This is a genomic window from Corynebacterium tuberculostearicum (assembly GCF_022347385.1).
GTDB classification, from domain to species: Bacteria; Actinomycetota; Actinomycetes; order Mycobacteriales; family Mycobacteriaceae; genus Corynebacterium; species Corynebacterium tuberculostearicum_M.
This window is the reverse complement of sequence record NZ_JAKRDT010000019.1, coordinates 1-43,818: the sequence shown is the minus strand read 5'-3', so window position 1 is coordinate 43,818 and position 43,818 is coordinate 1. Positions and strand designations below refer to the sequence as shown.

Sequence of the window (43,818 nt, the reverse complement as noted above, 5' to 3'; positions counted from 1 at the left end):
CATGCAACTCAACCGCCGCCCCCGCAAAACCCTGGGCTTTCAAACACCAGCCGAGAAAATGGCCGCACTGATAAACTCAACCGAAACATAAGACGTGTTTCCACGACCACTAGAATCCGCCCCCGCGAGCATAAAACGAGGAAACCCCCAGCTCCCACCGCGCGCGGCGGTAAGAGTGGGGGGTTTGAAAGCGTAAAGCTCAGTGAAATTACTTGAGCTCGACGGAAGCGCCAGCCTCTTCCAGCTTAGCCTTAGCAGCCTCAGCGTCGTCCTTGGAAGCGCCCTCGAGGATAGCCTTAGGAGCACCCTCGACCATTTCCTTAGCTTCCTTCAGGCCCAGGCCGGAGACGATCTCGCGGACAGCCTTAATAACGCCAATCTTCTTAGCGCCAGCGTCGGTCAGAACGACGTCGAACTCGGTCTTCTCCTCAGCGGCAGCAGCGCCGCCCTCAGCCGGAGCGCCAGCTGCAACAGCAGCAACCGGAGCAGCAGCCTCAACGTCGAATACCTCTTCAAATTCCTTAACGAACTCGGACAGTTCGATGAGGGTCATTTCCTTGAAAGCTTCAATGAGCTCGTCCTTGGTGAGCTTAGCCATGATGGCAAGTCCTTTCTGTGTTGTGTGTGCGCTGCGCGTGATTTATGCCGCGCACACGGTGTTGTAATTGTGCGTCTTTTGTGACGACTTAAGCTTCTGCTTCCTTCTTGTCCTGCAGGGCTGCGACGGTGCGTACAGCCTTGGTTGCAGGAGCGTTGAAGAGAGCGGCTGCCTTCGCCATAGAACCCTTCATAGCGCCAGCCAGCTTTGCGAGGGTGGTCTCGCGGTTGTCCAGCTTGGCGATGGCCTCAACCTGGTCGGCAGACAGTGCGTTGCCGTCCATGTAGCCACCCTTGATGATGAGTGCCTTGTTGTCATCAGCGAACTTGGTGATGACCTTCGCAGCATCCACTGCCTCGCCCTTGATGAACGCAATTGCGGTCGGGCCAGTCAGCAAATCATCAAGACCTTCGATGCCAGCTTCCTTGGCAGCGATCTTGAAAAGGGTGTTCTTGGCGACGGAGTATTCAACGTCAAAGCCCAGATCGTTACGCAGCTCCTGCAGCTGGGATACGGTCAGGCCGCGGTACTCGGTCAATACAACAGAGTTAGCGCCAGCCAGCTTCTCCTTTAGCTCTGCCAGGTCTGCAGTGTTCTTTGGGTTTGCCATTGTCTCTCGCCTCCTTCCAAAACATCTCTTTTATTATTCCGCCGGGGCCTTCCTCGCTTCGGTTACCCGAAACAACAAAAGCCCCGTGCAAGAGCACAGGGCGCGCGACATAAGAGAATGCCGCGAATAATCGCAAAGTGTCTCCTGCGTGGGCCGCCTCCTAGGATGGAGAACCTTCGATCCAAATGGATGACCAACGGTCTTCGGTGAACTTTGACTCGGCCGTGAAGTGGCCGTTCAAACTTCGTGGAAAACACTACCTCCCCACCCGCGGTTTCTCCAAATCGCCGTTTCCGCCGCGTAGGATAGCCGCCATGACCTCCCTCATGTGGTTCCGCGATGACCTGCGCCTGCACGATAACCAGGCCCTTTCCCGCGCAGCCGAAGCTGCCTCGCTTGGCGACGCCCCCTTGGTCGCCGTCGTCCTCGACGAACCCGCCTATCCCGGCACCCGCCCGCTCGGCGGCGCCACCACGTGGTGGCGCGAGCGTTCCCTCTATGCCCTCGCCCGCGACCTTGCCGACTACGGCGTAGAACTCATTCGCGCCGCCGGCGATGCCCGCGCGGAAATCCCCCGCCTCGCCACCGAGCTGGGCGCCACCACCGTCACGTGGACCCGCCGCTACCATGGACCACTGCGCGAGGTCGATGCCACCGTCAAAGAAACCCTAACCTCCCAGGGCATCACCGCGACGTCCTCGCCCGGCTTCACCTTGGTGGAGCCCTGGGAGGTCACCAATGGCCAGGGCCAGCCCTATAAGGTTTTTACTCCTTTCTCCAAGGCCGCCGCCTCCCAGGTGGCGGGAGATGAACCGGAGGGGGTGCCGGAGATGGGGGCGTCGGCAAGCAGTGCATCTGCCTGGCCCCAGCCCACCGAACCGGCATGGGCGGCATCGCTGGCCGAGCACTGGACGCCCGGCGAGGCCGGCGCGCGCGAGCGACTAGCCCAGCTGGACCTAGCCAACTATGCCGAGGAGCGCGATATCCCCGCGCTCAATGCCACCTCCCTACTCTCGCCCCACCTGCGCTTTGGCGAAGTCTCCCCGCGCGAGGTGTGGTTCGCCGCGGCCGAGGAGCCAGAGGCCGCCAAGTTCCACTCCGAGCTGCTGTGGCGCGACTTTGCCTGGCACCGCCTCTACTACCTGCCCAATCTCGCGACCGAAAACGTGCGGGAGAAATTCGACCGCTTCGACTGGTCCTGGGATGACCCGCGGCTCAAGGACTGGCAGGCAGGTACTACTGGCATTCCGCTTGTCGACGCCGGAATGCGCGAACTATGGGCCACCGGCTATATGCACAATCGCGTGCGCATGGTGGTGGGCTCCTTCCTCACCAAGAACCTAGGCATCCACTGGCGCCTGGGCGAAGAATGGTTCTGGGACACCTTGGTGGACGCCGATGCCGCCTCCAACCCGTTTAATTGGCAGTGGGTGGCCGGCTGCGGCGATGACGCCGCGCCCTTCTTCCGCATCTTCAACCCCGAAACGCAAGCCAAGCGCTTCGACCCCGACGGCGAGTACGTGCGCCGCTGGGCACCCGCACTGTCCGCCCCGCCTATCGTGGACCTGCAGGAATCGCGCCAGGCCGCGCTCGATGCCTATGCGGAGATCAAAGACTAAGCCTGCAGAAAAAGTGGACGTAAAGGTCTACCATGGGGCCAATGATGAGCCCCAGGATTCATTCTCAAGCGCACCCGCCCATTGGCAATACCCCACTCATGCGAGTAGAGGCGATTAGTCCCCGGCCGGATGTCCACCTCTATCTCAAACTCGAACAATTCAACCTTGGCGGTTCTGCGAAAGACCGGACGGCGCGAGCGCTTATCCAGGCGGCCCTTGCAGCCGGCGATATCCGCCCAGGCTCGACGCTGGTGGAATCTTCCTCCGGCAACCTGGGCATGGCGCTAGCTCGCCAAGCCCCGCTCCAGGGGATGAAGTTCCATTGTGTGGTGGATCCGCGCGTCAACGCCTCCACGGTGGCTACCATGCGGGCCTATGGCGCACACGTGGAATTGCTTGACCATCCCGATCCAGAGACCGGCGATTGGCTCACCGCCCGCCGCACCCGCGTGGCCGAGCTTTTGGAAGAGATCCCCGATTCTTTCAACCTCAACCAGTATTCCAATGAAGCCGCCTTCCACGCCCACGCGGAGGGCACCATGGCGGAGATTCTGGACCAGCTCGGCCAAGCGCCCAGCCACCTGCTCGTGGCTATGAGCACCACCGGAACCCTTGGCGGCTGCGTACGCAAGCTCTCCGAGCTGGGCGCCGACACCCACACAATTGGCGTTGATGCGGAAGGCTCCGTGCTTTTTGGTGGTGAGCGCGGCACCCGCATGCTGCCTGGCTATGGTGCCGGAATCGTCACCGAGCTATCCACCAAATTCTCGCCTTCTTCCGTGCAGAGGGTTCCGGATCTCGATGCCATCGTTGCCGCCCGACAGCTCGCCCAAGCAGAGGGCCTGTTGCCCGGCGCTTCCGGCGGTGCCGTCATCGCCGCCTTCCAGCGCCTCGCGCCCTCCCTGCCGGCAGGGGCCGAAGTGGTTGCCGTGCTGCACGACGCCGGCCAGCCTTACCTGGACACCATTTATAACGATTCCTGGGTGTGCGAAAACTTCGACATTTCGCCTGCTGAACTCGCCGCGCGCATCGAAGGGTCGGCGCAGTGACCTCTTCTCGTCCTGCCCGCCGCATTGCCATCATTGGAGGTGGCCCGCGTGGCCTCTGGGCCGTAGAGGAGCTCCTCGAGCGCGCCCGCGTTCCACTCGATGTCACCGTCTTTGACCCCTACCCCGCCGGTGCGGGCGCCGTCTACCGTCCGCAGCAGCCGCTGCAGTGGCGTCTCAACGTCAACTGCGCCATCGTCACCACGGCCCACGATAGTTTCAACGCCTGGCGCACCCGCCGCGGCGAAGACACCACCGATGCCTTTCCACCGCGGGCTCAGGTGGGCCAATTCCTCACCGATACCTGGTCCGCAGCAGTGCGCCGCGCACCATCCCACGTTCGCATCCGGCACCTGCCGCACCGCGTGACCGAGGTGAGCGCCGACGGAGAAGGGTTCATGGTCGATGACGCCCCCTTTGACGAGGTTCTAGTCTGCACCGGCCACGACCATCTCCACGCCGGTTCCTTGGCCTATGAGGCCTCGTGCGTACCAGTCACCGGTCTCTACTTCGGTGCCGATCTCCCAAGCTCCGCACGGCGAATCGGCGTTCGCGGTGCCGCCCTAAGCTTCATCGATGTGTGCCTGCTGTATGGCGATACCGCCGAAACCATTTACCCGGTTAGCCGCAGCGGGCGCTTCATGGAGGTAAAGCCCTCCCCAGAGACACCGCTGCCGGAGGTATCACCGCGGTGGCGGCAGGCCTGCGCGCATATCGACAACGCTTCGGATCTGCGTGAGATCCTCATTGGGGCTGCAGGCGAATTCGGTGACTTCTCAACTGCGGAACTCGCCGCCGTTATCGACGGTCAGGATTTCACTGGCGATGCCGTCGCTGAGCTCGAGGCGTCCCTTCGTGCGGCCGAAGGTACCGGTCCGCTCACCCCGGCCGCGGCCGTGGGTTCGGCGTTTCGTGGGGTATTCCAAGACTGCGTCGATTGGCACAAGGCACATGGCCCCATGCCCGGCTTCCGTGAGCTTTCACGCACCCTTGAGCGCGTGGCTTTTGGTCCGCCACCGGTCACAGCCAGGCGTCTGGTCGAGCTAATCCACTCCGGTGTGGTCAATACCCACTACCTAGGCACGCCTGAGCAGATAGATTCCTGGCGGGAGAAGGGCGGCGTGGACCTGCTTATTGACGCCACCGTTGCTCCCCAAGCCACCCCCTCCCCCTTCCACGACGTTCCTGGCGTGGTGGAAATTGGCCGAATGAATGAGCTCTCTCTGCCCGGCCATGACTCCCTTAACCGTTCCGTGCACGATGACATCCCCCGCTGGGCGGAGAAAGTAGGAAACCCATGACCACCACCCCTGTAGAACCACTACCCGTCCACGGCACCGTCCCCTTGCGCGCCCGGTGGGAACGGTGGATGCGTGAGCTCGTCGAAAACCCGCAGCACGTCAGCGCATTAACCTCGCGCTACGGCTCTCCGGTGAACGTGTTGAATCCCGCGCCGCTGCGCCACAATGCCCAGGAGTTGCTCGATGCGGGCGCTGCCCACGGCGTGGACACTCAGGTGTTTTTCGCACGCAAGGCTAATAAGGCGCTGTGTTTTGTCGATGCTGCACGCGATGCCGGACTCGGGGTGGATGTAGCCAGCGAGAACGAGCTCCGCCAAGTGCTCGACCGCGGTGTCGCCCCAGAGCGCATCATCCTTAGCGCCGCTATCAAAACAGATGGCTTGCTCCGCCTCGCGGTGTCGCGGGGAGTCACTATCTCTTGTGATTCTCGCGCCGAATCCCACCGCATCACCGCCATCGCGCGAGATTTAGAAACCACCGCCCACGTGGCGCCACGCCTCGCTCCAGATCCGAGCTCCCTACCTCCCACCCGCTTTGGCGAGAGGCTGCCGGCATGGCGGCAAGCCGAGTGGCCACAGGAACTTCGTGTTGTGGGCGTCCACGTGCACCTGCATGGCTATAGCGAGGCCGACCGCCGAACCGCCCTTGCAGAGGCAATTGCCTTGGTAGAGCACCTACGCGCATTGGGCCAGCCCGCAGAATTCATCGATATCGGCGGCGGCGTGCCCATGAGCTACCTAGAATCCCGCGAGCAGTGGGAGAATTACCTCGAGCGTATCGCCTCCCAACGCGCTGGTACCGGTGAACCGTTCACGTGGAAATCGGATCCGCTCTCCAATACTTACCCTTTCTGGCAGGAACCGACGCGCGGTCAGTGGCTGGACCAGCTCCTCTCCGGTGATGTCCCCGGCTACGGCACCGCTGGCACGGAGCTGCGCGAGCGGGACATCGCCCTGCATCTAGAGCCCGGCCGCAGCCTCCTCGACGGCTGTGGAGTCATCCTTACCGAGGTGAGCTTCCTCAAAGAACGCTCTGATGGCCTGCCCCTTATCGGCGTGGCGATGAATCGCACCCAATGCCGGACCGCCGCAGATGACATCCTGCTCGACCCCCTCCTGGTACCCACGGCCGGCCCGGCAAAGGAAATCTCCCGCGAGCCACGCACCGGCTTTGTAGTCGGAGCCTACTGCATTGAAGACGAGGTTATCCTGCGCCGCGAACTGGACTTCCCGGATGGCATTGCTGTAGGAGATACCCTCGCCATTCCGAATACAGCCGGGTATTTTATGCACATCCTGGAGTCTGCTTCGCACCAAATTCCTTTGGCGCGCAACGTCTACTCCGACGGCGGGGAATGGGCGCTAGACGATATTGACGCCGTGTAGCTGCAGGCGGGCTAAGACATAGCAAAAGGGCTTCGAGGAGTTCCTCGAAGCCCTTTAACTTTGAACGCAGTGCGTTAGAACTGCTTACGCGGTGTAATCCTTGACCACGGAACCGTCAACCGGGATGCCCGGGCCGGAGGTGGTGGAGATGGTAGCGCGCTTGATGTAGATGCCCTTAGCGGAAGAAGGCTTCAGGCGCTGGATCTCGTCCATGAGTGCGCCGTAGTTCTCAGCCAGCTTCTCAGCATCGAAGGATGCCTTGCCGATGATGGCGTGCAGGTTAGCAGCCTTATCAACACGGAAGGAGATCTTGCCGCCCTTAACCTCAGAGATTGCCTTAGCAACGTCTGCGGTAACGGTGCCGGTCTTCGGGTTCGGCATCAGACCACGTGGGCCAAGGACGCGAGCAACGCGGCCAACCTTGGCCATCTGATCCGGGGTAGCGATAGCAACGTCGAAATCGATGTTGCCCTCGTTGATCTGCTCGATCAGTTCAGCGGTGCCAACGATGTCAGCGCCAGCTTCCTGAGCGGCGGTAGCCTTCTCGCCCTCAGCGAAGACAGCAACGCGAACGTCCTTACCGGTGCCGTTAGGCAGGGAAACGGTGCCGCGAACCAGCTGGTCAGCCTTGCGTGGGTCAACGCCCAGACGGAAGACGACGTCAACGGTGGCGTCGAAGTTCTTGGAGGAGGTCTCCTTGGCCAGCTTGGTAGCCTCGATCGGACGGTACAGGCGGGACTTATCTACCAGTTCCGCAGCGGCCTTATAAGCCTTAGACTTGGTGCTCATTTAACAATTCCTTTTCTGGATTGGTGTGGTGTTCGGCGGGCCGTAGCTGGCCCTACCACATAAAGTTTTTACTTCTCCGGTGCGCCATCAACGGTGATGCCCATGGAGCGGGCGGTACCGGCGATGATGCGAGCGCCGTTCTCGATGTCACGTGCGTTCAGGTCCGCAAACTTGGTCTCTGCGATTTCCTTGCACTGATCCCAAGACACAGAGCCGACCTTGTCGGTGTGTGGGACGCCGGAGCCCTTCTTGATGCCAGCGGCCTTCAGCAGCAGCTTAGCTGCCGGCGGGGTCTTCAGCTTGAAGTCGAAGGAACGGTCCTCGTAGACGGTGATCTCAACCGGAACCACGTTGCCACGCTGGTTCTCGGTAGCGGCGTTATAAGCCTTGCAGAACTCCATGATGTTGACGCCGTGGGCACCCAGTGCCGGGCCAACTGGCGGTGCCGGGTTAGCGGCGCCTGCCTCGATCTGCAGCTTGATGAAGCCGGATACCTTCTTCTTAGGAGCCATCGAATTACCTCTTTCCTGTGTTACCGGGATGTCCGCCACGATGAATAACGGGATCCCGTCCGGATGCTCACCTTCAGTGGGCCACCGGAGGATGAAACGTTTTCTTATACGCACGCCAAAGGCGCACGGCGTTCCAGTTTAGAACACCGTGCGCCCTGCACAAAATCACTTTTTAGGAGATGCGCTCGATCTCGGTCGGCGACAGCTCCACCGGGGTCTCGCGGCCAAAGATGGACACCAAGCCCTGCATCTTGCCGGTCTCTGGGTCAATCTCGGAAATGGTCGCAGATACGGCGGCCAGCGGGCCGGACAGGATAGTCACTGCCTCGCCCACCTCGAAATCGTGCGCGTACTTCTTGGCCTCTTCCTTCTCCGGCATAGCCACAACCTGCTCGCCCTCTGCCTCGTTCGGTGCAGCATCGCCCTTGGTGGACGGCGCCTCGTTGGGCATCAGGAACTTAGCCACGTCGCGAGTCTTGACCGGGGTGGCGTTACCCTCGTTGCCCACGAAGGAGGTCACGCCTGGGGTTTCGCGGATGACGGACCATGCGGCGTCGTTAAGCTCAGCGCGAACCAGGACGTAGCCCGGCAGCAGCTTGCGCTTCACAATCTTCTTCTTGCCGTCCTTGTTCTCCAGGACCTGCTCAATAGGTACAACGACCTCGAAGATGGAATCTTCTACCTCGAGGGTCTGGGCGCGCATGTCCAGGTTGGTCTTTACCTTGTTTTCGTAGCCGGAGTAGCACTGGATGATGTACCACTGGCCCGGCTGCTTCTTCAGTTCGCGGGTAAAGGCGCGCAGGCGCTTGCGGTAGGCGGCATCCTCGGACTCGTCTTCGCTGGCCTCAGGGGCTGCACCCTCGGCCTCTGCTTCGGTCGCTGCCGGTTCCGCTGCGTCGGCGGACTCGCCTGCAGCCTCGGTGGACTCAGCCGTTCCTTCAGCTTCCTCCGCTGCCGGAGCGGCTGGGGTAGCGTCTTCCTGTTGTGCTTCTTCCACGGAGCTAGCGTGCTCTGCCGCCTGCTCCTGCACGTTGGACTGCATTGCCTCTTCCAGGGAGGTGCCTACGGTTTCGACGTTGTTCTCGTCGCTCATAATTCTTACTCCAAAAAATTCCTCGGCGCGTTGCGTAGGACCAGCCTACCCGCCCGCGTATGGGCAAAAAGTATCCCGCCGTTCCTTTAAGCGGAAACAGCGGGATAAAAGATTATGCGCTTATCTTACTAATCTGAGAGAACCTGCTCAACTCCGAGACCTGCCAGGGTGTCAACGCCCCAGACCAAAATGGTCAGCACGATAAGGAACGCAAAGGTAATGAGGGTGTACTGCAGCATCTCCTTAGCGGTAGGCCACACCACCTTCTTCATCTCGGATACGACCTCGCCTGGGAAGGCGGCTACGCCACCACCTGGGGTGTCATCGTGGTTCTTATCCTCGACGCGGACGACGTGCTTATCGGCGTAGTCCGCGGAGGACGTGGTAGCCGCACCAGAGAGCTGACGCTTACCGGTCGGGCGCGATGCACCCGAATTCTTCGGCTGCTGCTCATCGCTCACAGCTAACCCTCCTTGGGAACTAAATCTAATAGGGCGCTTAACGCGCACCTCCATAACTTTGTCAACCCTAGCAAAGCTTGCACAGCATGAAAAGCTGACCACGGCATTTGCAAGGCGTGGCTTTGATAACAAGTGGGCAGGCCAAGCGCCGAGAGGAGGGAAAATAGGGCATGAAGAAACCCCGCCATCTAATGCCAGATGACGGGGTTCACTGTGCAGGGGCGACAGGACTCGAACCTGCAACCTACGGTTTTGGAGACCGTTGCGCTACCAATTGCGCCACGCCCCTATTCTTTTATCCCTTGATGCCTCAGCACCAAGCGTTGAAGACCTTACCAGAGCCATAGTTCCAATCCGAAACTAGGCACAGCCTGGACTGCCTTCAGCGCGGTAATAAAAAAGCGCCCTGCGGGCGCCTTTCTTTCCCGGTAGCGATGGCGAGAATTGAACTCGCGACACAGCGATTATGAGTCGCTTGCTCTACCACTGAGCTACACCGCCATATTCACCTTGGAGGAATTCCTTGCTCCAAACATGAATGGAGCCCCCTGACAGAATCGAACTGTCGACCTTTTCCTTACCATGGAAACGCTCTGCCGACTGAGCTAAGGGGGCACATCCTAGCGTTGAACACATCGCTATTTCGTTGTGCTCTCCGTTGCGGACTCCAATAATCTAACCTGCTTTCAACGTTTTACACAAATCGCCACGTCAGAGCGCAAAAATGCATAGCTCCTGTGACACCTTTTCGCGCCTTTTGAAAGCAGTTAGACAAACGGCATGGCAGCCCAGCCCTGCGGGCCGCTCGGCCACGCCTCCTACCGTGCCCCGGCAGCCGTGCGACGGCATGTGGATTGGGGGTGTGGGAAAAAGGGGGCGTCGGCAAGCGTGGCACTGCTCACCGCGGGCAGTGACCGCGGCACGGACGCTGGTGACTGAGTCCAGTGAGGCTTTCCGCAGTTGTTGAAAAGCTGCAAGCAAGGCCATTGATTCAGGGCCCTGAGGGTTTAAGCTTGGTCTGTAAAATCCCCCACCCGATACCGAGGAGCGCAGATATGTCCGCTACCGATATTGCCACCCCACACATCAATCCGCAGGGCGCGCCCATTGCGGAAACCATCCTCCTGCCCGGTGACCCGCTGCGCGCAAAGTTCATCGCCGAGAACTTCCTGGAAGATACCATCCAGTTCAATGGCGTGCGCAATATGCTGGGGTTTACCGGTACTTTTAACGGCAAGCCCATCTCCGTGATGGGCTCCGGCATGGGCATTCCCTCCATCGGCATCTACTCCTGGGAGCTCATCCACAACTACGACGTAAAGAAGCTCATCCGCGTCGGTTCCATTGGCGCCATGCAGGAAGACATTGAGCTACACGATGTCATCGTCGCATCGTCGGCCTCCACCGATTCCAACTTCTTGAGCCAGTACAACCTGCCGGGCAGCTACGCCCCCACCGCCTCGTGGAAGCTCCTCAAGGCTTTGGTGGATCAGGCCGAAAAGCAGCAGGCCCATATCCACGTGGGCAATATTTTGAGCTCGGATATCTTCTATAACTTTGACCAGAGCGTCAACGAGCGCTGGGCGCATATGGGCGTGCTCGGCGTAGAGATGGAATCCGCTGCGCTCTATGCCACCGCGGCCGAGGCCGGCGTCGATGCCCTGGGGCTTTTCACCGTCTCCGACAACTTGGTGCACGATACCCACCTCTCCGCGGAAGAGCGCCAGACCGCCTTCCGCACCATGATTGAACTCGCGCTTCCGCTCAACGCGCTCGACTAAAAGGATCCTCTCCCCGTGACTTCCACCCACCCCACCGCTTCCCCGCAGGACAAGCGGACAGGCTCCGCGATAAACCCCAAGGTTGCCGTACCTATCCTGCTCTTTGTCTTCGTCTTCTCGCTGGTCATTGATAACGGCTTCAAGACGATGACCATGCCGATCGCCGAGGCGCTCGATATCTCCGATACCACCGCCTCCCTGCAAGCTTCCCTCGCCGGCGTGATTATCGGCATCGGCGCCGTGGTCTACGCCGCGCTGGCGGATTCCATCTCCATCCGCAAGCTCATGCTCACCGGCGTTATTCTCATCGCCGTGGGCTCGCTTTTGGCTTTCGCCTTTTCCAGCTTCTGGCCCATGGTGCTTACCGGCCGCCTCATCCAGACCACGGGCCTTGCCGCTGCGGAGACGCTCTATGTCATTTACGTGACCAAGCACTTGAGCGAGGCCGATCAAAAGACCTACCTTGGCTTTTCCACCGCCGCCTTCCAAGCCGGGCTGCTCATCGGCGCGCTGACCTCCGGCTTTATTTCCACCTATGTCTCATGGACGGCGATGTTCCTCATCCCGCTCATCCTCATTCTGGCCATCCCGCCGATTATCAAGCTGGTGCCAGAAGATGAGGCTGTGGAGGGCCACCTCGACGCCTTAGGCCTGTTTTTCATCGCGGTCTTCGCCACCGGCCTGACCATGTTCATGCAGGAATTCAACTGGGCATGGCTCATCTTTGCCGCCCTTGGCGTCGTGGGTTTCGTCTTCCACATCGGTCACGCCAAGCACCCCGTGGTCACCCCGGAGTTCTTTACTAACGGCCGCTACGTGTGGACCATCCTCATGGTCTTCTTTGTCTACTCCACCCAGATGGGCTTTATCTTCCTGCTGCCATTTGCCGCACATGACCTGCACGGCATGAACATCGATAAGGCCTCCCTGCTGATGATCCCGGGCTATATTTGCGCCATCCTCATCGGTATTTTCTCCGGCAAGATCGGTGCCGTTTTGTCCTCTCGCGCCACCATCTACACCGCCTTCGCCCTGGTTGCTGGCGCGCTAGTGGCGGCCGCGCTCTTTATGCAGCTTCACGTCGCTGTACTCATCCTGGCCATCGTGGCCTTTGCCTCCGGCTTTGCGCTGATGTACGCCCCGCTGGTCAATACCGCACTGCGCAATATCACCGCCGCCAAGTCCGGCATCGCGATTGGCTTTTATAACCTGACCATCAATATCGCCATCCCACTGGGCATTGCCTATACGGCGAAGCTGCAGGACCTCACCAGCTATAACACCGTGCTGTGGATCCTCGCGGCCGTCGCCGCCATCGGTATTGCCCTGTACGTCGTCTCTGACCTCAAGATGGCCCGAACCGAATCCCACCAGACCCGCTAAGGAGAACAATTATGACTTCCCGCACCGACGTTGCTTCCATCATCGACCACACCCTGCTCAAGCCGGAGGCCACCCCGGAGCAGTTCCGCGCCTTGGTCAATGAGGCGGCCGAGCTGGGCACCTACTCCGTCTGCGTTTCCCCGTCCGCCCTGCCCATCGAGGTTCCAGAATCCATGCACATCGCCACCGTCGTGGGTTTTCCCTCCGGTGCCGTAAAGCCGGAGATTAAGGCCGCTGAGGCCGCCCGCGCGGTTGCTGATGGCGCCGAAGAGGTGGACATGGTCATCAATATCCCGCTGGCAATCGAGGGCCGCGCCGAGGATCTGCAGGCCGAAATCCAGGCCGTACGCGATGCCATCCCTGGCAAGGTGCTCAAGGTCATCATCGAGTCTGCCGCGCTTTCCGACGACGCCATTGTCCTCGCCTGCAAGGCCGCCGCAGCCGCCCAGGCGGACTTTGTCAAGACCTCCACTGGTTTCCATCCGGCCGGCGGCGCCTCCGTGCACGCCGTTAAGCTCATGCGCGAGACCGTAGGCGACAAGCTAGGAGTCAAGGCCTCTGGCGGCATCCGCACCGCCAAGGATGCCTTGGCCATGATTGAGGCCGGCGCAACCCGCCTGGGCCTATCTTCCTCCGCCCAGATCCTCGAGGAGCTCTAAGCCATGTCAAAGGCCGCCACCGTGGATTATGACTACGCCCGCACCTGGGCCGAGCACGACCCCGATCCGGACACCGCCCGCCAGGTGATGACCTGGATTGAAGAGAGCAATAACGACGAGCTCGCCGCCGCCTTCGCCGGTCCCCTCGCCTTCGGCACCGCAGGCCTGCGCGCCGCCGTGGGCGCGGGCGAGTCTCGCATGAATCGCGCCGTAGTCATCCGCACCACCTATGGGCTTATCTCCTGGCTCAAACAGCACGTCGACACCCCAGTGGTAGCCATTGGTTGCGATGCCCGCCACGGCTCCGCGCAGTTCCAGCGCGATGCTGCACAGGTTATCTCCGCGGCCGGTGGCAAGGCCTTGGTTCTGCCAGCGCAGAACCCTACTCCGCTCACCGCCTTCACGGTCCGCTCGCTCAAGGCGGATGCCGGCATTATGGTCACTGCCTCGCATAACCCGCCGGCCGATAATGGCTATAAGGTCTACCTAGGCGGCCGCATCGCCACCGGGCCGGCAGAGGGCGTACAGCTGGTTTCGCCCGCCGATGCAGAAATCGCCACCGCCATCGCCGCGGCACCCCATGCCGATGAAGTCCCGCTATCCACCGACAACATCGTGGACGTCGATACCCGCGCCGAGTACCTCGACCGCGCCGCGCAGCTCGTGGGCGCACATACCGATGTCACCATCGCGCTGACCGCCATGCACGGCGTCGGCGCCGCCTTGGGCGAAAAGCTGCTGACCCGCTGCGGGTTCCGCGTCTCGCTGGTTCCTGAACAGGCCCAACCGGATCCCGATTTCCCCACCGTTTCCTTCCCCAACCCGGAAGAGCCGGGTGCCCTCGACCTCGGCATCCGCCACGCTGAGGAGATCGGTGCCGATATTCTTATCGCTTATGACCCGGATGCGGATCGCTGCGCCGCCGCCGTGCCCACGTCCTCAGGCACGTGGCGCCAGCTCACCGGCGATGAAACCGGCGCCCTTTTGGGCGACTATCTTGCCCGCCAGGGTGCGACAGGCAACTTCGCCAACTCGCTCGTCTCCTCCCGCCTGCTCAGGCGCATCGCCGCCCACTATAGCCTCGGCCACAAAGAGACGCTCACCGGTTTCAAGTGGATCGCCCGCACCCCAGACCTCGCCTTTGGTTATGAGGAAGCCATTGGTTTCTGCCCGGACCCCACCGCTGTCCGCGATAAGGACGGCGTCGCTACCTCCGTAGTGCTCGCCAGCCTCGCAGCCGAATGCAAGGCCGCAGGAACCACCTTGCTAGAGCGCCTAGAAGGCATCTACGCCACCGTGGGCGCCCTCTACACCCAGCCGCTGACCTTCCGCGTCGATGACCTCAGCATCATCGCCCAAGCGATGGATAAGGTCGCATCTACCCCGCCCGCTGAACTGGCTGGCTCGCCCGTGGCGAAGGTAGAGAAATTCGCCCAAGGCTCCAAATTTTTCACCGACAACAATGACCGAGTCATCGTGCGCCCCTCCGGTACCGAGCCGAAGCTGAAGTGCTACCTCGAATCCCCCGACGCCGACCGCCTCGATGCCATTGCGGCCGACCTGCGCGCCTACTTCGGGATTTAAACCCCTCCCCGCTCCGCGCTCTCTAACTGGTCCTTCCGGGATTGCTTAGGGCCAATGAGGGTGCGGACTAGTGGGCTTGCTGCCGCCAGTCCCACGACAACGGGGCATCAAGGTTAGAAAGGCTATTTACGCTAGGGAGCGCTCCTCCAACTGGTGGGAAATCGCTGCGTTTATTTTCCGGTGCGCCCGATAACTGCGAGTCCGATTGCGCAGATGCGCTTGCTGCGCTGCCTGCGCTACTCGCTGGCTTTGAAAAAGGTGAATCTCGTTTACCCCGTCCAGCATCGTTCGGATCTTCTTCATATCCCATATCCTATCGCTAAACCCCATACCTTCATCTCTACAGTGATGTCCTGTGACTGATGGTATGGCTACCGAGCACGCCTGTTGGTACACAGCGCCTCAGAAAGGTGTAGTTTGCTGGTCCTGAAGACCAAGATGAGAGGAATTAGATGAGTACAGAACCCCACCATTCATCCTTAACAGTTTTGCTAAAGATTGCAGTTGGTATTTCATTATTGCTCTGCCTCGGCTATTTCATTGGCGGTTTGAATGCGGTATACGTGGCCAAGGCCCTGGCGGGATCGGATTCCACCTCATTGCCAGATATTTCTCGTAGGTTAGGAAATGGATTTTTCTACTTCAAGATCGCTGGGGTATTTCTAGCTGTATTCCTCGTCGGTGCCTATGCGGTGTTCTACAAGGCACAAAGATCCCGCAGACAGGAGCCCTGCCGGTAGCATACGCCTCACAGCTGCAGGTACGACGAAACCCCGCAAGCTTTTGCTTGCGGGGTTCATTCTGTGCCAGGTAGAAGATTCGAACTTCTGAAGGCAATGCCGGCGGATTTACAGTCCGCTCCCTTTGGCCGCTCGGGCAACCTGGCATGCACTGTGTGGTGCGAGTAAGTACTTTACTACGAACCACCCTCCCACCTACAAATCGCCAGCGTAGTAGGGGCGAATGGGGCGGGAATAAGGGGGCATCGCCAAGCAGCTAGCCCACGCGGCGCACCGTGTAATCCGCCAATTGACGCAAGGCCTGGCTCGCGGAGTTCTCCGGTAACACGGCAAGCTGCTCCTCCACCGTGCGCAGGTAGGCCTTGATGTCCTCCAGCGCCTTCTGACGGCCACCAGACTGGTGCAGGAGCTCGATGGCGCGGTCCACCTCGGCGTCGGAATGCAGCGGGCCAGTAAGCAGCTCACGCAGCTTGTCGCCCACTTCGCCCTCTTCTTCCAAGGCGTAAAGAACCGGCAAGGTAAATACGCCCTCGCGCAGGTCCGTTCCCGGGGTCTTGCCGGACTCCTTAGGGTCAGAGAAGATGTCGATGACATCGTCCACAATCTGGAAGATCATGCCGATGGCACCACCAATGCGGTGCAGGGCCGCGGCATGCTCGGCCGAGGCGCCGGAGTGGTAGGCGCCCAGGTAGCCAGCAGAGGCGATGAGCACCGCGGTCTTTTCGCGGATAACGGCCGTGTAGTGCTCCACGGCATTGGCCTCACCCGCCCCGATGGTCTCGCGCATCTGGCCGGTCACCAGCTCTTCAAAGGTATCGGCAAAGTGGCCCACCGTGTGGGTATCCAGCTCACTCATCAGGCGGGAAGCATGCGCCAGGAGCGCATCGCCGGCGAGGATGGCCACGGAATTATTCCACCGCGAATTGGCAGATTCCACGCCGCGGCGGCGGTCCGCCTCATCCATGACATCGTCATGATAAAGCGTGGCTACGTGCACCATCTCCACGACGGTGGCGGCCTTAACCACCTCTTCGCAGCCCGGACGCGGACCATACTCGGAGGCCAGCAGCGCCATCATGGGGCGAAAGCGCTTGCCACCGGCCTTAGACAGGTGGCTGACCTTGTCCTTTAAGAAGTCCTGGCCGCGGTCGATTTCACTGCGCAGCTTGTCTTCTACTGCTTCCATGCCCGCACCAATGCGCTCGTTGAGCTGCGGATCACCAAGATCCACGTGCGTGGCATGCGATTGACCGTGAGTCATTAAATAGTGTTCCTTGCAACTAAAAGCCAGAGATAATCGATTACCTACCGTAGTCCAATCCGCGCCCCTAAACACACTCGAGGGGTCGAACTCATGCAATGATAGTCCTCATGTCGGAGCAGATCGATTCCCCAACCTATGTCGAGGTCGCCATCATTGGCGCTGGACCTGCCGGAGCCGCCGCCGCGATTCATGCCGCACGTGCGGGCTTTGACACCCTCCTTATTGATTCCGCGACATTTCCCCGCGATAAAACCTGCGGCGACGGGCTCACACCGCGCGCGATGCATCAGCTCGATGAGCTAGGCCTTGCGGTCAACGCCTCCTACCGCAATCGCGGTCTGAAGTTACACGGCTATGGCGGCGATATTACCGCGCCGTGGCCGGAGACCTACCCCTCCCAGGTTGGTACGGCCCTGCCGCGTTATCGCTTTGATGCCCTGCTTGCCGACGCCGCCCGGGAAGCCGGCGCCACCCTCCTCACCGGCACCCCCGCCACCGATCCCGTGCTCGAGGGCAACCGCGTGACCTCCTTCCGCGTGGGAGAGGCCACCGTACATGCCAAGTGGGTCATCGTGGCCGATGGCGTGCGCTCTACCTTTGGTAAGAAGCTCGGCCGCACCTGGCACCGCGAGGAGGTCTATGGCATTGCCGCGCGCTCCTATGCGTCCTCCACCCATGCCACCGAGCCCTGGATGCACTCCCACGTCGAGCTCAAGGACGAAGAAGGCGAGGTGCAGCCCGGCTACGGTTGGATCTTCCCGCTCGGCCCCGAGCTTGGCCAGGTCAACATCGGCCTCGGCGCGCTGTCGACCGCGCAGCGCCCCGCCAAGATCAACACCAAGAAGCTGCTCGAGTTCTACGCCGCCCAACAGCGCCCCGAGTGGGGACTCGGGGAAATTGAGCACGTTACCTCTGCCTTACTGCCCATGGGCGGCGCGGTGTCTAACGTGGCCGGCGCCAATTGGATGATCATTGGTGATGCCGCGGCCTGCATCAATCCCCTCAACGGCGAGGGCATCGATTATGGCTTGGAGACCGCCGCGCTGGCGGTAGCCCTGCTCGGCCCGAAGGATTTCACCCTGGCCTGGCCGGCCGTCTTGCGCGAACACTACGGCGAGTCCTTCCTCTTGGCCCGCACGGCCGCGCGCTTGCTTACTTATCCGCAGTTCCTACCGCTGGCCGGTCCGCTGGCCCTGCGCGGGCCCATCGGCCGCATGCTCATGCCGGCCGCTGCGCGCCTGATGGGCAACCTCATTACTGACGATGACCGCGACCTCATCGCACGCACCTGGCGCGCCGCCGGCCGCACGGTCTCGTCCCTTCGCCGCGATACGCCACTCTGGGATTCGACCGCGGCTTAACCCCTGCTCCCCCAGGCACGGGCGGAGCAGCGCCTAGGCTGGCTTTACCGCCGAGTGCAGCGCCACGATGCCGAAGGTAAGGTTCTGCCAGCCGGCCTCGGCCCAGCCATTGCGATTGATAACCGCGGCAAGCTCCTCCTGCCCCGGCCACGCACGAATGGATTCCGCGAGGTAGATATATGCCTCCGGATTAGAAGAGACCAGGCGCGCTACCGGCGGGAGCAGGCGCATCAAGTATTCCTTGTACACGGTGCCAAAAATCGGTACCACCGGGGTGGAAAACTCCGCCACCGCAAGGCGCCCGCCCGGCTTGGTCACGCGCGCCATTTCGCGCAGGCCGAGCTCAAAGTCGTGGATATTGCGCAGGCCATAAGAAATGGTCACGGCATCAAAGGTGTTATCCGCAAACGGCAGCTTCATGCCATCGCCAGCCACCTTGGGCACGTCGCGCTCACGCCCGGCGGCCAGCATGCCACGGGAGAAATCACACGCCACGCACCACGCACCGGACTTGGAAAGTTCCACGGTGGACACGGCGGTACCCGCTGCAAGGTCCAGGACCTTCTCGCCCGGCTTCAGGTTCAAACGCTCGCGGGTGCGCTTGCGCCAGTGCGCGTCCTGCCCAAAGGACAGCACGGTATTGGTGAGGTCGTATTTCTCGCCCACGGCGTCAAACATGCGCGCCACATCGAAGGGCTTTTTATCCAGATCTGCCTTAGACACAAATGATCAGTCTAGGCTACGCGGGCGCCAAGGGCACGAGCCGCCCACCGCGGCAGCTCCGGACGCTGGCCCAAAATGGTCAGCGGCACCCGGCGAGTATCCTCCAGTACCTCTTCGTAATAGCCCACGAGCTGCTCGCACAGCGCCTTCCACGTCTTGGAGGAAATGGACTCGCGAGCATTGTCCCGCATCTCCTGGTGAATCTCCGGATTGAGCAGAGCGTCCACCGCATTGGGGAGGTCTTCCACAAAGGTCTTTACCTCCAGCAGCAAGCCGTTATAGCCCTCGTCGATGAGGTCTACCGGGCCACCGGCCCGCGGCCCGATGGTCGGTACGCCGGAAGCCTGCGCCTCCTGGATGGACTGGCAGAAGGTCTCGAACTCGCCGGCGTGGACAAAGACGTCCAAGGAAGCATAGGCGGCGGCGAGGTCTTCGCCAGAAAGGGCACCGGTAAAGACGGCGCCGGGAAGCTGCGCCTCCAACAGCGGCCGCTCCGGGCCATCGCCCACGATGACCAGTTGGATATCCTCGCGCCCGTTGAGCGCCGAGAGGCGGTGCACGCCCTTTTCCGCGGCGAGGCGCCCCACGAACCCCACCACATTCTTGGTGCCGCTCGGATCCCAGCTGCGGCGCAACTCCTCAGAGCGCTTGGACGGGTGGAAAAGTTCCGCGTTCACGCCACGACCCCAGTGGCGCACGTTCTTAATGTGGTGCTTTTCCAAGTCCCGGATGGTCAGTGAGGACGGCGCCAGCGTCATCTGGCAGGAGTTATGAATCGTGCGCAGCCACTCCCACACGCCATAGGCCAGCGCGGAGGCATGGTACTTGGTGGCAAAACCGGCAACATCGGTCTGATACAACGCCACGGCCGGCACGCGCTGCTGGCGGGCGGAGAAAGCGCCCGCCGCGCCGAGCACGAAGGGGCTGGCCAGGTGGATGATATCCGGCTTGAAGTCGCGCAAGGCCTCATCGACCGCCGTGGTAGGCACGCCCACCGGCAGCGAATCCACCAGCGGCACGCGCACGGTGGGCACGCGGTAGATGGGAAATCCTAGGTAGTCCGGAATCTCTTCTTGTCCCTCACGGGCGCCCGGCGCGATGACGATGGCCTCTTGGCCGGTCTCGTGCAGGTGCTCTAAAACGCGCAGCACGGAGTTGGTCACACCATTGACATTGGGGAGGAAGGATTCAGCCACGATCGCAACACGCATGCCACCATCATGGCCCATCTTCTTAAGTTTATGGTGAAGCCAGCGGAAAATCTTGGTTAATTATTTCTCCGCGCGGCGGGTAAAGAAGCTAATCAGCTTCCACAGCACGGCCGCGATGAGCGTGGCAACCACTCCTACCGAGAGCGCCGGGATGATGGCCAGCGTCCATTCGCGGCCTTCAACCTTGACCAGGTCTGGGTCGTCCTGGGCGTAGTGCACCCACACCTGCTGACCCTCACCTAGCCCACTGGGATAGAGCAGCCCGTGCTGTGGGGTGTGGTAAATCCCCTCACTGTCTTGGAAATCTACCGTGGTGCGCAGCATGCCCACATCCTTAACCGTGGCCAAAGCGCGCGCGGGGTGGCTGGCGATGGCGTGGTCATTCAGCGCCGGCCCGATGACCATGCCCACCACGCCCACCAGCGCAGCCAGATACAGCGCCAGTGTCAGCTGGTGCAGGCGGCGACGATAGACCGCGGGCGTATAGCGCGGCACCACGGCCGCGTGCGGCTTGTGCTGCGGCGGGGCCATTTACTGGCCTACCTTTGCGGTGAGCTTCTCATTGAGCGCCCGGCGCGTGGCACGGGTGGTCTTGGCCTCCACGACGGTAATCCCAGTCGAGTATTCCTTCAGCTCCGCCAACGTATCCAATAGCTCCTGCGGGGTGGTCACTTCACGGTAGTCTGCCTCATAGGCTTCTGCCAGCTTGCCGACGTCCACCCCATGCGGCGTTCCAAACGCCGGCTCGAAGGACTCGCGCAACGCATCGGCGCCTTGTTCCAGGGTCTCGAAGATGCCGCCACCATTGTCATTGGCCACCACGATGGTGAGGTTTTCCGGTCGCGCCTGGTCTTCCGGGATGAGCAGGCTATTAGCGTCATGCAAGAAGGTGACATCCCCCATGAGCGCCATAACTCGCGGGGCGCGCCAGTTGGTGGGATCCAGCGATTGCGTGGCCAAGGAAATGCCGATGGCTTGGGCGATGGTGCCGTCGATGCCGGCCGCCCCGCGCGGCGAGTAGGTATCCACGCCGTCGAAAGGCAGGCCCACCATGGAGGCATCGCGCACCGGGTTCGAAGCGCCGAGCACCAGGGTGTCATTGACGGAGAGCGTATCGCCCACCGCGGCCGCGACGTGGAGCCCAGTGAATCCCAGTTCCTCATCCTCGAGGGTCTCGCGCACCGCTTGTCCAGCCATATCGGTTGCGCCTTCGCAGATCTTCATCCACTCGCGGCTCGGCTCACCGGTGACCTTGACGGTGGTGCCAAGCCGGGCCTCGTCGCCGCGCTGGTTGGTGAAGTCCTTGGTGCGCGAGAGCACCACTAGCTCAATATCCGGATCATTCATCAGCGCTAACACCCCACGGTGCAGCGTCGGGTGCCCCACGACGATGACCTGCTCCACCTTGGTGTTGACCACATAATCATTCGCGGAGACCTGCGCCTTGCGGAAGATATGCGCCGCCGCTGGATGCACCGGATGATACGGACCCGGCGCGCTCGGCTCCGCAATGGTCGGTACATCTTGGAGGCCTTCTACCTCCCAGGCCTCGTCACCCGTAATGACTAGGGTGTTCTTGCTCAAATCCACGGCCACTTCCCCGTGGTCCACGAAGGCTGGTGCTGGCTCGCGCACGCCGTCGCCGGAGGTGTGGTCTGGCAGGGTGGCGTCGACAAGCGGGGCATCAAAGGCCACATTGATGTGTACCTGCAGGTCCTCGCGGAAGCGCTGGGCCATCGCCGCGATATCATCCGCGCCAGTGACCTGGGTGGTATCCGCATAGACGCCGAAGATGCCCTGCTGCTCGATGGTCTGCGACGCCCCCGTGCCCACCAGGCGCTCCGGCCGATCCGCGCTAATGATGGCCAGCGGCGTGTGGGAATAGTGTGCCTCCACCACGGCCGGCAAAGTATTGGCTACCGCAGTTCCCGAGGTCATCACCACGCCTACGTGGCGACGCTGCACCCGCGCCATGCCCAGGGCGGTAAACGCTCCCCCGCGTTCGTCCAGGCGGGTGTGTACGCGGATATCATCACGCACCAATAGCGCCAGCGACAGGGGCGCGTTGCGCGAACCAGGGCACAAGACGACATCCGTGAGGTGGCGCGCCAGTTGGGCGGCTACCTTCTCAGCCAACTGCATCGATTCATTCATGCCGCCCGATTTTACCTGCCCGCGCGCCATTTCCCTTACCGGGCAGGTGCTGGGCGCTTAGTTCTGGCTGGCCGGCTGCTCGCCGCCGCCCAGGAGGTCATTGAGGAGGCCCTCAATGTCCACGTCGCTGCCCTTATCCAGCTGGTCTTGTACCTCTGGTGGCAGCTCGGTCGGGATATCGGACGGCAGGTCATTCTGGAAGTCCGGCAGCTTCGGCAGGTTATTGGAATTCTCATCCTGCGAATCCGGCTCTTCGGTCTGGGTCACGGTAGTGGGAACCTCCGTGGTCAGCGTTTCCGTCACCGGCTGTGGGTCCGGCTTATCCGCCTCGTCCGCGGCATTGCGCCACAGGAAAAACAGGACCGCCGCAGCCAGTACTGCAAGTACCGCGATGGCCGCGAAGACGCCGGCCATGGCGCCACCGCCGCCGCCCTTCTTCTTGCGCTTTTCCGGCTGGTCTGGATCATAGTTCGACGGCACCGGCTCGTACTCGGGCTGCTGCGCGTATTGCTGGCCATATGCCTGCCCGGCCGGCTGTTGATAGTTCTGGCCGTAGCTTTGCTGCTGACCGTAGCCCTGCTGATAGCCAGCGGCCGCATCGAATTGACGAGTCTCATTCTGCGGCTGCTGCTCGCCAGGGAAGTGCTGCTTGGGGTGCTCGCGGCGCGCTTGGTCGCGGCTGGGGCCGGCGGCATTATCGGGCACGCGGCCAATCTGGCGCGTGGCATCATCCGCCGGGCTGGACCAGCTGCGGGTTTCATTATTATCGCCATGAGGGCCTTTAGAAGTCATACCCTCTACCTCTACCCCATTTTGCTGTGAGATCCCAGAGAGGTCTCCCACAGCTAACGGGGAAGCCGCGGCTCGCCGCTTAGTGCGCTTGGCGTGCACTCAAGGCACGGCCGGTGGCGGTATCCTCTGCAGCGACCTGCGCCGGGGTGGCATCCGCGATGATGCGGCCGCCATCTTCGCCAGCGCCCGGGCCCATCTCGATGATGCGGTCCGCATGCGCCATGACCGAAAGATCATGATCGACGACGATTACCGTATGGCCCGCATCCGCCAGCTTGTGCAGCTCGGTATTGAGCAGGTCGATATCGGCTGGGTGCAGGCCCGTGGTGGGCTCGTCCAGCAGGTAGACCGTGTGGCCGCGACGCGAATTGCGGGAGCGCTGCAGCTCCGTGGCCAGCTTAATGCGCTGGGCCTCGCCGCCGGACAGCTCCGGCGCGCCCTGGCCCAAGCGGAGGTAGCCCAGGCCGACGGCCTGCAGCGTAGCAATGGCGCGGTAAATCTTTTCTTCCTCGGCGAAGACCTCCGCGGCCTCATCCACGGTGAGCTCCAAGATGTCCGCGATGGTGCGGCCCTGCCAGGTCACCTCGAGGGTCTCGTCGTTGAAGCGGGCGCCGCCGCACTCCGGGCAGGTGGTGTACGAGCCCGGCAAGAAGACCAGCTCCACCTCGATCTTGCCCGCGCCGCCGCAGGTGGGGCACTGGCCTTGCTTTACGTTGTAAGAAAAGCGCGAGACCGTCCACTTGCGCTGTTTGGCCTCATCGGTGGAGGCGAATAGCTTGCGGACGTTATCGAAAAGCCCAGTGTAGGTTGCCAGCGTGGAGCGCGGGGTACGGCCGATGGGCTTCTGGGTAATCTGCACGACGCGCTTTACTCGGTCAAAGCCCTCCGTGCTCTCTACGGACCAGCCCTTGTCCTCGGTCTCTTCCTCATCGGAAACGGCCGTGGCGGACTGTCGCAGCAGGCCAGCCAGCACCGTGCTGACCAGGGTGGATTTACCCGAACCGGAGACACCGGCGACCGCCGTGAATTGGCCCAAGCCAAAATCCACATCCAGGTTGTCGATGCTGCGTGCGTTGATGCCGCGCAGGGCGAGGTGGGAGGAGGGGGTGCGGGGGTCGTCGGCAAGCGCGAGCGTGCGGTGAGCCAGCGCATTGGCGGTAGGGGTGTCCGCGTCATAGTCTGCAACCGGGCCCGAATAGACCACGTTGCCGCCGCGCTCGCCGGCCAGCGGGCCGACGTCAACGAGCCAGTCCGCCTGCGCGACCAGATCCATGTCATGCTCCACCAAGAGCACGGAGTTGCCGGCCGCGATGAAACGGCGGCACATATCCATGACCGCGTCGCGCTCATCGGGGTGCAGGCCGGCCGAGGGCTCGTCGAGCACATAGGCCACACCGAAGAGACCGGAGCGCAGCTGCGCCGCCAAACGGATGCGCTGCATCTCGCCACCGGACAGGCTCTGCGTCGGCCGATCCAGGCTGAGGTGCGCCAAGCCGAGCTCCAGCGCCGAGGTCAACGCCGGCAGAATCTGCCGCAGGAGCAAATCCTCGGCCGAATTCTCCTCCGGGTTCTGCTTGCTGAGCACCTCATGCACCCTATCCAGCGGCAGCGCGCCCAGCTCATCAATCGGCATGCCCGCATAGGTGACCTTCAGCGCGGCCGGGTTGAGGCGGCGGCCGCCACAGGTCTCGCACTCGCGCGATTCCATATAGGACAGGGTGCGCTTGCGCAGGGTATCCGATTGGGTCTCCGCAAGCGTCTTATTGAGGTAGCTGGCCACCGAGCGCCACGTGCCCTCATAGTTGCGCTGAATCTGATCTTTTCCGCGCAAGGGCTTGACCGTGACTACGGGGCGCTCTTCCGTGAAGAGGATCCAGTCGCGGTCTTCTTGCGGCAGCTCTTGCCAGGGCGAATCCAGGTCATAGCCCAAGTTCATCAAAATGTCGTGGAAGTTCTTGCCGGCCCAGGCGCCCGGCCAGGCTTGGATGGCTCCTTCCTCGATGGAGAGGGTGGGATCCGGGACCATCGAGTCCTCGGTCGGCTCATGCACCACGCCTGTGCCGTGGCACTGCGGACACATTCCCTCCGGGGTATTGGGCGAGAAGGAATCCGAGTACAGGCCCTCCGGGTTATCACCGGCGCGCGAATAAAGCAGGCGCACGCTATTGGAGAGCGCGGACACCGTGCCCACCGTAGAGCGCGCTCCGCCGCCGGAGGTCGATTGCTGCAGTGCGACCGTCGGCGGTAGGCCCTCTACCTGGCTGACCTGTGGGTCGACGGCCGAGCTAATGAGGCGGCGTGCGAAGGGTGCTACCGATTCAAGGTAGCGGCGTTGGCCTTCGCCGTGAATCGTACCGAACGCCAGCGAAGATTTGCCCGAACCAGACACACCTGTGACCGCGACGAGCTTGCCGCGGGGCATATCGACGTCGACATTGCGCAGATTGTGCAGGTGAGCATCGCGGACCTTGATAGTAGACATGTCCTCCAGCGTACTCACAGGTGGCAGGTTGGGCAGTCTCAAGCCTGACAGCAGTTTTTTAACGGTTCTCTCTAGCGGTTCACCGGCTTTCAACGATTTCGTCCACCCATATGGCGAAAACCGTCGACGGTTTAGGTGTTCTAGATGGACGAAATCGTTGAAACTAGGAAGGTGGAACCTTTCCGGAAGATTTCCAGTCCAATGAGTCATGTGGACGAGAAATGAATTACTAGATTTAGGCCTTACTGACTATCAAATCCGCAGCAGGATTAGTGGGGGAACACTTTTGCGCTTGCGGCGCAACTGTTATATCGCTGCAGAGGCGAGCGCGAAAGATAAAGTAGCCGCGGTGGCGCAGCTTTATCCGGATGCGGTGTTTTCGGGGACGGCGGCGCTCGCGGCCTATGGCTTATGCGAGGTGCAGCTGCCGGCGGTGATCCGGGTGGATAAAAACTGCCGGATTCGAGCGGATGATGTGGTGTATACGGTGAGGTCGCGGCCGGTGCCGGCGAATCGGATAAAGGGTGTAAGGATGGCGTTGCCGGCACAGGCGGTAGCAGATGCATTGAGCTTCGAGCGCTGCAGCGAGTGGCTGCTGAAAGAAGCGCTGGCGCAGGCGTATCGCGGGCTCAACGGAAGGGGGAGGTTCGCGGCCGATTTAGAGCTGGTGATCAGTAAGAAAAGGGACGCGGTGCGCGAGTTGGCGGAGCAGGCGCCGGTGGGGACGGCGTCGAAATGGGAGCAGCGGATGTACCACGAGATGCGGCGGGTGGGGCTCAAGCCGGTGCCAAATTTCCGGCTTGGGCCGTATACCTGGGATTTAGGCTTCGAAGCGGGGACGACGGTGGTGGACTTGGACTCGCTTTATTATCACGCGCCGGAGAATAATCACCGGGAATTCCTCATCGGGACGTGGAAGACCAATCACGCGGTGCAGCACGGATGGGCGCCGCTGAAGTTTACGGATGAGTGCACCGACTACCACCTCAAGCTGGTGGTGGAGACGGTGCAAGAAACGGTGGCGCATCGGCGCAGTGTGCGCGGGCTAAAGAGCCGGCCGCAAAAGGTGCGTCGGGCGCTGGCGACCCCGGCGTGGAGGTTTCACCAGAGCTTGCTCTAGGCCCTAGTCAGAAACGTGCGATTCAGAAAGGTGCGGCCAGCAGGCGCGAACGCGATCGAACCACCAATCGCGGCGATCGGCGGGGGCGGCGAGTGCAGCGAGGCGGTCTGGGTCGGGGGCGAGGATATCGGCGGGAAGGTGGCCATCGACAAGCGGGCGCGGGGCGGTGACATCCTCTTCGAAAAGGGAGCCTGTGGCAAGGCCTGCGGCGGCTGGGGTGACGTCGATGTCCTCATCGTCGTAGATGCGCGGGAGCGCGGCGACGGCCGCAAGGCCCATATTGATGCCAATGGAGGTATCCAGCGCGGAGGCCACCGTGATATCCATATGGCGCTGGCGCAGGTGCTGGGCCACCTCGAGGACGCGGCGCACGCCGCCAAGCGGGGCGGGCTTGACCACGGCGACATCCGCGGCCTGCAGCTCGGCGACGCGATAAGGGTCCGCGACCTTACGGATGGATTCATCGGCGGCGACGCGCACAAAGAGACCAGCGCGCATAAGGCGGCCGCGGACCTGGGCGAGCTCCTCGGTGGTGGCACAGGGCTGTTCCATATAGTCCAGCGGCATCATCATCTGCGCGGCCTCGACCGCCTCATCGACGCTCCAGCCGCCGTTGGCGTCCACGCGAAGGATGGGGATATCGCCGCGTTGGGTGACGGCGTCGCGGACGGCGTGGACGCGAGCGGCGTCGTCGGCAAGCGTGTGTCCCTTCTCCGCTACCTTGATTTTGAAGGTGCGGCAGCCGGGGTAGCGCTCCACCACGGCCGGGACCTCGCTGGCGGGCACGGCCGGGATGGTGGCGTTGACCTCGATGGAATCGCGTACCGGCTCTGGAAAGCCCTCGTAGGCGGCCTCGAGCCCGGCGCGCAGCCACGCGGCGGACTCGGCCGGGCCGTATTCCAAGAAGGGCGCGAACTCGCCCCAGCCGGCCGGGCCATCGATGAGCAAGGCTTCCCTGGTGGTAATGCCGCGGAAACGCACGGCGAGCGGGAGGGAGACTACGTGGGCGCGGTCGAGGACGTCATCGATATGCATGGCCTTCATGGTAGCGCCCGCCGGCCATTGACCCCTCCCCCGCTCTGCGCTATTTTGGGAACCCATACCAATAAAGGAGGAATTATGCTGCTAGCTGAGGCATTGGCGGAGCGCGCACAGGCACAGGAGCGCCTCAATAGCCTGCACGAGCGGTTGCTCACCGTGGCCCGCGTGCAGGAGGGCGATACCCCGGATGAGGATCCGCAGGAGCTGCTGCGCGAGCTCGACGGCGTGGCCGGGCGCATCGATGAGCTGGTGCAGGCCATTAATGCGACGAATATCGCCACCGCCTTTGATGAGAAGAGGAACTTGATGGAAGCCCTCGCGCTTCGCGACGGCCTCTTGCGCAAGCGCCGCATCTACCATGACTTGGCGCAGCGGGCGGGCACCCGCTCGGATCGCTATTCCCGCACCGAGATTAAGTTTGTCTCCACCATCCCGGTGGCGGATCTGCGCAAGCGTGTCGATGATTTGTCTAAGCAGTATCGCGAGCTGGATACCCGCATCCAGCAACTGAACTGGAATACCGAACTGAAAAACGGATAGTCATATCGCGCGCTGCTTAAAGCGCGCGATGGTAGCCCACACACCTGCAGCGAGCAGGCCCCCACCCTGGAGGGGAAAATCCTGGGACTCTGGCCCCCTTTAGCGCTTTAAGGGGCGGGGAGTTCGAGTCTCCCCATGGCATGGAGTACCGCGCTGGTATGGCGTACACGGGTATTGTGCGGGGCAACAACCTCGCAGTATCGCGTATTGATTATTACCGGCCTGCTGGGCAGTGTGTGTGGGTGAGGGTTGGGAATGGGGACTATTCTTCTTTTGCCACTAAGCTGGCCATCATGAGCGAGCAGAAAAAATACAGCACCGATAATCCGTTCCGCCCGGAATTGTGGCATGCCGTAGAAGGTTTTGAGGACCTGACGGATATCACCTATCACCGGCTCAACGGCGAGGGCCGCAAGAACGGCATCGTGCGCATCGCCTTCGATCGCCCGGAGGTACGCAATGCGTTTCGTCCGCATACCGTAGACGAGCTCTACCGCGCCCTGGATCACGCCCGCCGCACGCCGGATGTGGGAACGATTTTGCTCACCGGCAATGGTCCTTCCGACAAGGATGGCGGCTGGGCTTTTTGTTCGGGCGGCGACCAGCGCATTCGCGGCCGCTCCGGGTACCGCTACGCCACCGAGCACGCCCATGATGACGCCACCGCGGATGAATCCACCGTGGACACCGCCCGCGAGAAGGTGGAGGGTGGCCGCTTGCATATCCTGGAGGTCCAGCGCCTCATCCGCACCATGCCCAAGGTGGTCATCGCCGTGGTCAATGGTTGGGCGGCCGGCGGCGGGCACTCGCTGCACGTGGTCTGCGATATGACGGTCGCCTCCCGCCAGGAGGCGCGCTTCAAGCAGACGGACGCGGACGTAGGGTCCTTCGACGCCGGCTATGGCTCGGCCTACCTAGCCAAGATGGTGGGCCAAAAATTCGCCCGCGAGATTTTCTTCTTGGGCCGCACCTATGATGCCCAGCGGATGTATGAGATGGGCGCGGTCAATGAGGTTGTCGATCACGCCGACTTGGAAGACGCCGCAATCCAGATGGGCCGCGAAATCAACGGCAAGTCCCCAACAGCCCAGCGCATGCTGAAGTTCGCTTTCAACCTGACCGATGACGGCCTCATGGGCCAGCAGGTCTTCGCCGGCGAGGCGACCCGCCTGGCGTACATGACCGACGAGGCCGTCGAGGGCAAAGAAGCATTCCTCGAAAAGCGCGACCCGCAGTGGGAGCAGTTCCCGTATTACTACTAGCCAGGAGTTAGCACGATGTGGATTTTCGCCATCGGCTTGGCCACACTTGCACTGGCGGGCGTCATCGTCTCGCGAGTGTGGATGCTCAAGCGTATCAAGGATGCGCAGGACAGCGGGGAGCGTCCCTTCGATCAGGAGGACACCCCGCGCAATCCATACATGTAGCGGAGTAAATGGCGTGGGGCGCCCTCGGACCGGAGTGAGACATCTCAAGCAATTGTGGACATGCCCATAGTTAATACTTAAAGTGTCGAACATGAAACTCTGCAACTCATTCGTCATGCTCGCAGCACGCGTCGCCCTGGGCGTAATTCTCATCGCCCAGGGCTGGCAAAAGTTCTCCGAATGGACCGTCGCCGTCGCGGGCCTGATGCTCGCCGCCGGCCCCGGCATACGCTCCCTGGATCAGCTCCCCTTCAGCAAAAAGGCAAAAGTAGCCAAATAAGGCCACCGCTTCCTAGCCTCTCACTTCACTCATTGAAGTGAGAGGCATTTTTAAATTTTGGCAGCTTAAGGAAGAGATAGGACCACCTAAGTTCATTACGTTGAACAATCTAGTTCAAGGGTGCTAGTGTTTGTTGAGTTCACTTCTCCTAATACAAAGGAAGTTCATTATGAACTCAAATCACAGCACCCCACGCCGGCCCCTACAGCGCATTCTCGCAGGCACCTGCGCCCTCGCACTCGGCGCCAGCCTCGCCGCTTGCAGCGCCTCGAAGGAATCCATCGACGCTGCAAAGCCGAAGGACGGCGACACCGTCAAGGCCGTGGCCACGACTACCCAGATCTGCGACTACCTCACCCAGATAGCCGCCGGCGGCGTCAAGCTCCACAAGGTCGACTCCCAAGGTGCAGAGACCACCTCCGGCGAGGGCCCAGTGACCCTCGACCTCACCTGTTTGCTCGCCCCCAACGCCAGCGCCCACGAGCACGAGATGACCCCACAGCAGATGCAGGCGCTCTCCCAGGCCGACTACATGTTCGTCAACGGAGTCGACCTCGAGCACTTCCTCGACCAAGCCGTGGACTCCTCCGGCTTCCACGGCGTCATGGCCGTGACCTCGGGCGTCAAGAGCGAAGGTATGGGCGATGGCAACGGCAAGTACACCATCGACGAGGGCATCGAGCACGTGAGCCCGCGCCCGTGGCCTTTCCCGGGGGAGGACGGCGAGGCCCCAGAATTCAAGTACGACCCGCACGTGTGGACCTCCCCGAAGCAGGCCAAGATTCAGGTCGACAACATCGTCAACACGTTGTCCCAGGCCTCCCCGCAGGCCAAGGACGCCTTCACCGCCGCCGGCAAGAAGTACACCGACCAGTTGGAGGACCTCGACAAGTGGGCCAGCGATTCCATGTCCGCAGTTCCTGAGCAAGACCGCGTGCTCTTCTCTTCCCACGACGCCTTCGGCTACTTCTCTAACGAGTATGGCGTGAAATTCATCGGCTCCGCACTGTCTGACTTCAACCACCAGCAGGACGCCACCTCGAGCCACATCGATGAGCAGGTAAAGAAGGTCCGCGAGTCCGGCGCCAAGGCCATCTTTGCGGAGAATTCCAACAACTCGAAGTCCATCGAGGCCATCGCCCGCGCCGCAGGCGTCAAGGCGGTTACATCCGACGACGCTTTGTACGGCGACTCGCTAGGTGTGCCAGGCAGTGAGGGCGAGACCTACATCGGATCCATCGTCCACAACATCAACACCCTGGTCAGCGCCTGGGACTCCGAACAGCAACCGTTGCCGGAATCGCTGCAGGCATTCGACGTCGCCAAGCGCAAGTAGCTCTATATGTCTTCCCCATTAATCACTCTGCGCAATGCCACCTGCGGCTATGGCGCCCGGGATATCCTCACCGACGTTGATCTTGAGATCCGCGCGAGCGAGGCCGTGGCGCTCCTGGGGGCCAACGGCGCGGGCAAGTCTACGCTGCTCAAGGCAATCACTGGCCTGGCTGCCTTGCGCGGCATGGCCACCATCGACGCCTCGCTCGGCTACGTCCCGCAGTACCAAGACTCCGACCTGAGTTTTCCCGTCACGGCTTACAAGGTCGTGGAAATGGGCCTTTTGCCCTCAGTGAGCTGGTGGCATAGGTGCACGAGCATGCGTAGCTATCGCGGCCATGTACTCAATGCCCTGCGACAAGTGGGGATGGAGCACCTCGCCGAGACGCGGTTTGGCCAGCTCTCGGGAGGGCAGCGCCAGCGCGTGCTCATCGCGCGCGCGTTGGTTTCGGCCCCGGAGCTGGTGCTTCTCGACGAACCCTTCAACGGGCTTGATCAAGAAAGCCGCCGAATCCTGATTCAGATCATTGCGGATCTCAAGGAAGCAGGAATCGCCCTGCTCGTCTCCACTCACGACCCCATCTTGGCGCAGCACACCTGCGACTGGGCGGCGTTTGTGCTCGACGGCAAGGTCCACACCATGGGAACCGAGGAAGCAGTGGAAACCTATATGGAGCAAGGTGCGCGACTGTAATGGAGCAGATTCTCTTCGCCCCGTACCTGCGCAATGCCTTCCTCTTCCTGCTGTGCCTATCGATTGCGGGAGCTGCCATTAGCGTCCTCGTTAATCTCCGCCGCATGGAATTTACGGTGGAAGCCCTCGTGCACTCGGTTTTTCCGGGCATCGTGGTAGGGCTCATCGTGGGCGGCATCCCGGGCATCGTGCCGGGTGCGGCCGCGGTGGCCACGGTGACGGTGCTGGTGCTGGCTTCTCTGGGTTCTGGGCAGGGCCAGTCAGCGCAGAAGCTGGATATGGAAGCCGGAACGGCCGTGGTGCTGACCTTTATGTACGGCATCGGCGTGGTCATCAGTTTGGCCTATGGCGACAAGTCCGGGCAGCTGGAGGCCCTCATGTTTGGCCGGCTTCTCGACGTCACGCAGTCCAGGCTGGCAACCTCCGTCACGCTCTGCGTGATTGCGGCACTACTCATCCTGACAACCTGGCGCATGCAGATTCTCGTCGCTTTCGATACCACAGCGGCCCGCGCCATGGGCATCAACGTGGCGACTTATGAGCTCATTGCGAATATCGCGGTTGGCCTAATCGTGGTGGCGGCTAGCTCGGCAGTGGGTGTGTTGCTGGTTATCGGTTTTATTGTCATTCCAGGCCTCTCGGCGCGCTTGATCGCAGGATCCCCGCGCAGCATGTGCTTCTGGGCTGCGGGTTTGTCCACGCTGGCAGTGGTGGTGGGATTTGCCATCATGCTGTCCCAAACCGCGCACCAGATTTCGCCGCAGGCAATCGTCAGCTTGATGCTGGTTGTCACCGTGCCGCTAGCGGGCTTGAAGGGGGTATTTAGCTAATGGGACTGTCTCATCTTGATCCAGAGATCCTGCGGATGCCCCTCCTTGAGGCCATTGCTGTGGGATGTTTATCTGGCTTGGTTGGAACCTTGATGGTCATGGGCAAGCGCGTCTTTTTCGCCGAGAGCCTGTCGCACGGAATCTTCCCCGGCGCGGTGCTCGGCGTAGTGGTGGCCAACCTTCTGAGCTTGGATCTCTCCACGGGTTTGATGGTGGGCGCGGCACTGTTCTGCCTACCTTTGGCCTGGCTTATGCGGTGGTTGAGTACCGTCGAGGGCATTTCTTCGACCGCTGCCGCCGGCGTGACGCTCACCCTGGGATTTTCCCTGGGCATCTTGTTGCTGCGCTGGTTCCAACCGCTACCTATCCACGTGGATAGCTTTCTCGTGGGCTCGCTGACCACTGTCAATGCGCAGGATGTCTGGTTTGTCGGCGCCCTGGTGGTGGTCAGCCTTGGCGTGCTGGTGGCATTTCGCCGGACGTTAGTCTCCTTCTACTTCGACCAGACGTCCTTCCGCGCACAAGGCGGAAAGCCCGGCCGCTATGACTTGCTTACCCTCACGCTTATCAGCGTGACCATGGTGGTGGTGATTCCCGCGGTGGGCACTATCTTGTCCCTGGCGCTGCTGGTAGCCCCGGCGGCGGCGTTGCAGCCGTGGATCAAGCGCCCGACCCAGCTCATGCTCGGTGCCGGTATCGCGGGCATTGCGCTGGCATGCGGCGGGCTCTGGCTGGCGGCCGCGCTCAGTTTGTCGGCGGGCGGCTGCATCGCGGTGCTGGCGGGTGTGTTCTATTTGCTCAGCATGGGGCTGCGGGCCTTGCTCTAAACGCCCGGCGCGCCGCCTCCCGGGACGAGCGATATGCCCGGGTAACCTGATTATTCGTGACTCATATCCTCGCCCCACTCCCAGTCGATCCCCGCAATCCCGCAGGAATTTTGGATGACCTCGAGAAGGCCATCGCTGGGCAGACCACGCTCTTACCCCTTCCCGCAGCGGACCGCACGCGGACGGAATTGCTGCGCAACCACATGCGCGCGGGCGAATCGATTGCTGAGGACATTGCTTTGGTGGTGTCCACCTCGGGTTCCACGGGCACACCGAAGGGTGCGCAGCTAAGCCCGCTTAACCTGGTGGCGAGTGCGGATGCCACCCATTCTTTCCTGGGTGGCCCCGGCCAATGGCTACTGGCCATGCCCGCCCACCACATCGCGGGCATCCAGGTGCTCGTGCGTTCGTTGGTGGCGGGTGTGGAGCCACTCTGCCTCGACCTGTCCCAAGGCTTTAACATCACCGAGTTCGCCCGCGCAGCAGAAGAACTCGCCCACACCGAGGACCGCATGTACACCGCGCTCACACCGATGCAGCTGCACAAGGCACTCGATTCGCTGGACGGCATCCAAGCACTGCGCCGTTTCAACTCCATCCTGGTAGGTGGAGCAGCGCCGCATCCCCAGCTATTGGAATCTGCGCGCAAGCTCGACATCACCGTGGTAACCACCTATGGCTCCTCGGAGACTGCGGGCGGTTGCGTCTACAACGGCACTCCCCTGCCCGGCACCGAGGTGCGCATCGGGGAAGATAACCGCATTTTCCTGGGCGGGCCGACCATTGCGCAGGGCTACCGCAATGTGGAATCGCGCGACTTCGTCGGTGGCTGGTTCGCAACTTCCGACGCCGGGGAGCTCGACGCCCACGGTCAACTCACCGTCACTGGACGTCTGGACAGCATCATCAACTCGGGCGGGTTGAAGTTGCACCCAGAACAACTGGAACAGCTCTTGTTGCAGGTACCGGGCGTCGACAGTGTATGCGTGGTGGGCATCCCTGATCCACGTCTTGGCCAGATGATCGCCGCAGCTTACACCGGCTGGGCCTCGCGCACCGACATCCTCGAAGCGCTCGATGACCTGCCTCGGTGGCAGATTCCGCGCGAGATTATCCGCATTGCTGAGATGCCGCTGACCGGCCCCGGCAAGGTGGACCGTCGTGGTGTCGCAGGGCTCTTTAAGAACTGATTAGACTTCGTTAGCGCGCACCGTCACGTCGGCGGCCGCGACTTCCGCAAGAGAGAACTCCTCGTCCCCTGCGTGCAGGTTGAGCAGGCCCGCAACGCGGGAATCGACTACGACCTCGACGCCCAGGCCGACGCCATGGCTGTCGAGGTAGCGCAACAGCTCGGTGTCTCCGTCGCATACCCGCTCGATGGTGACAGGGGTGTGAAGGGGGACGTCGTCAAGCGTGAGCGTGCCAAGGTCCTCGATGCTGCCCTGCGCGTCGGGGATGGGATCGCCGTGGGGATCGCGCTGAGGATGGCCCAGGTGCTGATCGAGTCGATCGATGAAGCGATCGGAGCATGCATGCTCGAGGAGATCGGCATCCTCGTGAACCTCGTCCCAGGTGTACCCCAGCTCTTTGACCAAGAAGGTCTCGAGGAGACGATGGCGGCGGACCATGCCCATGGACAGTGCCTGGCCCTCTGGGGTCAGCGAAACGCCAGCGTAGCGCTCATGTTCCACCAGCCCTTGGGCAACGAGACGCTTTACGGCTTCCGACGCCGTGGGCACCTTTTGGTTCAATCGCCCCGCCAGCTCCTTGAGCGCGATGGGCACGCCGCCGGAGTGCTCGGAGAGGTCCCACAGGACTTTGAGGTAGTCCTGGGTACGTTCAGGGAGATCGCTTAAATGCATGACATTCATCGTAGTAAAGGCCTTGCCCCGCGAGCGATTCACATGATAACTTTAAGAAAGTTCAACTCATTGAACTTTTGTCACGGGTGTGGCCCACAGCCGTCCTTTCTTGGGTACGTACGACGCGCTTCCGCCATACCCGTGGCTTTTATATATCCGCCGTGTGCGTCCCTTGTGCACAGCATGCCCGCGGTGGCGTGGCACAATAACTGACATGTCACTTTCTGCCTATCCCGCAACTGCCAAAGACTGGCTCCAAGGCGCACGCCCGCACACGTGGGCTAATGCCTTCGCCCCAGTCATCGCTGGTACTGGTGCCGCAGCGGCTGCCGACGGCGCGCACTTCGGCCGCGCGCTTCTCGCCCTCGTGGTGGCGTGGGCGCTCATCATCGGTGTCAATTACGCCAACGATTACTCGGATGGCATCCGCGGCACCGACGACGACCGCACCGGTCCGCAGCGCCTCACCGGCGGCGGCCTGGCCCGCCCGCAGCACGTAAAGCTCGCGGCCTTTGCCGCCTTCGCCGTGGCCGGGCTCGCCGGCATCGCGCTCTCCTTCGCGGCGCATGCGTGGTGGCTCATCCTCGTCGGCGCGCTATGCATCGCCGGCGCGTGGTTTTATACCGGTGGCAAGAACCCGTATGGCTATCGCGGGCTCGGCGAGGTCGCCGTCTTTATCTTCTTCGGGCTCGTCGCCGTGCTTGGCACCGAATTCACTCAGGCCGGCCGCCTATCGTGGTCGGGTCTCGCGCTGGCCGTGGGCATCGGCGCGATGAGCTCCGGGGTGAACTTAGTCAATAATATCCGCGATATTCCCTCCGACGCCGAAACCGGCAAGATTACGCTCGCCGTACGCCTCGGAAACGAGAAGGCACGCCTGCTCTTTACGGTGCTGCTCCTTCTGCCATTCCTGCTGACCATTGGCATTGCCTTCAGCAGCTGGCTCGCACTCGCCGGCTTGGTCTACTTCCCCTTCGCGCTGCGTGCCATTCGCACCGTCAACCGCGGCGCCCAAGGTCCAGAGCTTATCCCGGTGCTCGGCCTGACCGGCCGCGCGATGCTGCTGTGGGCCGTTATCGAAGCCGCCGCACTCATCATCGTCTAATCCTGCGCGGCGCGGCCTTCCAGCTCCGCCTGGACCCAGCGCTTGTGGGCCTTACGCTGGGCGGAGTACTCGGCCAGCGTCTGGGTGGCCTCGATGCGCCACTTTTTAAAGATCAGCATCGATAGCGGCAGCGCCACAAAGAGCGCCAGCAGCGCCGCGATGAGCACCGGGATGGGAAAGCCGATGGCGATGGCCAAAATCTCGATCACCGCGGTCAAAGCGATAAAAAGCACTACGCGGGCGAGCCCGTACTTCCACAGCGCCGCGCGCGAACGGCGGCGCAGTTCTGGGTCCGGCTTGGGTGGCTCAGGGTTATGCGTCATGGGGGTTGATTGTACGCGGTGCAGGTAGAATCGCACGCATGGGTCGAATCATCCTCCTCCTACTCTTTATCCTCGCCGCCTACCTCGTCTGGAAGGCCTTCGGGCCCTCGACATGGAAAAAGCGCGAAGTGGAACAACCCCGCGCTATCAAGGGCCCCGACGATGATGAGGAATTCCTCTGGAAACTGGAAAAGGAGCGCTTCAAGCAGCGCCGCGCACAGGAGGCAGAAGAAGAAAAGCGCCGCCAGCGCCGCAAACGCGACGCCGACGGCGAGAAGGACTAGGCTTCCTTCGGCACGAAGCGCATCTCTAGGCCTAAGGCCTCAGCCACGGCGGTGATCTTTTCCCACCGCACGCCCGCACCACCGTGCTCGATGGTGTGGAGGGTGGAGCGGGAGATACCGGCGGCGTCGGCAAGCTGCTGCTGCAAAATGCCCAACTCGCGGCGGCGCTCGGCGAATTGGGCGCCAAGGCCCAAAATCACCGCATTATCGCCGGCCGGCTTGCCCTGCTTATGGCGCGGGCTATTATGCTCCGCCATCTAGTTCAGCCCCGCATAGGAATGCAGGCCGGAGACGACCATATTGATAAAGAACAGGTTGAAGACCATCAGCGCCATCGCCATGACGTTGATCCACGGCGCCGCCTTGCGGAAGGCCGGCGTCGCACGCGCGTGCAGGTACGCGGCGTACAGGATCCAGGTGGCAAAGGATACGGTCTCCTTCGGGTCCCAACCCCAGAAGCGGCCCCAGGCGGACTCGGCCCAGATGGCCCCCAGGATGATGCCCAGACCCAAGGTCGGCAGGGTGATAACAGCCAGGCGGTAGGCCAGCTGGTCAATCTTTGCGGCAGAAGGCAGCGGGCGGGCCACCGCACCGAAGAAGCCATGCTCGGCATGCTTCGGTTGCGCCATACGGAACAGCGTCAGCAGCGAGACAATGCCGGAGATAATACCGATGGACGCGCCCAAAGAAACCACGGTGACGTGGATGGGCAGCCAGTGCGACTGCAGCGCCGGCACCACCGGGGCGGACTCGGCATAGAGCTTGGTGGAACCATAAAACATCAGCGCGAGGGTCGGGGTGAGCAGCCACGGCCACACGGTGCGCCATTCCTTGCGCTGCATGGCCATATTACCCACCAGCAGCACGCCGAAGCTCACCATCAGCACGTACTCGTACAGGTTGCCAAAGGGGAAGCGGCCGGTAGCCAGGCCACGCAGCACAATCGCCGCGGCGTGGAGCGCAATGCCTACCCACATCAGCGAGCTGGTCATGCCGCCGAGCTTATCGGCCTTGCGCTCCTTTTCCTTCAGCTCATCGGCCGTGATTCCGGAAGAAGACTGGGCAACCTCGCCTGCATAGCCCTGCTTATCGACGTCCCCAGCGCCCGCCCCCACCAAGACCTTCGAGGCCTGGGATTTCACGGCACGGCGGCCCTCGATAATTCCCTGCATGCGGCCGTAGTAGAACAGCGACATAAAGAGCGCGACGCAGTACACCACAAAGGCGGTCTGCACCGCGATATCCGAGAAATTAGACAGATTCTGATCGATCTGCATGAACGCTCCTAGCCAATACACGTGCGGGGATAGTGCTGATTACCTTACTCAGCGAAATGGCCTAGTCCAACTTTTGTTGGACTAGGTCGACGTACTAATCATCGGTATAAAGCTCGTCTTCTTCGACCTCATCTGGGTCTGGCAGCTCCAGCAGCGCGCGGTGCAGCTCGTGGAACTCCTCGGACCAGCCGGCGCGGTCGGTGCGGGCAAGCCCGCCCATCTCCACGTCGGTGCCGCCGGCCGCATTCGGCCGCAGGCGGATGTAGACGCGGCGGCGCTTAATCACCAGCGATCCCACCAGGGAAATGAGCATCACCAGCGCGGAGGCCAGCACCCACTTCTGGAAAGGATCATAAGAGACCTGGTAATTGGCGAACTCGCTGGCGCCGTCGAAGGTGATCTTCGTGCCATCGTCCAGGGTGACGTCCTCGCCTTGGTTGAGGTTCACGCGGTCAATCTTTTGCAGCTGGCCGGACTGCACCAGGTTCGGGTCCAGCGAGAAGAAGGACTGCGGGGTGCCGGTGTCCAGGCCGGCATCGCCGCGGTAGATATCGATGGCCATCGCCGGATCCTGCAGCCCGGGGTATGCGGACTGCAGCAGCTTGCCGTTCTCGCCGGCCCACTCGGCCGTGGGCGCGAAGAGGCCCTGGATGGCGATCTGGTTCTGGCGGCGGTCATAGAGATCCGGGTGCATGCCGGCCGGTGGGTCGAAGCGCATCGCGCCGGAGGACAAGAAGAAGGTCGTGTCATTCGGCTGGAACTGAATGGTCTGGGTGCGCTTTTCGCCATTGGGCCATTCCACCGTGACCGTCGGCGCGTAGCCGTGGCCCTGCAAGTAGACGCGGTTGTGCGCCAGGCGCAGCGGGTGGTTGACCTTGAGCTCATAATCCTTCCACTCGGAGTCATCCTTGTAGATATCTTCGCCCTCCGCGTAGGAAACGTTGGAGGTAAACATCTCCGCCTGGCCGTTGGGCAGGTATTCGGCCGCGAAGTCATGGGCGATGAGGCAGAAGGGGTGGAGACCGGTGCCGTCGAAAAGCGGGCCGGCGCGGAAGGAGTCAAAGTTGGACGTGGAGGTATTGCAGAACTCCGTGGACTGGTCCAGGGTCTGGCCACCGCCCTGCGAACCAGACTCGGTGACCACGATGACCTGGCCCTCATAGTTGACCAAACGGCCGGCGGCGACGGTGACCAAGATGGCCACCAGCGCCACGTGGAAAATGAGGTTGGCCAGCTCGCGGCCGTAGCCGCGCTCCGCGGAGAAGGTATGCACGCCAGCGCGGTCCTTCTCTGGCGAGTACTCAGCCACGCGCCACCTCTTCAGGCGCTTTGTAATTTCCGCGGATAGCTCTTCCTCGCTCTTATCCGAATGCCCCTCGGCCGCCAACGGCAGCTTGTGGAGGTACTTCGGCGCGCGCGTTGGCGGGGTCTTCCACGCCTTATAGTGATCCCAGGAGCGCGGCAGGATGCAGCCCACCAGGGAAATGGCCAAGAGAATGAAGATGGCCTGGAACCAGACGGAAGAAAAGACGTCGAAAAGCTGCAGCTTGTCGTAGATCTTCGCCACGTTGCCGTTGGACTCGATGAAGTCCTGCACGTTCTGCTCGTTGAGGTCGCGCTGCGGCAGCAAGGAACCGGGAATCGCGGCCAGCGCCAGCAAGAAAAGCAGCGCCAGTGCCGTGCGCATGCTGGTCAGCCAATGCCAGGCTTTGCGGAAATATTTCACGTCTCTCCTAAATCAGGGTGGCGCCGTAGTCCACGGTCCACTGGCGGATGAAGTTAATAAACTCGCCCCACAGGCCGGTTACCAGGGCCAAGCCGACGAGGATCATGGCCACGCCGCCGACGACCTGGATGGTATGCGAGTGCTTGCGGGCCCACGAAATCGAGCGCATCGCCCGCGCGGAGCCCAGCGCCACCAGCAGGAACGGCAGGCCCAAGCCCAGGCAATAAAAGATAATGAGCAGCACGCCACGCGCGGCCGTCATGCCTTCGGTGCCGGCCGATACGGAAATAATGGCGGCCAGCGTTGGGCCCAGGCACGGCGTCCAGCCCAGCGCGAAAATCCCGCCCAGCAGCGGCGCACCCAGCCAGGTGGTCCAACGCTTCGGCGCCATGCGGGTGTCCTTCTGCAGCGCCGGGATCGCGCCGAGGAAAACCACACCCATCAGGATGGTCACGCCGCCACCGATGCGCATGAGCGTCTCCTCATTGAGCCGGAGCGCGGAAATCGCGCCGAATACGGAAACCGTCGCCAGCAGGAAAACCACGGTAAATCCCAGGATAAACAAGGCGGCGGCCAGTACCACGGCCCATTGCCTGCGCTTGCCGACGCCCACCCCCAACTCACCGTCAAACGTAACCTCGCCGCCCACCACGCCGGCCAGGTAGGAAATATAGCCAGGCACCAGTGGGACGACGCACGGGCTGGCAAAACTCACCAGCCCCGCCACGGCGGCCGCGAACAGGCCCAGAATGAGTGGGCCGGAGGTCGCGGCCTCGGCAAAAGAGTTGCCGATGCTCGCTGCGTTGTCCATTTATTCCTTTTCTAATTTGTCCACTACGTCCATCACATCTTGAGCGGTGATGGACCGCAAGAAGACCGTAGCCGGGCGGTGTTGTTTGTCCAAGACGATGGTGGTCGGGACCACGGAGGTGGGCACGCCGCCCAGGGCCGCCGCGGTCTTAAATGGTGGATCGTAGATGGAGGGGTAGGTCAGACCATTATCCTTGAGAAAGTCATTGGACACCTGCGGGTTATAGTCGCGCACGTTGATGCCCAGCACGGTGCCAAGATCGCGTTTTTGCAGCTCAGTGTGAATCTCTTGGAGGTCATCGGCCTCGGCGCGGCACGGAGCGCACCACTGGCCCCAGGAGTTGAGCACGACGATTTCGCCCTCATAGTCCTCCAGGGAAATGGTCTTATCCGTATCGCGCACATCCTCGCCAGAGAAGGTGCGCAGCGGCTTGCGCTCAGATTCCTCGTAGTTGATGACCTTTTCGCCGCCGGGCGTGATGAACTCGAAGTTGCCGCCGGTCGCGACCGCGTTTTGCGCGTTATCGGAGTCCTGCGAGCAACCGGCAAGCGGCAGCGCTACCGCCACCGCAGCAAGCACCGCGCCGACTGCACGCCTGCGTTGTAGTGCCATTAAATCTCCTGCGCCGGTTCGGAATAGAAGATATCGGTGACCTGGTTATCCTCAAAAAGCAAAGAGGTGACCGAGGCCAGGTCGCATTCGCGGTTCCACGGCGCGTGCGGCAGGCGCTGGCCCAGCACGGTGCGCTGCACCATCACGATGGGCAGCTGGTGGCTGACCAAGATCGCCTCGTGGCCGGCCGCGGCGGTGCGGGCGCGTTCGATGGAGCCCAGCATGCGCTCGGCAATCTGCTCATAGGGCTCGCCCCACGAGGGCTCCAGCGGGTTGACCAGCAGCGGCCAGCGGCGCGGGTTCCACAGCGCGGAACGCAGGCCTTTTGTGCGCAGGCCCTCGAAGCGGTTGCCGGACTCGATGAGCGTCTTATCGACGTCCACGTCTAGCCCCGTTACCTGCGCAATCGGCCGCGCGGTTTCCTGGGCGCGCTGCAGCGGCGAGGCCGCCAGGTAGGTCACGTCATGATCGCGGAAAGACTCCGCGGTGCGCGCCGCCATGGAATGCCCGCGCGAGGACAGGTGATAGCCCGGGATGCGACCGTAGAGGATCTTCTCCGGGTTGTGGACCTCGCCGTGGCGCACGAGGTGAACGATGGTGCGTGTCATGTCTCTCCTTGGTGTGCGGGACTTAATGTGCGGGACGCGCGGCGGCCGCCGCCTGCGCGGCGGGCTTGAGGGCGGCTTCGATGAGTTCAAAGTCGGCGTCGGTAAGTGCATCCGAGACAAACCAGGTTTCGAATGGGCTCGGTGCGACGTAGATGCCGTTATCCAGCAGGGCGTGGAAGAACGGGGTGAAGCGGAAGGTCTCGGCCGCCTGCATATCGGCAAAGTTGCGGCCCTCGCCCTCGGCAAAGCGGATGGAGAACATCGACGACGCCCGCTGGATGTGGTGCGCTACGCCTTCGGCCGATAGCGCGGAGGAAATCATGCCGGTCAGGCGGTCCGCGTTGGCCTGCAGGCGCTCGTAGAGCGATTCATCGGCCAGCTCCAAAGACTTCAGGCCGGAGGCCATGGCCACCGGATTACCGGACAGCGTGCCGGCCTGGTAGACCGGACCGTCCGGGGCGAGGTAGTCCATAACTTCGGCGCGGCCGCCGAAGGCTGCGGCCGGCAGGCCACCGGAGACGACCTTGCCGAAGGTCACTAGGTCCGCCGCCACGCCGTCGACGCCGTACCAGCCCTTATAGGAGGTGCGGAAGCCGGTCATGACCTCGTCGAGGATGAGGAGGGCGCCGTCGCTATGGGCGACGTCGGCAAGCGCGGCGTTGAAGCCTTCCTCTGGAGCCACGGTGCCCATGTTGCCGGCCGAGGCTTCCGCGATAATGCAGGCAATCTCGCCCGGGTGCTGCGCAAATGCCTCGCGCACGGCCTCGATATCGTTATAAGGAACGACGATGGTATCGGCCGCCGTCGCGCCCGTAACACCCGGGGAATCCGGCAGCGCAAAGGTCGCCACGCCGGAGCCGGCCGAGGCCAACAGCGCATCCACGTGGCCGTGGTAGCAACCCTCGAACTTCAACACCTTGGCGCGGCCGGTGTAGCCGCGGGCCAGGCGCACCGCAGACATGGTGGCCTCGGTGCCGGAGTTGACCATGCGCACCTTATCGGCCGCGGTGCGCGACACAATGGCCTCCGCGAGCAAAGCCTCACCCTCGGTGGGCGAGCCGAAGCTCAAGCCACCCGCAGCGGCCTGCTGCACGGCCTCCACAATCTCTGGGTGGGCATTGCCGTGAATCATCGGGCCATAGGAGCTGACCAGGTCAACGTACTCGTTGCCATCGACGTCCCACAGGCGCGAGCCCGCACCGCGCTCAATCACGCGGGCCTGGCCGCCCACGGAGCCAAACGCGCGCACCGGCGAGTTCACCCCGCCCGGAATCACCTTGGAGGAACGCTCAAACCACTGTTGCGACTGGGAAGTATTAGGCATATCTGACATTCTAGCGATTCGCGCGCTATACAAAAGTTGGAGTGCGCGATTCACAGTCAGCCGCTAAACTCCGGGGCGTTGCACTTTTCAATTCGGGGGGATTTTCAATGCAGCGCACTCTCATTTTCGCCATCCTGGCCGCTTTCTGCCTCGCCGGCTGCGCCCAGCCCGCGCCCGAGCGGCCGCTGCCTACCTCGGTGGGTGCCACCCCGCTTGCCGACGCCCCCTCCTGGCAGCCCCCTCC

46 protein-coding genes and 4 tRNA genes are annotated in these 43,818 nt (G+C 62.2%); 22 read left to right on the top strand and 28 right to left on the bottom strand.

What is annotated here, in order from left to right; all coding sequences use genetic code 11:
• Positions 1-208: 208 nt before the first annotated feature.
• On the bottom strand, positions 209-598 hold the full coding sequence (gene rplL, locus MHK00_RS10085) for a 50S ribosomal protein L7/L12 (protein ID WP_179387365.1): 390 nt from the start codon (positions 596-598) through the stop codon (positions 209-211).
• A gap of 88 nt (positions 599-686) precedes the next feature.
• The gene (rplJ, locus tag MHK00_RS10080) at positions 687-1,208 is read right to left on the bottom strand and encodes a 50S ribosomal protein L10 (RefSeq protein ID WP_005322886.1); all 522 of its coding nucleotides are present in this window, start codon (positions 1,206-1,208) and stop codon (positions 687-689) included.
• 314 nt (positions 1,209-1,522) lie between these two features.
• On the opposite strand from rplJ, the gene MHK00_RS10075 reads away from it, so the two are divergent.
• From MHK00_RS10075 to MHK00_RS10060, 4 genes are read left to right on the top strand one after another with little or no spacing between them, the layout of a single operon-like run.
• Complete coding sequence (locus tag MHK00_RS10075) at positions 1,523-2,827, top strand: cryptochrome/photolyase family protein (RefSeq protein WP_250411637.1); 1,305 nt, start codon at positions 1,523-1,525, stop codon at positions 2,825-2,827.
• Between the two features lie 32 nt (positions 2,828-2,859).
• Positions 2,860-3,876 carry a pyridoxal-phosphate dependent enzyme gene (locus MHK00_RS10070; RefSeq protein ID WP_250409852.1) on the top strand — a complete coding sequence of 339 codons (1,017 nt, stop codon included), beginning with the start codon at positions 2,860-2,862 and terminating at the stop codon, positions 3,874-3,876.
• A complete protein-coding gene (locus MHK00_RS10065) occupies positions 3,873-5,174 on the top strand; it encodes an FAD/NAD(P)-binding protein (protein WP_250411635.1) in 1,302 nt (433 codons plus the stop codon). Before MHK00_RS10070 ends, MHK00_RS10065 begins: the two co-directional genes overlap by 4 nt.
• Complete coding sequence (locus MHK00_RS10060; RefSeq protein ID WP_250411633.1) at positions 5,171-6,559, top strand: type III PLP-dependent enzyme domain-containing protein; 1,389 nt, start codon at positions 5,171-5,173, stop codon at positions 6,557-6,559. The genes MHK00_RS10065 and MHK00_RS10060 overlap by 4 nt, the downstream gene beginning before the upstream one ends.
• A gap of 84 nt (positions 6,560-6,643) precedes the next feature.
• On the opposite strand, the gene rplA is transcribed toward MHK00_RS10060, so the two are convergent.
• From rplA to MHK00_RS10025, 7 genes are all read right to left on the bottom strand, one after another.
• Positions 6,644-7,348 carry a 50S ribosomal protein L1 gene (rplA, locus tag MHK00_RS10055; protein WP_005322897.1) on the bottom strand — a complete coding sequence of 235 codons (705 nt, stop codon included), beginning with the start codon at positions 7,346-7,348 and terminating at the stop codon, positions 6,644-6,646.
• Positions 7,349-7,416: 68 nt separating this feature from the next.
• Complete coding sequence (rplK, locus tag MHK00_RS10050; protein ID WP_005327961.1) at positions 7,417-7,860, bottom strand: 50S ribosomal protein L11; 444 nt, start codon at positions 7,858-7,860, stop codon at positions 7,417-7,419.
• Positions 7,861-8,032: 172 nt separating this feature from the next.
• Complete coding sequence (gene nusG, locus MHK00_RS10045; RefSeq protein WP_150850740.1) at positions 8,033-8,953, bottom strand: transcription termination/antitermination protein NusG; 921 nt, start codon at positions 8,951-8,953, stop codon at positions 8,033-8,035.
• Between the two features lie 128 nt (positions 8,954-9,081).
• Positions 9,082-9,414 carry a preprotein translocase subunit SecE gene (secE, locus tag MHK00_RS10040; protein ID WP_005327956.1) on the bottom strand — a complete coding sequence of 111 codons (333 nt, stop codon included), beginning with the start codon at positions 9,412-9,414 and terminating at the stop codon, positions 9,082-9,084.
• 216 nt (positions 9,415-9,630) lie between these two features.
• Positions 9,631-9,703: transfer RNA gene (locus MHK00_RS10035), tRNA-Trp, on the bottom strand.
• Between the two features lie 140 nt (positions 9,704-9,843).
• A tRNA-Met gene (locus MHK00_RS10030) sits at positions 9,844-9,915 on the bottom strand.
• Between the two features lie 38 nt (positions 9,916-9,953).
• Positions 9,954-10,029, bottom strand: a tRNA-Thr gene (locus MHK00_RS10025).
• 440 nt (positions 10,030-10,469) lie between these two features.
• Between MHK00_RS10025 and deoD the strand changes: the two genes are divergently transcribed.
• From deoD to MHK00_RS10005, 4 genes are read left to right on the top strand one after another with little or no spacing between them, the layout of a single operon-like run.
• Positions 10,470-11,195 (top strand): purine-nucleoside phosphorylase, encoded by a 726-nt coding sequence (gene deoD, locus MHK00_RS10020; RefSeq protein ID WP_250411631.1) that lies wholly within the window; start codon positions 10,470-10,472, stop codon positions 11,193-11,195.
• 15 nt (positions 11,196-11,210) lie between these two features.
• Positions 11,211-12,578 carry an MFS transporter gene (locus tag MHK00_RS10015; RefSeq protein WP_250411629.1) on the top strand — a complete coding sequence of 456 codons (1,368 nt, stop codon included), beginning with the start codon at positions 11,211-11,213 and terminating at the stop codon, positions 12,576-12,578.
• Positions 12,579-12,589: 11 nt separating this feature from the next.
• On the top strand, positions 12,590-13,237 hold the full coding sequence (gene deoC, locus MHK00_RS10010; protein WP_250411627.1) for a deoxyribose-phosphate aldolase: 648 nt from the start codon (positions 12,590-12,592) through the stop codon (positions 13,235-13,237).
• A 3-nt stretch (positions 13,238-13,240) separates the two neighbouring features.
• Positions 13,241-14,821: a phospho-sugar mutase gene (locus tag MHK00_RS10005; protein ID WP_250411625.1), complete on the top strand. Its 1,581-nt coding sequence runs from the start codon at positions 13,241-13,243 to the stop codon at positions 14,819-14,821.
• Positions 14,822-14,947: 126 nt separating this feature from the next.
• On the opposite strand, the gene MHK00_RS10000 is transcribed toward MHK00_RS10005, so the two are convergent.
• Positions 14,948-15,124 carry a hypothetical protein gene (locus MHK00_RS10000; RefSeq protein WP_023020515.1) on the bottom strand — a complete coding sequence of 59 codons (177 nt, stop codon included), beginning with the start codon at positions 15,122-15,124 and terminating at the stop codon, positions 14,948-14,950.
• Between the two features lie 149 nt (positions 15,125-15,273).
• On the opposite strand from MHK00_RS10000, the gene MHK00_RS09995 reads away from it, so the two are divergent.
• Positions 15,274-15,561, top strand: a complete 288-nt coding sequence (locus MHK00_RS09995; RefSeq protein ID WP_250411623.1) for a hypothetical protein — start codon at positions 15,274-15,276, stop codon at positions 15,559-15,561.
• Positions 15,562-15,625: 64 nt separating this feature from the next.
• On the opposite strand, the gene MHK00_RS09990 is transcribed toward MHK00_RS09995, so the two are convergent.
• A tRNA-Tyr gene (locus MHK00_RS09990) sits at positions 15,626-15,707 on the bottom strand.
• Between the two features lie 110 nt (positions 15,708-15,817).
• Positions 15,818-16,822 carry a polyprenyl synthetase family protein gene (locus tag MHK00_RS09985; RefSeq protein WP_250411622.1) on the bottom strand — a complete coding sequence of 335 codons (1,005 nt, stop codon included), beginning with the start codon at positions 16,820-16,822 and terminating at the stop codon, positions 15,818-15,820.
• 98 nt (positions 16,823-16,920) lie between these two features.
• Here MHK00_RS09985 and MHK00_RS09980 point away from each other — a divergent pair, with 98 nt between their 5' ends.
• A complete protein-coding gene (locus MHK00_RS09980; protein WP_250411620.1) occupies positions 16,921-18,186 on the top strand; it encodes a geranylgeranyl reductase family protein in 1,266 nt (421 codons plus the stop codon).
• Positions 18,187-18,219: 33 nt separating this feature from the next.
• On the opposite strand, the gene MHK00_RS09975 is transcribed toward MHK00_RS09980, so the two are convergent.
• The 6 genes from MHK00_RS09975 to MHK00_RS09950 all read right to left on the bottom strand — a co-directional run bounded on the left by MHK00_RS09975 (position 18,220) and on the right by MHK00_RS09950 (position 25,548).
• Positions 18,220-18,909: a demethylmenaquinone methyltransferase gene (locus MHK00_RS09975; protein ID WP_005322922.1), complete on the bottom strand. Its 690-nt coding sequence runs from the start codon at positions 18,907-18,909 to the stop codon at positions 18,220-18,222.
• Between the two features lie 11 nt (positions 18,910-18,920).
• Positions 18,921-20,120, bottom strand: coding sequence for a glycosyltransferase family 4 protein (locus tag MHK00_RS09970; protein ID WP_034668267.1), 1,200 nt, complete (start codon positions 20,118-20,120; stop codon positions 18,921-18,923).
• Positions 20,121-20,180: 60 nt separating this feature from the next.
• Positions 20,181-20,651 carry a DUF3592 domain-containing protein gene (locus MHK00_RS09965; RefSeq protein ID WP_080971157.1) on the bottom strand — a complete coding sequence of 157 codons (471 nt, stop codon included), beginning with the start codon at positions 20,649-20,651 and terminating at the stop codon, positions 20,181-20,183.
• Positions 20,652-22,274: a 2-succinyl-5-enolpyruvyl-6-hydroxy-3-cyclohexene-1-carboxylic-acid synthase gene (menD, locus tag MHK00_RS09960; RefSeq protein ID WP_250411618.1), complete on the bottom strand. Its 1,623-nt coding sequence runs from the start codon at positions 22,272-22,274 to the stop codon at positions 20,652-20,654.
• A gap of 57 nt (positions 22,275-22,331) precedes the next feature.
• A complete protein-coding gene (locus MHK00_RS09955) occupies positions 22,332-23,066 on the bottom strand; it encodes a hypothetical protein (RefSeq protein ID WP_250411615.1) in 735 nt (244 codons plus the stop codon).
• Positions 23,067-23,145: 79 nt separating this feature from the next.
• Positions 23,146-25,548 carry an ATP-binding cassette domain-containing protein gene (locus MHK00_RS09950; protein WP_250411613.1) on the bottom strand — a complete coding sequence of 801 codons (2,403 nt, stop codon included), beginning with the start codon at positions 25,546-25,548 and terminating at the stop codon, positions 23,146-23,148.
• 292 nt (positions 25,549-25,840) lie between these two features.
• Between MHK00_RS09950 and MHK00_RS09945 the strand changes: the two genes are divergently transcribed.
• The gene (locus tag MHK00_RS09945) at positions 25,841-26,668 is read left to right on the top strand and encodes a hypothetical protein (RefSeq protein ID WP_236587045.1); all 828 of its coding nucleotides are present in this window, start codon (positions 25,841-25,843) and stop codon (positions 26,666-26,668) included.
• 3 nt (positions 26,669-26,671) lie between these two features.
• Here the strand turns inward: MHK00_RS09945 and MHK00_RS09940 are convergent, their stop codons facing one another.
• Positions 26,672-27,712, bottom strand: coding sequence for an o-succinylbenzoate synthase (locus tag MHK00_RS09940; RefSeq protein ID WP_436232077.1), 1,041 nt, complete (start codon positions 27,710-27,712; stop codon positions 26,672-26,674).
• A 75-nt stretch (positions 27,713-27,787) separates the two neighbouring features.
• Between MHK00_RS09940 and MHK00_RS09935 the strand changes: the two genes are divergently transcribed.
• From MHK00_RS09935 to menE, 9 genes are all read left to right on the top strand, one after another.
• Entirely contained in the window at positions 27,788-28,249 is a 462-nt protein-coding gene (locus tag MHK00_RS09935; protein WP_005322951.1) for a DIP1984 family protein, read from the top strand.
• A gap of 293 nt (positions 28,250-28,542) precedes the next feature.
• Positions 28,543-29,511, top strand: coding sequence for a 1,4-dihydroxy-2-naphthoyl-CoA synthase (locus MHK00_RS09930; RefSeq protein ID WP_034668262.1), 969 nt, complete (start codon positions 28,543-28,545; stop codon positions 29,509-29,511).
• A gap of 15 nt (positions 29,512-29,526) precedes the next feature.
• A complete protein-coding gene (locus MHK00_RS09925; protein ID WP_005322953.1) occupies positions 29,527-29,676 on the top strand; it encodes a hypothetical protein in 150 nt (49 codons plus the stop codon).
• A 91-nt stretch (positions 29,677-29,767) separates the two neighbouring features.
• Entirely contained in the window at positions 29,768-29,956 is a 189-nt protein-coding gene (locus tag MHK00_RS09920) for a hypothetical protein (RefSeq protein ID WP_005322954.1), read from the top strand.
• A gap of 169 nt (positions 29,957-30,125) precedes the next feature.
• A complete protein-coding gene (locus tag MHK00_RS09915; protein ID WP_250411609.1) occupies positions 30,126-31,292 on the top strand; it encodes a metal ABC transporter substrate-binding protein in 1,167 nt (388 codons plus the stop codon).
• A gap of 6 nt (positions 31,293-31,298) precedes the next feature.
• Positions 31,299-31,985 carry a metal ABC transporter ATP-binding protein gene (locus tag MHK00_RS09910; protein ID WP_005322958.1) on the top strand — a complete coding sequence of 229 codons (687 nt, stop codon included), beginning with the start codon at positions 31,299-31,301 and terminating at the stop codon, positions 31,983-31,985.
• Positions 31,985-32,815, top strand: coding sequence for a metal ABC transporter permease (locus tag MHK00_RS09905; RefSeq protein WP_250411607.1), 831 nt, complete (start codon positions 31,985-31,987; stop codon positions 32,813-32,815). The genes MHK00_RS09910 and MHK00_RS09905 overlap by 1 nt, the downstream gene beginning before the upstream one ends.
• Positions 32,815-33,642 carry a metal ABC transporter permease gene (locus MHK00_RS09900; RefSeq protein ID WP_023020499.1) on the top strand — a complete coding sequence of 276 codons (828 nt, stop codon included), beginning with the start codon at positions 32,815-32,817 and terminating at the stop codon, positions 33,640-33,642. Before MHK00_RS09905 ends, MHK00_RS09900 begins: the two co-directional genes overlap by 1 nt.
• A gap of 56 nt (positions 33,643-33,698) precedes the next feature.
• The gene (gene menE, locus MHK00_RS09895) at positions 33,699-34,832 is read left to right on the top strand and encodes an o-succinylbenzoate--CoA ligase (protein WP_005322961.1); all 1,134 of its coding nucleotides are present in this window, start codon (positions 33,699-33,701) and stop codon (positions 34,830-34,832) included.
• On the opposite strand, the gene MHK00_RS09890 is transcribed toward menE, so the two are convergent.
• A complete protein-coding gene (locus MHK00_RS09890; protein ID WP_411763097.1) occupies positions 34,833-35,504 on the bottom strand; it encodes a metal-dependent transcriptional regulator in 672 nt (223 codons plus the stop codon).
• Positions 35,505-35,718: 214 nt separating this feature from the next.
• On the opposite strand from MHK00_RS09890, the gene MHK00_RS09885 reads away from it, so the two are divergent.
• Entirely contained in the window at positions 35,719-36,609 is an 891-nt protein-coding gene (locus MHK00_RS09885) for a 1,4-dihydroxy-2-naphthoate polyprenyltransferase (protein ID WP_250411605.1), read from the top strand.
• On the opposite strand, the gene MHK00_RS09880 is transcribed toward MHK00_RS09885, so the two are convergent.
• The gene (locus tag MHK00_RS09880; RefSeq protein WP_250411603.1) at positions 36,606-36,932 is read right to left on the bottom strand and encodes a DUF4229 domain-containing protein; all 327 of its coding nucleotides are present in this window, start codon (positions 36,930-36,932) and stop codon (positions 36,606-36,608) included. The two genes, MHK00_RS09885 and MHK00_RS09880, sit on opposite strands and share 4 nt — an antisense overlap.
• Before the next feature lie 38 nt (positions 36,933-36,970).
• Here MHK00_RS09880 and MHK00_RS09875 point away from each other — a divergent pair, with 38 nt between their 5' ends.
• On the top strand, positions 36,971-37,216 hold the full coding sequence (locus MHK00_RS09875) for a hypothetical protein (RefSeq protein WP_239278162.1): 246 nt from the start codon (positions 36,971-36,973) through the stop codon (positions 37,214-37,216).
• Here the strand turns inward: MHK00_RS09875 and MHK00_RS09870 are convergent.
• The 7 genes from MHK00_RS09870 to hemL all read right to left on the bottom strand — a co-directional run bounded on the left by MHK00_RS09870 (position 37,213) and on the right by hemL (position 43,583).
• Positions 37,213-37,473 (bottom strand): helix-turn-helix domain-containing protein, encoded by a 261-nt coding sequence (locus MHK00_RS09870; protein WP_250411601.1) that lies wholly within the window; start codon positions 37,471-37,473, stop codon positions 37,213-37,215. The two genes, MHK00_RS09875 and MHK00_RS09870, sit on opposite strands and share 4 nt — an antisense overlap.
• A complete protein-coding gene (gene ccsB / locus MHK00_RS09865) occupies positions 37,474-38,493 on the bottom strand; it encodes a c-type cytochrome biogenesis protein CcsB (RefSeq protein WP_250411599.1) in 1,020 nt (339 codons plus the stop codon).
• Between the two features lie 94 nt (positions 38,494-38,587).
• Complete coding sequence (locus tag MHK00_RS09860; protein ID WP_250411597.1) at positions 38,588-40,219, bottom strand: cytochrome c biogenesis protein ResB; 1,632 nt, start codon at positions 40,217-40,219, stop codon at positions 38,588-38,590.
• A 7-nt stretch (positions 40,220-40,226) separates the two neighbouring features.
• A complete protein-coding gene (locus tag MHK00_RS09855) occupies positions 40,227-41,030 on the bottom strand; it encodes a cytochrome c biogenesis CcdA family protein (protein WP_250411595.1) in 804 nt (267 codons plus the stop codon).
• The gene (locus tag MHK00_RS09850) at positions 41,031-41,642 is read right to left on the bottom strand and encodes a TlpA disulfide reductase family protein (RefSeq protein ID WP_250411593.1); all 612 of its coding nucleotides are present in this window, start codon (positions 41,640-41,642) and stop codon (positions 41,031-41,033) included. It abuts the gene before it with no gap.
• Positions 41,642-42,250: a histidine phosphatase family protein gene (locus MHK00_RS09845; protein ID WP_179387341.1), complete on the bottom strand. Its 609-nt coding sequence runs from the start codon at positions 42,248-42,250 to the stop codon at positions 41,642-41,644. The genes MHK00_RS09850 and MHK00_RS09845 overlap by 1 nt, the downstream gene beginning before the upstream one ends.
• 22 nt (positions 42,251-42,272) lie before the next feature.
• A complete protein-coding gene (gene hemL / locus MHK00_RS09840) occupies positions 42,273-43,583 on the bottom strand; it encodes a glutamate-1-semialdehyde 2,1-aminomutase (protein ID WP_250411591.1) in 1,311 nt (436 codons plus the stop codon).
• Positions 43,584-43,818: the final 235 nt, after the last annotated feature.

Coding starts and splice junctions, on each gene's coding strand:
- rplK (WP_005327961.1), bottom strand. CDS start 7,860: ATGGCTCCTAAGAAGAAGGTATCCGGCTTCATCAAGCTGCAGATCGAG.
- MHK00_RS09890 (WP_411763097.1), bottom strand. CDS start 35,504: ATGCATTTAAGCGATCTCCCTGAACGTACCCAGGACTACCTCAAAGTC.
- MHK00_RS09920 (WP_005322954.1), top strand. CDS start 29,768: ATGAAACTCTGCAACTCATTCGTCATGCTCGCAGCACGCGTCGCCCTG.
- rplA (WP_005322897.1), bottom strand. CDS start 7,348: ATGAGCACCAAGTCTAAGGCTTATAAGGCCGCTGCGGAACTGGTAGAT.
- hemL (WP_250411591.1), bottom strand. CDS start 43,583: ATGTCAGATATGCCTAATACTTCCCAGTCGCAACAGTGGTTTGAGCGT.
- MHK00_RS10075 (WP_250411637.1), top strand. CDS start 1,523: ATGACCTCCCTCATGTGGTTCCGCGATGACCTGCGCCTGCACGATAAC.
- rplJ (WP_005322886.1), bottom strand. CDS start 1,208: ATGGCAAACCCAAAGAACACTGCAGACCTGGCAGAGCTAAAGGAGAAG.
- MHK00_RS09910 (WP_005322958.1), top strand. CDS start 31,299: ATGTCTTCCCCATTAATCACTCTGCGCAATGCCACCTGCGGCTATGGC.
- MHK00_RS09930 (WP_034668262.1), top strand. CDS start 28,543: ATGAGCGAGCAGAAAAAATACAGCACCGATAATCCGTTCCGCCCGGAA.
- MHK00_RS10060 (WP_250411633.1), top strand. CDS start 5,171: ATGACCACCACCCCTGTAGAACCACTACCCGTCCACGGCACCGTCCCC.
- MHK00_RS10005 (WP_250411625.1), top strand. CDS start 13,241: ATGTCAAAGGCCGCCACCGTGGATTATGACTACGCCCGCACCTGGGCC.
- MHK00_RS09985 (WP_250411622.1), bottom strand. CDS start 16,822: ATGACTCACGGTCAATCGCATGCCACGCACGTGGATCTTGGTGATCCG.
- MHK00_RS09940 (WP_436232077.1), bottom strand. CDS start 27,712: ATGAAGGCCATGCATATCGATGACGTCCTCGACCGCGCCCACGTAGTC.
- MHK00_RS09915 (WP_250411609.1), top strand. CDS start 30,126: ATGAACTCAAATCACAGCACCCCACGCCGGCCCCTACAGCGCATTCTC.
- MHK00_RS09965 (WP_080971157.1), bottom strand. CDS start 20,651: ATGGCCCCGCCGCAGCACAAGCCGCACGCGGCCGTGGTGCCGCGCTAT.
- MHK00_RS09855 (WP_250411595.1), bottom strand. CDS start 41,030: ATGGACAACGCAGCGAGCATCGGCAACTCTTTTGCCGAGGCCGCGACC.
- MHK00_RS09850 (WP_250411593.1), bottom strand. CDS start 41,642: ATGGCACTACAACGCAGGCGTGCAGTCGGCGCGGTGCTTGCTGCGGTG.
- MHK00_RS09845 (WP_179387341.1), bottom strand. CDS start 42,250: ATGACACGCACCATCGTTCACCTCGTGCGCCACGGCGAGGTCCACAAC.
- MHK00_RS09870 (WP_250411601.1), bottom strand. CDS start 37,473: ATGGCGGAGCATAATAGCCCGCGCCATAAGCAGGGCAAGCCGGCCGGC.
- MHK00_RS10070 (WP_250409852.1), top strand. CDS start 2,860: ATGGGGCCAATGATGAGCCCCAGGATTCATTCTCAAGCGCACCCGCCC.
- MHK00_RS09980 (WP_250411620.1), top strand. CDS start 16,921: ATGATAGTCCTCATGTCGGAGCAGATCGATTCCCCAACCTATGTCGAG.
- MHK00_RS09950 (WP_250411613.1), bottom strand. CDS start 25,548: ATGTCTACTATCAAGGTCCGCGATGCTCACCTGCACAATCTGCGCAAT.
- deoD (WP_250411631.1), top strand. CDS start 10,470: ATGTCCGCTACCGATATTGCCACCCCACACATCAATCCGCAGGGCGCG.
- deoC (WP_250411627.1), top strand. CDS start 12,590: ATGACTTCCCGCACCGACGTTGCTTCCATCATCGACCACACCCTGCTC.
- menD (WP_250411618.1), bottom strand. CDS start 22,274: ATGAATGAATCGATGCAGTTGGCTGAGAAGGTAGCCGCCCAACTGGCG.
- MHK00_RS09900 (WP_023020499.1), top strand. CDS start 32,815: ATGGGACTGTCTCATCTTGATCCAGAGATCCTGCGGATGCCCCTCCTT.
- MHK00_RS09875 (WP_239278162.1), top strand. CDS start 36,971: ATGGGTCGAATCATCCTCCTCCTACTCTTTATCCTCGCCGCCTACCTC.
- MHK00_RS10000 (WP_023020515.1), bottom strand. CDS start 15,124: ATGAAGAAGATCCGAACGATGCTGGACGGGGTAAACGAGATTCACCTT.
- MHK00_RS09925 (WP_005322953.1), top strand. CDS start 29,527: ATGTGGATTTTCGCCATCGGCTTGGCCACACTTGCACTGGCGGGCGTC.
- MHK00_RS09955 (WP_250411615.1), bottom strand. CDS start 23,066: ATGACTTCTAAAGGCCCTCATGGCGATAATAATGAAACCCGCAGCTGG.
- MHK00_RS09885 (WP_250411605.1), top strand. CDS start 35,719: ATGTCACTTTCTGCCTATCCCGCAACTGCCAAAGACTGGCTCCAAGGC.
- MHK00_RS09970 (WP_034668267.1), bottom strand. CDS start 20,120: ATGCGTGTTGCGATCGTGGCTGAATCCTTCCTCCCCAATGTCAATGGT.
- MHK00_RS09880 (WP_250411603.1), bottom strand. CDS start 36,932: ATGACGCATAACCCTGAGCCACCCAAGCCGGACCCAGAACTGCGCCGC.
- MHK00_RS09905 (WP_250411607.1), top strand. CDS start 31,985: ATGGAGCAGATTCTCTTCGCCCCGTACCTGCGCAATGCCTTCCTCTTC.
- rplL (WP_179387365.1), bottom strand. CDS start 598: ATGGCTAAGCTCACCAAGGACGAGCTCATTGAAGCTTTCAAGGAAATG.
- nusG (WP_150850740.1), bottom strand. CDS start 8,953: ATGAGCGACGAGAACAACGTCGAAACCGTAGGCACCTCCCTGGAAGAG.
- MHK00_RS09995 (WP_250411623.1), top strand. CDS start 15,274: ATGAGTACAGAACCCCACCATTCATCCTTAACAGTTTTGCTAAAGATT.
- ccsB (WP_250411599.1), bottom strand. CDS start 38,493: ATGCAGATCGATCAGAATCTGTCTAATTTCTCGGATATCGCGGTGCAG.
- MHK00_RS09935 (WP_005322951.1), top strand. CDS start 27,788: ATGCTGCTAGCTGAGGCATTGGCGGAGCGCGCACAGGCACAGGAGCGC.